Here is a 56,959-nt window from a genome sequence, read left to right as displayed (position 1 = left end):
CAACCTGCTGCAGACCGACGAACGCAACATGGCCGACCATGTGTTCCTGCGCTCGGCCTGCCGCCGGTACGGCATCTGGCACTCCCGCCCGGGCAACGGGGTGTCGCATCCCACCCACATGCAGTATTTCGGCATGCCGGGCAAGACGCTGGCCGGGTCCGACTCGCACACCTGCGCGGCCGGCTCGCTGGGCATGCTGGCCATCGGCGTCGGCGGGCTGGAGGTGGCCATGGCCATGGCCGGACAGCCGCTGTTCGTCACGATGCCCGAGATCTGGGGGGTACGGCTCACCGGCGCCCTGCCACCGTGGGTGAGCGCCAAGGACGTGATCCTGGAGATGTTGCGCCGCCACGGCGTGCGCGGCGGCGTGCACCGGATCATCGAATACCACGGGCCCGCCCTGGCCACGCTGAGCGCGATGGATCGGCACGTGATCGCCAACATGGGCGCCGAGCTGGGCGCCACCACCTCGGTCTTCCCCGCCGACAAGCAGGTTCTGGAGTTCCTGCGGGCCCAGGGCCGCGCCGCCGACCACACCGAACTGGCGGCGGATCCCGGCGCCGGCTACGACCTGGAGGAGGAGATCGACCTGTCCACGCTGGAGCCCCTGATCGCCCGTCCGGGCTCCCCCGGCAACGTCATCCCGGTACGGCAGGCCACGGGTGAGCCGGTCCACCAGGTCGTCGTGGGCTCCTCGGCCAACCCCGGCCTGCGCGACTTCGCGGTGGTGGCCGAGATCCTGCGCGGCAGGCAGGTGCATCCCCAGGTGTCGCTGGACGTGAACCCCACCTCCCGGCAGATCCTGATCGACCTCACCAAGATGGGCGCGATCACCACGCTGATCGAGGCCGGCGCCCGCATCCACCAGACCGGCTGCCTGGGCTGCATCGGCATGGGCCAGGCCCCCGCCGTCGGCCGCAACAGCCTGCGGACGTTCCCGCGCAACTTCCCCGGCCGCTCGGGCACCCACGACGACTCGGTCTGGCTCTGCTCGCCCGAGACCGCCGCCGTGGCGGCGCTCACCGGCGCCATCACCGACCCGCGCGACCTCGGCCTCGACCATCCCCGGGTACCGCTGCCGCGCACGGTCAGCCTGGGCACGGCGCTGCTCGAAGCACCCCTGCCCCCCGACGCGGCGCAGCGGGTGGAGCTGGCCAAGGCCCCGAGCATCGGCTCGCTGCCAGAGCTGGAGCCGCTGCCCGACTCGCTCACCCTGCCGGTCGTGCTCAAGGTGGGCGACGACATCTCGACGGACGAGATCATGCCGGCGGGCGCGCGGGCGCTGCCGTACCGGAGCAACATCGAGGCGCTGGCCGACTTCGCCTACACCCAGATCGACCCGGACTACCCGCGGCGGGCCCGCGAGGCGGGCCCGCACGCGATCGTCGGCGGCCGCAACTACGGCCAGGGCTCCTCCCGCGAGCACGCCGCCATCGTGCCCCGCTACCTGGGGCTCCGGGTCGTGATCGCCAAGTCCTTCGCCCGCATCCACTGGCAGAACCTGGCCAACTTCGGCGTACTGCCACTGGAGTTCGCCGACGAATCCGACTACGACCGGATCGGCCGCGAACTCCACTTCGAGGGCCTGCGCAAGGCCGTCGAAAACGGCACCGAGCTGACCGTGGACGGCATCGTGCTCCGGCACCGCCTCTCCGCCCGCCAGCGCGCCATGGTCCTGGCCGGCGGCTGGATCCCGCTCTCCAGGCAGAGCCGATGAAGCCTGATCTGCTGGCGGAGATCGTCCGGCAGGCAGGCGTGAGCGATCCCCGCCTGCTGGCCGCCATCCGCGCCACGCCACGCGACCTGTTCGTGCCGCCCCGTTACGCCGAACGCGCCCCCTTCGACGAACCGATCCCCATCGGCCACGGCCAGCCCACCTCGCAACCGTCGCTGATCGCCCAGATGATCGACGCCCTGCGGCTCACCGAGGAGGCGACGGTGCTGGAGATCGGCACCGGCTACGGCTACCAGACCGCCCTGCTGGCCCGCCTGGCCCGCCGGGTGTACTCGGTGGAACGCCATCCCGACCTGGCCGCTCACGCGCGGGCCAACCTGGCCGCGGCCGGCCTGACGGGCGTCGAGGTCGTGGTCGGGGACGGCACCGCGGGGCTGCCCCGGTATGCGCCGTTCGACGCCGTCGTCGTCTCCGCCGCGGCGCCCGGCGTGCCGGCTCCACTGGCGGAGCAGCTCGCCGAGGACGGCCGCCTGGTCATGCCGATCCAGACCGAAACCGGCGACATGGTCACGCAGTTCACCAGACGGCATGGCCACCTGCTCCGCGAGCGGGTGCTGCTGCCCGCCTATTTCGTCCCGCTGATCGGCAGGTACACCCCCGAATCGCCCCCTCGCGACCTCAATGGGTGAGCGCCTCGCACAGGAAGGCTTCGACCTGCTCGCCCGCGGCCTGGGGCGGCCGTTGCCGGTTCATATCGGTCACGTACCATGAAGATTGCCCGGCGGACCGGAAAGCCTCGCTGAGGCACAACAGTGGATCTCCCCCCGAGATGCGATGCAAGCTGGCGGTGTCCCACGCGTCGCACATCATCGATGATTTCGGGATCGAGGGGATCATGACACCAGATGAGGCCCAGCCGCGCCCAGGCCCGGCGAACGTCGCGGTGACGTTGACCGTCAACGGCACCGATCACCCGCTCGACCTGGAGCCCAGGGTCAGCCTGCTGGACGCGCTGCGCGACCGGCTGGGCCTGACCGGCACGAAGAAGGGTTGTGACCAGGGCGCGTGCGGCGCCTGCACGGTGATGGCGGACGGCCGGCGGATCCTGTCCTGCCTGACGCTCGCCGCGCAGCAGGAGGGCCGGGCGATCACCACCATCGAGGGGCTGGGCGACGGCGGCGCCCCGCACCCGGTGCAGGAGGCGTTCGTCAGGCACGACGCCTTCCAGTGCGGCTACTGCACCCCTGGGCAGATCATGTCCGCGGTGTGCCTGCTGGCCGAGGGCCGCGCGCGGTCGGATGCGGACATCCGGGAGTTCATGAGCGGCAACCTCTGCCGTTGCGGGGCCTATCCGAACATCGTCGCGGCGATCCGCGAGGTGGCGGAGGCGGGTGGTGGCGGTGCGTGAGTTCGAGTACGTCAGAGCCGCCGAGGTCGGGCAGGCCGTCGCGACGGTCACCGGCGACCCCCGAGCCTCGTATCTCGCGGGCGGCACGACCCAGCTCGACCTGATGAAGGACGGCGTCCTCGAACCGGACATGCTGGTGGACATCACCCGGCTCCCGCTCAGTGGCGTCTCCCGCGACGGCGACACGCTGCGCGTCGGCGCCCTGACCACGATGGAGGAGCTGGCCGCCGACGCCACCGTCGCCGAACGCCTGCCGTTCGTCCGCGAGGCGCTGCTGCTGGGCGCGTCGGTCCAGCTGCGCAACATGGCCACCATTGGCGGCAACCTGCTGCAGCGCACCCGCTGCCGCTACTTCCGTGACCCGGCCGTGCCCGCGTGCAACAAGCGCCGTCGCGGCACCGGCTGCGCCGCCGTCACCGGCGCCGCCCGGATGCACGCCATCCTGGGGGCCGACGAGCACTGCATCGCGGTGCACGCCTCCGACCTGGCCGTCCCGCTGGTCGCGCTCGACGCCATCGTGCGTGTCCGGGGCGCCGGCGGCGAGCGCTCCGTTCCGCTGACGGACTTCTACCTCGTCCCCGGCGACACCCCTGACGTCGAGAACGTGCTCGCCCACGGCGAGCTGATCGTCGCCGTGGACATCCCGCTGCCTCCGCGGGGCACCCGGTCGAGCTATCTGAAGGTCCGCGACCGGGCCTCGTACGAGTTCGCGCTCACCTCCGCCGGGGTGGCCATCACGTTCGACGACGGGGTGATCCGCGAGGCGCGAGTCGCCCTCGGCGGGGTCGGCACCGTCCCGTGGCGGGCTCGCGAGGCCGAGGAGGTGCTGCGAGGGGCGCCGCCCGGCCAGGCGACCTTCCGGGCGGCCGCCGAGGCGACCGTGCGGGACCCGTACACCGTGCCCGGCACCGCGTTCAAGGTCGAGCTGGCCAAACGCACCCTCGTACGCGCGTTGAGGACGGTGGCGTCATGACGATCATCGAACGGGCCGGGCTCGTCGGCGCCGGAGTGGACCGGGTGGACGGCCCACTGAAGGTGACCGGCGCCGCGCACTACCCGAACGACTTCAGTTTCCCGGACATGGCGTACGCCGCGCTCGTACGCGCCACGATCCCCGCCGGGCGGGTCAGCCACCTCGACACGAGCGCGGCCGAGCGCGCGCCCGGCGTGCTGGCGGTCCTCACCCACCTCAACGCGCCGAAGCTGGAGAGCGGGCCGCCGTCCTTCCTCCGCACACCGCCGCCGCCCCTGCAGGACGACCGGATCAGGTACTACGGCCAGTACGTCGCCGTGGTGGTGGCCGGCACCGCCGAGCAGGCCAGCGCGGCGGCCCGGCGGATCGAGATCGGCTACGAACGGGCGGAGCCGGTGCTGGAGATCGACGACCCCCGGGCCGAGCGGATCACGAATCCCTGGGGCATGGACGCGAACCGTGGCGACGCACAGGCCGCTCTCGGCGCCGCCGACGTCGTGATCGACGCTACCTACACGACCGCCGAGAACACCAACAACCCGCTCGGCCTGTTCGCCACGGTCGCGGCGTGGGACGGCGACGCCCTCACCGTCCACGACTCCACCCAGTGGCCGACGCAGGTGCGCGCGACGCTGGCGAAGGTGTTCGGGGTGCCCGAGGCCGGGGTCCGGGTGCTGGTGCCGTACGTCGGCGGCGGCTTCGGCGCGGGACTGCGCGTCTGGCCGCACGTGATCCTCGCCGCGCTGGCGGCACGTGAGGCCGGGCGGCCGGTCAAGCTGGTGCTGACCCGCCCGGAGATGTTCACCGGCATCGGCCACCGCCCCGCCACGGTGCAGCGGGTCAGGATCGGCGCCACCCGCGACGGCCGGCTGACCGCGATCGACCAGGAGAGCCTGTCCACGGTGTCGATCGAAGGGGACAACATCGAACCGTGCGCGGCGGGCGCGACCAGCGCGTACGCCTGCCCCAACGTCTCTACGCGGGACCGGCAGGTACGGCTGAACATCCCCTGGACGAGCTCGATGCGCGCACCCGGCGAGGCGCAGGGCAACTTCGCGCTCGAATCCGCCGTGGACGAGCTGTCGTACTCCCTCGGCCTCGACCCCCTGGAACTGCGGCTGCGCAACTACGCCGAGGTGCATCCGCAATACGGCCTGCCGTGGTCGAGCAAGGCGCTGCGCGAGTGCTACGAGGTGGGCGCCGAACGGTTCGGCTGGTCACGGCGCCCGGCGCGGCCCGGCTCGATGCGCGACGGCGACTGGCTCGTCGGGTACGGCATGGCCGGCATCAGCTACTTCTGGTACCAGGCGCCCTGCCAGGCCAGGGCGACCGTCCGCGGGGACGGGACGGCGTACGTGCGCAGCGCCGTGACCGACATCGGCACCGGCACGTACACGGTCATGACCCAGCTGTCAGCCGAGTTCCTCGGGCTCGATCCTGGTCTGGTCACGTTCGACCTCGGTGACACCAGCATGCCCCCGGGGCCCCAGGCGGGCGGCTCCGGCCTCACCGCCGCGCTCGGCACCGCCGTACACGCGGCCTGCCGCAACCTCGTGCGCGCGTTCCTCGACACGCTCGCCGGCGACCCCGCCTCGCCGCTGGCGGGCTGCGGCGTCGACGACGTCACCGTGGCCGGCGGCCGCATCCACCGTAACGGGGAGCCGGAGCGAGGCGAGTCCTACACCCGCATCCTCGCCGCGCAAGGCCTGGCCGAGCTGAGCGCCGACGGCGACAGCGCGCCGCCCCGGCCGCAGGACGCCGGCATGGCGCCCGCGGGCCCCTTCGGCGCCAGGTTCGTGGAGGTCCGCGTCGATCCCGACCTCGGGCTGCTCCGGGTCGCCCGCGTCGTGTCGGCGATCGACGGCGGCCGGATCCTGAACGAGAAACTGGCCAGGAGCCAGATCATCGGCGGAACCGTCGGCGGCATCGGCATGGCGATGTTCGAGGACACGGTCACGGACCCGGGCACCGGGCGGGTCGCCAACGCCACGTTCGGCGACTACCTGGTGGCGGTGAACGCCGACGTTCCCGACATGGAGGTGACCTTCGTCGGGGAGCCGGACCGGTACAACCCGGTCGGGGTGAAGGGCGTCGGCGAGATCGGCCTGGTCGGGATGGCGGCCGCCATCGCCAACGCCGTCTACCACGCCACCGGCAGGCGAATCCGCTCCGTCCCCATCACCATCGACCAGCTCCTGGCCGCATAACAGGCGCCCGGAGTCCGGTGGGACCGGCTACTGTTCAGCGCCAAGGAGTCAGAGAAAGGCGTGGACACCCCCATGAAAGTGCTCGTCGCCGGCGGCGCCGGCTTCATCGGCTCGCACTTCGTCCGCACCGCGGCCGACACGCGGGTCACCGTGCTCGACAAGCTCACCTACGCGGGCGACCGGGCCAACCTCGAAGGCGTGCGGCACGAGTTCGTCCACGGCGACATCTGCGACCCCGAACTGCTGCGCGAGGTGGTGCCCGGCCACGACCTGGTGGTCAACTTCGCGGCCGAGTCACACGTGGACCGGTCGATCGCGGGATCGGCCGAGTTCGTCCGCACGAACGTGCTCGGCACGCAGACGCTGATGCAGGCGTGCCTCGACGCGGGCGTGCCCCGGGTGGTCCAGGTGTCCACCGACGAGGTGTACGGCACCATCGCGTCCGGATCCTGGACCGAGGACGCGCCGCTGCACCCGCGTTCGCCGTACGCGGCGGCGAAGGCGGGCGGCGACCTGGTAGCGCTCTCCTACGCGATCACCCACGGCCTGCCGGTCTCCATCACCCGGTGCGGCAACAACTACGGCCCCCGCCAGTATCCCGAGAAGGTCATCCCGCTCTTCGTCACCAACCTGCTGCGCGGGCTGAAGGTCCCTCTGTACGGCGACGGCGGCAACGTCCGGGACTGGATCCACGTGGACGACCACTGCCGGGCCATCCGCCTGGTCGCCGAGCGGGGCGCTCCCGGCGAGGTCTACCACGTCGCGGGCACGGCCGAGCTGACCAACCTGGAGCTCACCGGGATGGTGCTGGACGCGCTCGGCGCGGGCTGGGACATGGTGGATCGGGTGCCCGACCGCAAGGGCCACGACCGCCGCTACTCGCTCGACGACGGCAGGCTGCGCGGGCTCGGCTACGCGCCGCGCGTCGGCTTCGCCGAGGGCCTGGCCGAGACCGTCCGCTGGTACGCCGACAACCCGTCATGGTGGAAGCCGAAGCGATAGCGGAGCGATCAGGCGTCGATTCCCTTTCGTAGCAGCGTCCACACCCGGGCGGCAGCAACGCGCCGGGCGGGTGCCGGCTTCTTGGCGAGCACCCCGGCCAGCATGCCGACGGCCAGGACCAGGTCCTCGGCGGTGACACCCGCGCGGACGCGGCCAGCGCGCTGAGCCCGTGAGAGCGCACCCGTCAGCAGGTCCGCCACGCGGTCGCGCACCGCGATGATGCGAGGGTCGGCCGGGAGCACGCTGACCATCTCGATGAACGCGGTCGAGGCGATCGTCTGCTCGGTCATCAGCGCCAGCACGTCGTCGAGCGAGACGCCGGGTTCGGCGGCCAGGGCCTCCAACTCGGTGACCCCGTCCTCGAACACGGCCAGCGCGAGGCTGATGCGGTCGGGGAAGTGCCGGTAGAGGCTGCCCTGCCCGACCCCGGCCGCGCGGGCGACCATGCTGAACGGCGCGTCGTATCCGGCGGAGGCGAACACGCGGCGAGCCGCGGCGATCAGCGCCGCCCGGTTCTCCGCCGCGGCACTGGGCCCTCTGTTCGTCCGGCGCGCAACAGGCATAGTCTCTACGATAGCAACCGGACACCTCTGTCCGGTCTGGCGATCGCCTGGATCGAAAGGACCCCCTCTTGAGCACCTTTGACAACAAGGTCGGCCTGGTCACCGGAGCGGGCTCCGGGATCGGCAGGGCGATGGCCGTCGCCTTCGCCAAGGCCGGCGCGCGCGTCGTGGTCTGCGACGTCAACCCCGACAGCGCCGCGAGCACGGCCTCCGAGCTCGGTGACGCGGCCATCGCCGTGGCCGCCGACATCTCCGACGAAGCCTCGGTGGCCGCGCTGGTCGAGACCGCGATCAGCACGTACGGCCGCATCGACGTGCTGTGCAACAACGCCGGGATCATGGACACCATGGCGTTGCCCGCCGACACCACGGTCGAGACGTGGGAGCGGGTCCTGCGGATCAACCTGACCGGCACGTTCCTCGTCACCCACGCGGTGCTGCCGCACATGCTGCGCCAGGGCTCCGGCGCGATCGTCAACACCGCCTCCGAGGCCGGCATCCGCGGCGGCGCGGCCGGGGTGGCCTACACCGCCTCCAAGCACGGCGTGGTCGGCCTGACCCGCAGCGTGGCCTGGGCCTACGCCAAGGACGGCATCCGCTGCAACGCGATCCTGCCCGGACCCACCATGACCGGCATCGGCACGAACCTGTCCTTCGACCCCACCGGCGCCGCCCGGCTCGCCCCCGTGCTCGCCCTCGGCGAGAGCCTCGCCCAGCCGGAGCAGATGGCCGACGCCGCCCTCTTCCTCGCCTCCGACGCCGCCTCGTTCATCAACGGCGCCATCGTCCCGGTGGACGGCGGCTGGTCAGCGGCCTGACCTTTACGACACTCGACCCGAGCGGATGCCGGCCGACTGGCCGACGTCGGCGGGACTGCCGGAGGCCCGGTGCGCGGCGGCGCGGCGGCCCGGGATGGTCAGGACGATGAGTGCCGCCAGCAGCGCGACGCCGCCACCGATGATGAAGCCGGTGCGGAAACCGGCTTCGGACGGGAGCGTCACCGGCCCCAGCTTTACCGTCATGTTCGCCAGGATCGCGCCGAGCACCGCGCTGGCCGACGACGTGCCGATCGAGCGCATCAGGCTGTTGAGGCCGTTGGCGGCGGCCGTCTCGGTGAGCGGCACCGCGCTCATGATGATGGAGGGCATGGCCGCGTACGCGAAACCGATCCCGGCGCTGACCACGGCGGAGAAGACCAGGACGCCCCACGCGTGGCCCATGAGGCCGAGGGCCAGGAAGTAGCCGGAGGCGATGACGATCGTGCCGAGCAGCAGGGAGGTCTTGGGCCCCCGTGCCGCTGACAGGCGCGCCGCCACGGGAGAGATCGCCATCATGACCAGCCCGGCCGGCGCCATCCACAGGCCGGCCGCGACCATCGACTGGCCCAGGCCGTAGCCGGTGGCCGTGGGCAGTTGCAGGAGCTGGGGCGTGATCAGCGACATCGCGTACATGCCGAAGCCGATGACGATGGAGGCCAGGTTCGTCATCAGCACCTGACGGCGCGCGCTGGTGCGCAGGTCGATCAGGGGTGCGGGCCTGCGCAGCTCCCACCAGCCCCACAGCAGCAGGATCACCAGCGAGGCGGCGAACATGCCGAGCGTGGTGCCGCTCGTCCAGCCCCAGTCGCTGCCCTTGGAGATCGGCAGCAGGAGCAGCACCAGGCCCGCCCCCAGGCCCGCCGCCCCGACGAAGTCGAAACGGCCCGGCGACTTGACCGGGGACTCCGGCACGATCAGCAGGATGAGAACGCTCATCAGCAGGCCGAGGCCGGCCGCCGCCCAGAACAGGGCGTGCCAGCTGACGTACTGGGCGACGAGCGCGGCGGCGGGCAGGCCGAGAGCTCCGCCCACACCGAGCGAGGAGCTCATCAGGCCGATGGCCGCGCCGAGCCGCTGCGGCGGCAGCACGTCCCGCATGATGGCGATGCCCAGCGGGATCACGCCCATGCCGAGCCCCTGCAGCGCGCGGCCGATCACCATGGGGATCAACGAGTTGGCGGGCGCGCACACCAAGGAGCCGATGGCCAGCAGGAGCGCGCTGGCCACCATGACGCGGCGCTTTCCGTACAGGTCGCCGAGCCGCCCCGCGACGGGCATGGCGACCGCGCCGGCCAGGAGGGTGGCGGTGATGGCCCAGAAGGCGTTGGCCGGGGCGGTGTGCAACAGGGTCGGCAGGCTGGCGATCAGGGGCACGATCAGGGTCTGCATTAGCGAGACCGTGATGCCCGCTGCTGCCAGCACGCTGATGATCGCTCCGCTACGCGGCGCGGCGTGCATTGAACTCATGAGCTCTCCGTATCTCGCAACCATATGCATGATGCATATGGCGTGTATCCTACACATAGCCATATGGAGGGATATATTCTGACCCCCGATGGGAGGCTTTCGTGCGCGACGAGATCGCTGACATCGAGCGCGAGCTCATGCTCATCGGCCGCTACAAGGAGCTGGCGACCGGCCACGAGGAGCGCCGGCTCGAGCGCAGCAGCTACATCCTGCTCAGGCGGCTGGAGGCCGAAGGGCCGATGTCGATCGGGCAGCTCGCGCAGGCGTTCAACCTGGACACCTCCACCGTCAACCGGCAGACCGCCGTCCTGCTCCGCGGCGGCCTGGCCGAGCGCATCCCGGACCCTGAGGGCGGCATGGCACGCAAGCTGCGCATCACCGAGGAGGGCATGCGCCAGGTCACCCAGGAGCGCGACTGGCGGCTCAACGGCCTCGCCACAGTCCTGAAGGGCTGGACCCCGGAGGAACTCGCCTCCTTCGCCGAAGGCCTGGCGCACTTCAACGCCAGCATCGAGCATTAGTCCCGCCACACGGCGCTCGTCCCCGGCGACCGGGCAGGAGCCGGACACAATCGTCCGGTTACGGCAGCGGCTTACCGGTGGAGCAGCCTGGCCGGGACGGCGTCGGCGAGCGCCTTGTAGCCGGCCGGGTTGAGGTGCAGGTGGTCACCCACGTCGTACGCCGGCCGCAACCGCCGCGCGTCGGCCGGGTCGCGGGCCGCCCGGTCGAAGTCGATCACGGCGTCGAACCTGCCGCTGGTGCGGATCCACTCGTTGACCGCCTGCCGGGCCGCCTCCCGGTACCCCTGGGCGTCGTCATACGACGTGTTCCCGCCGAAGGGGGTGAGCGTGGCGCCGTACACCAGGATGTCCTGGGCGCGAGCCCGGACGATGATCTGCTCGTAGGCGGCGATCAGGTCGTCGGCGATCTGCTTCTGGGCGGCCTGGGTGGCCTCGGCCGTGCCGATGTCGTTGACGCCCTCGAAGACGACCAGCCACCTGACGCCGCTCTGCGCCAGCACGTCGCGGTCGAGCCGGGCCAGGGCGCTGGGACCGAGGCCGTCGTTGAGCACCCGGTTGCCGCCTGCCGCCTGGTTGTTGACGGCCACGCCCGCGGTGCGCCGGTCGGCTCGCAACCGGTCGAAGAGCTGGTCGGGCCAGCGGTCGTTCTGGTTGGTGGTGGAGCCCCTGCCGTCGGTCAGCGAGTCGCCCACCAGGACGAGCGCGCCGGTGGCGCGCTCGGACCACACCTCGATGCCGCTGAGCAGATACCAGTGGTCGACGGGGGTCGCGCCAGCCAGGTCCGGGGCCTCGCTCTGGTTGCCCGGCGCCAGGTAGGAGGTGGTCCTGGAGCCGGGATGCGAGGTGAGGGCGCTGGAGGCCTGGCCTTCGGCGAGGTAGACCGTGACGGCCAGGACCGAGCCGGGCGCCAGCGGCAGGTCGAGCGGGTCGGAGACGAACTGCGCCCCGACCGGCACCACCGCGGAGGAGCGTCCGGAGAACGTCACCGGGCGGGCGGTTCCGGGCCGGATCGCGCTCACGCCGGCCTTCCCGCCCTCGGGAAGCGCCACGGAGACCCGGGTGATGGGCAGCGGCGCACCCCCGAAGGCGTTGGAGAAGCGCAGACGCAGCCGCTGCCCGCCGACCGACACCCGGACGGTCTGCCGCAGCGTGCTGTCTGCCAGCACCAGATCGTCCTTCGTGTACGGCGGGGGCGGCATGTTGCCGGGCTCGGTCAGCTGCGGCATCGCCGTCCAGGTGCCGACCCAGCGCCCGCTCTCCGACGATGACCCTTCCGCGCTGCTCACCGCGCCGATCGCGGCCGCGAGAACGGCGACGATGATCAGCGCCCACACCCTTCCCATAGAGCGGCCTCGCTTCGGCGTCGAAACTTTCGATACAAGGTCGAATAGTTCAGGCACGAAACATAGGCTGCGCAGCCCTGCCGGTCAATGGGACGCGGATCGCGCCTGGCCTGAGACTTGAAAGTTTCACCGCCCCAACGGCTCCTACCATGCGGAAATCACGGGACCGAAAGTTTCGCTTGATGGCCTTAAAGCTTTCTGAGACGCTCAGCCGTCGTCGGTCCCGCCCCCCACGGAGGACGCAGTGCACCTCTACCGCACCCGGTTATGGATCATCGCAGCGGTCGCCGCCGTGATCGCTGCCGCGCTCATCACCCCCACCGCCCAGGCGGCCCCCGGCTGCCGCGTCTCCTACGCGGTGAGCAATCAATGGCAGAACGGCTACGGCGCCAATGTTAGCGTTACCAACCTTGGCGGCCCGCTCACCAGCTGGCGTCTGACCTGGTCGTTCACTGCCGGGCAGGCGATCACCCAGCTCTGGAACGGCGTCCACACCCAGTCCGGCGCCCAGGTCACGGTCACCAACACCGCCTACAACGGCTCCCTGGCCACCGGCGCCGGCACGTCGTTCGGTTTCAACGCCTCGTGGAACAACGCCGCCAACCCGGCCCCGACCGACTTCGCGCTGAACGGCACCACCTGCACCGGCAGCGTCCCCACGGTGACGCCCACGGCCACGCCCACGGTCACACCCACGGGCGGCACCGGCGCGCTGCCCAGCAGCTTCCGCTGGCGCTCGGGTCCGGCCCTGATCGCCCCCAAACCCGATGCCGGCCACAACATCGCCGCCGTCAAGGACCCCTCGGTCGTCTACTACAACGGCCGCTGGCACGTCTTCGCCAGCACCGCCAACGCGGCGGGCTACAACCTGGTCTACCTGAACTTCACCGACTGGGCCCAGGCGGGGGCCGCCACGCACCAGTACCTCGACCAGAGCGCGATCGGCACCGGCTACCGGGCGGCCCCGCAGGCGTTCTACTTCGCCCCGCAGAACAAGTGGTACCTGGTCTACCAGACCGGCAACGCCTCGTACTCGACCACCACCGACATCGCCAACCCGCGCTCCTGGAGCGCGCCGCAGAACTTCTACCCGAGCATGCCGGACATCATCCGGCAGAACATCGGCAACGGCTACTGGGTCGACATGTGGGTCATCTGCGACACAGTCAACTGCTACCTGTTCTCCTCCGACGACAACGGCCACCTCTACCGGTCGCAGACGACGGTCGCGAACTTCCCCAACGGCTTCACCAACACCGTGATCGCCATGCAGGACGCCAACAGGAACAACCTCTTCGAGGCCGCCAACGTCTACAAGATCAAGGGTACGAACCAGTACCTGCTGCTGGTCGAGGCCATCGGCACGGACGGCCGGCGCTACTTCCGCTCCTGGACCTCCACGGCCATCACCGGCCCGTGGACCCAGCTCGCCGCCACCGAGAGCAACCCGTTCGCCCGCGCCAACAACGTCACCTTCGACACCACCGCCTGGACCAGGGACATCAGCCACGGCGAGATGCTCCGCGACGGCTACGACCAGACCCTGACCATCAGCTCCTGCCAGCTCCGCTACCTCTACCAGGGCAAGGACCCCAACGCCGGCGGCGACTACAACAGTCTGCCCTGGAGGCTGGCCCTGCTCACCCAGACCAACTCGACCTGCTGAGGAGCCCGCGCGTCACCGGTCTCCCACCAGGGCCGAGCTGAGCCCGCAGACAGCCGTGATCAGGTTCTCGCCCAGGCGGCGCCAGGACCGCTCGGCTGTCGCGGGGTCGGCCCTTCCGCCGGCCAGGTCGGCCTCCAGCTCGGCGGTCATGTGCACGATGAGCTGGCGGATCATGGCCGCGTTCTGCGCCAACAGCTCGGGGTCGCGGTCGGGCCCGCGCCGGAGCTCTTCCAGGCGGCGGAGCGAGGGCATCTGGAGTTGCGTCCGGATCGCGTACTCGCGCAGGGAGGGTTCCACGAGGGCCTGCGCGAGGAAGCGCCCGTACCAGGACGGCGTGCCCAGCTCGATGTGGTGTTCGATGGTCGGCACGATGATGCAGGAGATCCGCTCCCGGGGTGAGACCTCACCCAAGGCGTCCAGCGCGGCCACCATCGGGGCACGGAGCCGTTCGATCGCGGCCGCGTGGCGCGTCAGTATCGCCTGGATGAGCTCGTCGCGGGTGGTGAAGTGGTACTGCACCGCGGACTTGTTACGCTGGCCCGCCGCCTCGCCGATCATCCTGATGGAGACGTTCGCGAACCCGTGCTCGGCGTAGAGCCGCTCCGCGGCGGCCATCAGCTTCTCCCGGGCGAGCGCCGAACGTGAAGACGGCGGGGCGGCCGGCGCGGCGGAGGTCATTCCGTCAGCCGGATGTACGACGCCCGGCGGAAGGTCACCACGTCACCCATACGTCCTGCAACCCTCCGGACATCCCACCGGTACGCAGCCGGAGGTCGTCCGCGGAGTCCCGCAGCCGCAGCGAGGGCAGCCTCCGGGCCAGGGTGCCCAGCACGACCTGCAGCTCCGTCCTGGCCAGCGGTTGCCCGAGACAGTAGTGCGGACCGGCGCCGAAGGTGAGGTGCTGGTTGTTGTTCTGCCGGCGCGGGTCGAACCGGTCGGGGTCGGCGAACTTGCCCGGGTCACGGTTGGCGGCGGGCGTGTTGGGGATCAGCGTCGTGCCGGCCGGCACCGTGATCTCGCCGAGGTCGACGTCCTCGGTGATGAACCTGGGCACCCCGATGACCGACAGCGTGCTGTCCAGCCGCAGGACCTCCTCGACGGTGCCCGAGACCAGCTCGGGATCGTCGATCACGGCCTCGAACCGCTGCCGGTCGGCGAGCAGCATCGCCACCATGATCGCGATCATGTTGGACGTCGTCTCGTGCCCGGCCAGCAGCAGTCCCCGCACGGTGGCGATGAGCTCGTCATGGCTGAGCCGGCCGTCCTCGGCGTCGGAGATCTGGGTCAGCTCGCTGAGCAGGTCGTCGCCCGGGTCCGCCCGGTTGCGGTCGACCAGGTCGGACACGTACGCGTTGAACTCCCGGTGGGCCTGGTCGACCTCCTGCTGGGTGTTGCGCGTCAGCGTCAGCATGGTGCGCGACCAGTGCGCGAACTTGTCCTGGTCCTCGCTCGGCGCGCCGACCAGCGCGCAGATGACGCGCACCGGGAGCGGCAGCCCCAGCCCGGACGACAGGTTCCCCGGTGAGCCCTTGGCCAGCATGGCGTCCAGCAGCTCGTCGGTCATCGCCTGGATCCTGGGCCGCCACGCCTCCATCTTCCGCACCGTGAACGAGCGGCTGAGCAGCCGCCGCCACCGCAGGTGCCCCTGCCCCTCGTTGATGTCCACGGTGCCTTCCTTGCGCCTGCTGAACAGGCCGCCGTCCTCGGTGGTGGACAGCCGGGCGGCGCCCTCCCTGGCGAGGTTGCGGCTGAAGCGCGGGTCCGCCATCACCGTGCGGGCATCGTCGTACCGGGTCACCAAGCCGGCCACATCCCCGCTGGGCAACCGCACGTGCGCCACCGGGCACCGCTCGCGCAGGTCCGCCAGCTCCGGCGGCGGCTCCAAGGCCGTGGCGCGGTCGAAGGGGTAATCGGGGATCGAGTCAGCAGTCATCCTGTCCTCCTGCTCCGGAGCCTGATCTCGCCACTCTAAGGCGATCGCCTTATTAAGGCAATCACCTTGAAACGCGACTATGAGTGCGTCTTGGTGAGCAGATCGAGGATCTCGGCGGTGGTGCCGGTCTCGCCGAGACGGGGGAAGATCTTCTCGACGCTGTGGCGGTGGGCCTCTGCGTCCCTGTCGGTCATGGCGTCGGTGGCCAGCGTGAGGTGATAGCCGTGCTCGTGGGCGGCGCGGGCGGTGGACTCCACGCCGATGCTGGTGGCGACGCCGGTCAGCACGATCTGGGTGACACCGCGGCGGCGCAGGTGGAGGTCCAGGTCGGTGCCGTAGAAGGCGCCCCAGTTGCGCTTGGTGACGACGATGTCCCGCGGGTGTCCCGCCAGATCGTCGGCGATGAGGTCCCACCCGTCGGACGGGGTGCCGCGTCGCCCGGGCGCCTGGCTGCGTCCTGGCACGTTGTCGGATCCGTCGGCGGCGAAACTGACGCGGACGAGGACGACGGGCAGGTCGTGGGCGCGGAAGGACTCGGCCAGTTCCACGGTGCGGGCCAGCACGTCGGAGGTGCCGTACGGGGCGCCGGGGATGCCGAGGACGCCGTTCTGGAGGTCGATGACGACCAGCGCGGTCGTGGGGTCGAGGGTCGTGACGGACATGGTGGTGCCTTTCTGATACTGGAGTGTCATGCGCGATCAGTCGGAGCCGGGGAAGCGGCCGACCCGGCGCAGCGAGCGGTCCGCCACGGTCACGGCCAGGGCTGAGAGCCGCGTCATGCGTGCGTCACGTCGTCCAGCAGCGCCATCACCTCGATGACCGAGCGCAGCTGCGCCTCGGTGCACCGCTCCTGCAGGGCGCATACGAGCCACTCCTCGCGGGCCCGCCGGTCGCCGAGCCGGCGCTCTCTCCCCGGCTCGGTCAGGGTGACCAGCTGGCGGCGCCCGTCTCCGGGATCGGGATGCCGCTCGGCCAGTCCGGACTGCTCCAGCGCCAGGACGATCTTCGCCATGGACTGCGGGCGCACCCGCTCGGCCACCGCCAGATCACTGGCCGACGCCGGCCCCTGCTTGTCCAGCCGGGCCAGCACGGAAGCCTGCGCCGGGGTGAGATCACCCTCGACGGCCAGGTCTTTGAGTCTGCGGCGCAGGCGGCTGAACACCACCCACACATCGCTCCCCGCACGTGCCGCCAGCTCGGAGGTGCCTCTCCCGTCCATACCTCCACCCTAAAGCCTTAAGTCCAAACTGTACAGTTGGAGGTGTTTACCTTACCTAACAATAAGGGAGGCGGCGGCGCGCAGGGTGACGCCCGCGCCGACGAGCAGGACGAGGGCGGCGGTCATGGTCGCGGTGTAGGGGCGTAGCCGGTGCAGGCGGCGGGTCAGCGGGAGGTCGCGCAGGCGGCGCAGGGCGAGTGCCGCGGCGAGGAGGGTCAGCGCCATGCCGAGCCCGTAGCACACGACGGTCGCGATGCCGAACGCGGTGCGTCCGAGCGCCACCGCCCCCAGCAGCACCACCAGCGCCGACGGGCTCGGCACCAGTCCGCCGGCGACGCCCAGCGCGACGACCCCACGTTCCGATCGAACGGGATGCCCATGGCCGTGGCCGTGCCGGGGGTGTACGGCCGAGCAGAGCAGGGCGGTGCCGATGGCCGCGATGATGAGGCCGCTGACCAGCCCGAGCCACCCCAGCACCACCTGCCCCGCGATCGAGGCGGTGAGGGACAGCAGCACGCCCAGGATCAGCACGCCGGCCGTGTGCGTCATCGTGACGGTCACGGCCACGGTGACCGCGTCGCGCAGCCGGCCGTCGCGTCCGGCCAGGTAGGCGGCCATGACGGTCTTCCCGTGGCCGGGCATGGCCGCGTGCACGGCTCCCAGCACCAGGGACACCAGCAGCGCCAGCAGCCCGAGCGGCAGGGTCAGGCGTTCGGCGCCGACCAGCGCGTTGAGCCGGTCCGCGAGCATCCCGGCGTACCGGGTCACCACGTCCACGCCCGGAACCCGCACGGCCGTGCCGCCGTCACCGCTGCCCGGCTCCACGGTGAGCCGCGCCTGCCGGATGTCGAGCGGCGAGCTGAGCAGGTCGGACGGGTAGTCGCGGAGCTCGCCGGAGACGCTGCGAGCGGGCACGCTGGACGCGCGCAGCCGCACGCCGCTGCCGGTCGCCGTGATCTCCCGCCAGCCGACGGCCGCGCCGAGATAGGGGTTGGCGAAGGTGAGGGCGAGCGTCCGATCCACCCGCAGCGGCGCGGTCAGGCGGCAGGTGAGCCTGCTGGTCTGCAGGCCGGCGGTGCCCGCGTGGTAACCGAAGGAGGCGTCCGTGACCCGCCAGGTGAGCGGGCGCCCATCGGCTTGCGCGCGGACGGCGCCGCCGAGCTCGGCACAGGCCCGGCGGGCGTAGGCGGCGGGAGACTCGGCGCTCTGCCGCTGCTGGAGCGTGGGGATCTCCGCCTTGTCGATGATCGCGGTGTTCTCGATCCGGTCCGGGAAGACGGTCAGCCCGTCGTAGTGGTTGACGCTGAAGTTCCCCAGCGGGTGGGCGGCCAGGATCACCGCCATGACCGGTCCGATCATGCCGTTTCCGCCAGCGCCGCCCGGGCCTTGGCCGGCCCGTCGAAGGAGAAGTACGGGTTGAGCGACAACGCCCGTGACCAGTGCGCGCGGGCGGATGCGGGGTGGCCCAGCGCACGTTCGATCTCGCCGCGGTGGTAGGCGAACAGGGCGTTGTGCCCGCCGAGCCGGTCGGCGAGGGCGGCGTAGCGGGCCGCCTCGGCGGGCCGGCCCACCCGGTGCAGGGCCCAGCCGAGGGCGTCGGCGACCTCCACGCTGCGGCGCCGTTCCCACTCCTTCCGCAGCAGCCGTACGGCGGCGGCGGGGTCGCCGTGGTCGGCCTCGTACCGGCCGGCGGCCAGGTCGTCGCTCACCCCGTTGGCGGCCAGCAGCTTGGTCTGCGCGGTGAACAGCGTGTACTCGCGGCGGGCTTCGGCCCGGTTGCCGAGGTGCTCGAGCAGTTCGCCGTACTCCACGACGAACGACGGGGCGCGGGCGACGGCGGCGGCGTAGCCGCGCAGTGCCTCCGTGGTGCGGCCGAGCGCCTGCTGGGCTCGGGCGGCGCCGGCCAGGGAGGGGGCGTGGCCGGGATCGGCGGCCAGCGCCTGGGTATAGGCGTCGAGGGCGCGGTGCGGATCGCCCTCGTTCCAGGCGAGCTCACCGACCTGCCACAGGCAGAAGGCGTATTCCGCGGGGTCGGCGGCGATCTCCCTGGCTCGTTCCAGGGCGGCGCGCGCGTGGTCGGCGCGTCCTCGCAGGTGCTGCAGGCGCGCGGCGCGGGTGAAGGACGCGAGGCCGGGCCGGCCGTCGAGCATGCGCCGCAGCTCGCGCTCCGCCTTGTCGTACGCGCCGAGTTCGAGGTAGGCGTCGGTGAGCACGCCGTACAGCGGCCAGCGGTACGGTGCGGCCCGGCGGGCGCGCTCGCCCCAGCGCAGCCCGCCGGCGAAGTCGTGCCTGGCGTTGGCCAGGGAACCCATCCCGATCACCGCGTCGATGTCGGGCTCGCCCGGTGACAGGCGCAGGGAGCGTTGGAAGGCTCCCTGCGCCTTGCCGTAGTAGGTGACGTCGCCGGTGCGCCTGGCCTGCTCCAGGTACGCGCCGCCGAGCTCGGCCCAGGCCGGCGCGTCGTCCGGCTGCCGGCGCAGGTATCGCTGGGCGTCGTCGATGAACACGCTCAGGCCGTACGGCGACCACCGTGCCCGCTCCGGCGGCTCGTCCCGGCGCAGCAGGCCGCCGGGAGCGAACAGGGCCAGCAGCACGCACCCGAGGAGCGCGCAGCCCGCCAGGGGCAGGAATCTCCGTACGTGTGTCATCTGGTCCTCTAGGCGCTGACGGGCAGTGCGAGATAGGGGAAGTGGTCGGTGATCGGTTTGGTGAGGAAGGCCGGGTTGTTCTCGTCGATCAGGCCGGGGGCGCCGGGTCCCGCGGGCTCGCCCAGGAGCATCCGCAGGTTGACGGTGACCACGTCGTCGACGAGCCGGCGGCCGTTGGGGTAGCCCTGCTTGTCGCCCTTGAGGTAGCCGTACTTGTCGGGTTCGGCGGTGACCGGGGTGCTCATGTTGAGCCGCAATTCCTCCGCGCGCACGGCGTTCGAGGTGTCGCGGTTGAGCCGGTGCGAGTTGAGGTCCTCCTGGATGGGGCCCTCGCGGGTCAGGCCGGTGAGGTAGATCTCCTCCAGGTCCTTGCGCGGCGCGTCCGGCGCCTTGACGCCGGCCCTGGACGCGACGACCTTGGCCTGGTCGGGGTCCAGCGTGGCCGGGACGACCAGGCCGCCGTTCTCGTCACCCTCCGGTCGCAGGCCGTTGAAGCGGTCGCGCGCGGACTTCGGGATGATGACCTCGTTGTAGTTGGGGTTGCCCAGCCGCGACACCTGCTTGTAGTCGCCCGAGCCGCCGAGCAGCGACACCGACTTGCGAGCGGCCGTGGTCCAGACGCCGATGACGGGGTTGGCGGCCGGGTCGCCGCCGAGCGCCAGCTCCGACTTGGGCAGTTGGAGGGCCAGCGCGTTGACGTTCATCGGCACGCCGGTCTTGACGGGGAAGAACCGCAGGCCGAACCTGAGCAGGTTGACGGCGTCGTTGTCGGAGTAGAACGGGTCGGCGGCCTGCCCGGTGAAGACCGTCCCGCCGCCGGGCAGGCCGATGACGGCCTTCCTGCGCAGCTTGGCGTAGCCGGGCGTGACCAGGGCGCCCATGTCGCCCGGCGCCACGTACCCGTCCTTGACCAGGGTCTCGGCCGCCTTTCCCGGCCGGAGCCTGGTCAGCGTGAAGCTCTGCTCGACCAGCGACTCCGGGCCCGCCATGTGCGTGCGTTCCTGCTTGCGGAGGAACGAGGGCACCGGCAGACCCTTGTTCTTGAACGTCCATCGGTACGTGAGCGCGGGCTTGCCGGTGCCCGTGTTGTCGATGTGCACCTCGTACCGGGCGTTGGTGTCGAACTGGTAGGGCTTGTCGGGCACCTGGAACGGGATGTAGTTCGCGACGATGGTGACGGTGTCCGATTTGTCGGGGCTGGTGAAGGCGTACAGGTCGGTCGCGTCGATCTGCTTGTCGGCGAAGGTGGCCGGGGCGTCCCAGTGGCTGGTCGCGGTGCCGGGCCCCATCGCGGGGCCGAGCAGCACGCTCGCCGCGAGCACGGCGGTGGCGGCCGCGGCGACGAGGATCCAGGTTCTGGTGCGGGTCTGTTGCATCGTGTCCCTCGTTTCGCGCGGACCGGCGGCGCCCGCCGCGCCGCCGGTCTCACTTCAGGTAGGTCAGTCCGGGCAGGTCACGGCACGTACTGCACCACCGCGTCGAGGTTGGCGAGGTAGTCGCCCTCGTTGAGCTGGATGCCGGTGAGCTCGCCGACGGTCTGGCCGAGGTACGCGCTGACGTAGAACGGCCAGACCTTCGGCCCGATCCCGCCCTCGAGCGGCCGCGGGGTGAGGACGCCCGGCAGGAACTCGTGCAGCTTGTACGTCGCCACCAACTGCTCGCCCTGCTCCACACCGTCGATGCTCACCTGCGCGTGGGCGCCGTCGGGGCGCAGGTAGATGTCGTGGATGGACAGCCGGTGGCCGCTCTGGACGTCGTTGAGGGTGAAGCCGCCGGGGTAGTAGACGCCGTTGCACGGGTCGATGTGGTCCTGCTGCCAGCCGATGGGCATGTAGACGCCTGTGTTGCCGGGCTTGGCCTCGATGGGGTCGATGCCCTCGACCTGTACGCCGCGCTCGTTGAGCAGGTTGACGACCTCGGTGCCGAAGTCGAAGTCGGCGTGCCCCTTCGGACCGAAATAGGGGAATTCGAAGCAGCTCGCGGTGGGCGGCTTGGGGGACGGGGCGCCGGGGAGTCCCGGTATCGGGGGGAACGGACTGGCTGCGGCCGACAGCGCTGGAGTCGCCATGAACAGGATGGCGACCAGTGCTGCGATTCTGACGAGAACACGCATGCTTTCCGACCTTTCGCCGATGGGGATGCAGGCCCTGTGACCTGCCGAGACGCACTCAACATAGTCAGCGGATCACGGTAAGTAAAGACTTTGTAAATGCATTCTTCGGCGTCGGAGAAAACTCTAATTATTTCCACTTGATATTGGTCCAGATTGGACATTAATCGGAAATAGCGACTCTTTCATTGAATGACTGCAGTGCGCCTTTGGGCGTGGTTTTGTGACCCTGGCCGCCTCCGTCAGAACAGGCCGGGACCCGGCAGGTTCGGAACGGGCAGCGACGAGCCCGGCCGGCCCTGCTGGATCGCGTCGGCGACGAGCCGCAGACCCAGCAGGCCGAGCGAGGCGCCCGAGGGGATGGGCCTGCTCGGCGGGTTCTTCCAGGCGATGTCCAGGTCACTCCAGTGCATGCCGGCGCGGAAGTTCGTGCCGAGCGCGTCGTTGAGATCGTCGGCCCAGGCCGCGTCCATGGACATGATGACCTTCTTGGGGCCGATGCCGCCGTTGTGCGGGACGAAGTTCCCGGGGGTGAGAGCCTGCGGGACGCTGAAGTTGACCATGGTCAGCTCGCCGCCGGGGCGCGGCAGCCCGTTGATCTTGGGGGTGGCGAAGAACCTGCTGTCACCCATGGCGGCGAACAGCACCCAGAACGTCTCGATCTCGTAGACCGTCCCGGTCGTCCGGCTGGTGAGCCGGAAGCCGCCCGGATAGCAGACCCGGCCGCTGGGCGTCTCGATGTTGTCGTACCTTTCGCCGATCGGCATCCAGGCCGCCGTCCCGCCGTCGACCAGCACGATGGGGTCGAGCGCCTCGAACGTGATCCCGGCGCGGTTCAGCCCGTCCAGGAACGCGCGCGAGAAGGTGGCCTTCGCGCTGCCTTCCTTCGACAGGTAACTACCGATCTGCCCGTCCGCCAGGCAGCCGTTGCCTGCGGGCGGGGCGGCCTGAGCCACGGAGGCCTGACCGGACAGCAGCATGGCCGTGAAGGCGATGCCGCCGAGGACGAGCGAGGTGCGCTGCAAGCGCATGCGTGTTCTCCTTCTGCGGGGAGATGCGGGGGACTGTGGTCGCTCGGTGACGCCTCTGGTTGAGACGCTCACCGGCATCCAACAAATACATTCCGTGCTTGGTTGACTACAATTAGCAACAAGGGAAGCGCCCCCTTCCCACTCGCCTACAGCGGCGCGTCTGTCCCTTGCGGCTGCGTGTTCATGGATTCACCGCCCCCCTGAGCGGAAAGGGATCACGGGGTGAGCGAGGAGATACTCCGGGCCGAGGGGCTGCGCAAGGAGTTCCCCGGCGTGGTGGCGCTCGACGGCGTGGACCTGAGCCTGCGCACCGGGGAGGTGCACGTCCTGCTGGGCGAGAACGGCGCCGGCAAGAGCACCCTGATCAGGGTCCTCTCCGGCGCCGGCCGCCCCGACGGCGGCCGCATCCTCATGGACGGCCGGCCCGTGGACATCCGCACGGCGGGCGACGCGCGGCGGCTCGGCATCGCGACCATCTATCAAGAGGTCAACCTGGTCCCCCAGCTCTCGGTCGCGGAGAACCTGGCGCTCGGCCGCCCGCCGGGCAGGTTCGGGTTCGTGGCCGTCAAGCGCATGGAGCGGCTGGCCAGGCGGCTGCTCGACCGCGTGGGCGTGGCCGTGAACCCACGCACGCCGGTCGCCGGGCTGGGCATCGCCGGGATGCGGATGGTGGAGATCGCCAAGGCGCTGGCGTGGGACGCCCGGCTGCTGATCATGGACGAGCCGACCGCGGTGCTCACCACCGGCGAGGTCGCCACGCTGTTCGCGATCGTCCGGCAGCTCCGCGACGAGGGCGTGTCGATCGTGTTCATCACCCACTACCTGGAGGAGATCGCCGAGATCGGCGACCGGGTGACCGTGCTGCGCGACGGCAGGTCCGTGGCCGAGGTGCCGGCGAACACCCGCAGGGACGAGCTGGTCGGCCTCATGGTCGGGCGGCCCGTAGCCCAGCACTATCCCCGGAGGCCGTGCGAGCGAGGCGAGGCGCTGCTCCAGGTGTCGGGGCTGACCCGCGGCGGCGCGTTCGACGACGTGTCGTTCGAGGTGTGCGCGGGCGAGTTGGTGGGGATGGCCGGGCTCGTGGGCTCGGGCCGCACGGCGGTGGCGCGGGCCGTGTTCGGGGCCGACCGCTACGACACGGGCGAGGTCGTCGTACGGGGCAGGCGGCTGCCGCCCGGCGACGTGCACGCCGCCGTGGAGGCCGGGCTCGGCCTGGTCCCCGAGGACCGCAAGGGTCAGGGGCTGGTGCTGGGCGCCGGCATCGGCGAGAACCTGGGCCTCGTCACCCTGCGCCGCGCCACCAGGGCCGGGTTCGTGGATCGTGCCCGCCAGCGCAGGGCAGCCGCGAAGGTAGCCGAACAACTCGGCCTCCGGATGATCGGGCTGGACCAGGAGGTACGCACCCTCTCCGGCGGCAACCAGGCGAAGGTGGTCATCGGCAAGTGGCTGCTGGCGAACGCGGTCGTGCTCATCCTCGACGAGCCCACCAGCGGCGTCGACGTCGGGGCCAAGGTCGAGATCTACCGGCTCATCAACGCGCTCACCGACTCGGGGCACGCGGTGCTCATGATCTCCAGCGATCTGCCCGAAGTCCTCGGGATGAGCGACCGGATCCTGGTCATGGCGCGGGGCCGGCTCGTCGGCGAGCTGCCGGCGGCCGAGGCCACGCAGGACCGCGTGCTGGCGCTGGCACTCACGGACACGGAAGGCCCTCGTGTCCGGTAATGTGCTCGCCCGCCGATCGCCGACCTCCGTGTGGCTCGCCGAGAACGCCGCCTTCGCCGCGCTCGTCGTGCTGGTCGTGGCCCTGTCACTGCTGTCGTCCGACTTCCTGAGCGTCACGAACCTGCTCAACGTCGCCGTACAGGCCGCCGTCACCGCGATCCTGGCGTTCGGGGCGACGTTCGTGATCGTGGCCGGCGGCATCGACCTTTCCGTCGGCTCCGTCGCGGCGCTCTCCGCGACCGCGCTGGCCTGGACCGCCACCACCGCGGGCCTGCCCTGGGGGCTGGCCACCCTGGTCTCGCCGGCGGTCGGCGTCGTGTGCGGGCTGGTCAACGCGGGGCTGATCGCGTACGGGAAGCTGCCGCCGTTCATCGCCACGCTGGCCATGATGGGCATCGCCCGCGGCCTGGCCCTGGTCATCTCGCAGGGCAGGCCGATCGCGATGCCGGAGGCCGTCTCGCACGTGGGCGAAAGGATCGGCCCCTACCTGCCCATCCCGGTCATCGTCATGGTGATCATGGGGGTGGTCGCGGCCGTGATACTCGGCCGTACCTACCCGGGCCGTGCCATGTACGCCATCGGCGGCAACGAGGAGGCCGCGCGGCTGTCGGGCATCGAGGTCGGCAGGCAGAAGCTCATCACGTACGCGCTGTCCGGCGGTTTCGCCGCGGTGGCCGGGATCGTGCTGGCCGGCCGGCTGGCCTCGGCGCAGCCGCAGGCGGCGGCCGGCTACGAGCTCGACGCGATCGCGGCCGTCGTGATCGGCGGCGCGAGCCTGTCCGGCGGGAAGGGCAGGGCGCTCGGCACGTTCATCGGCGCGCTCATCCTGGCCGTCCTGCGCAACGGCCTGAACCTGCTGTCGGTCTCGGCGTTCTGGCAGCAGGTCGTGATCGGTGTGGTGATCGCGCTCGCGGTCCTCGTCGACACCCTGCGACGCCGGGGAACGAACTAGAAAGGGAAAGATCATGCGGATTCCCGCGATTATCCTGGCCGGTGCCGCGTTCGGCCTGGCCGCCTGCGAGGGCGGAGCCACGGGAGAGCCCAAGATCGGCCTGTCGGTGTCGACCCTGAACAACCCCTACTTCGTCCAGCTCAGCGACGGCGCGCAGGCCGAGGCGGAAAAGCTCGGGGCCACGCTGACCGTCACCGACGCCCAGAACGACGCCTCCCAGCAGATGAACCAGATCCAGAACTTCGCCAGCCAGCACAAGAAGGCGATCATCATCAACCCGGTCGACTCCGACGCGGCCGCCCCCGCGGTCAGGGTGGCGGACCGGGCGAAGATCCCGGTGATCGCGGCCGACCGCGCCATCAACGGGGTCGCGGTGGCCCAGACCGTGGCCTCCGACAACGTGTCCGGCGGCAGGCTGGCCGCCCAGGAGCTGGCCGAGCAGCTCGGCGAGAAGGGCAAGGTGGTCGTGCTCCAGGGCAAGGCCGGCACCTCCGCCTCGCGCGACCGGGGGCGGGGCTTCACCGAGGGCATCGCCGCGTACCCGAAGATCAAGGTCGTCGCCAGGCAGCCGGCCGACTTCGACCGGGCCAAGGGCCTGGACGTCATGACGAACCTGATCCAGTCGCATCCCGACATCACGGGCGTGTTCGCGGAGAACGACGAGATGGCGCTGGGCGCGATCAAGGCCTTGGGGGCGAGGGCGGGACAGCAGGTCAAGGTGGTCGGCTTCGACGGCACGCCGGACGGGATCAGGGCGGTGGTGGCGGGCACGATGGCCGCCACGGTCGCCCAGCAGCCGAGAATGATCGGCCGGCAGGCGGTGGACGGCGCCATCCGGGCCGCCAGGGGCGAGACCATCGCGAAGACGATCGCCGTACCCGTCAAGGTGGCGACCAAGGAGAACGCGTCGGAGTTCTGGACGTTCTCCAGATGACCGGTGATGTGTTGTCCTCTTGACGGATTGTTGAACGATTCTATAAAGTCGGGCCGTCTTCGGGCTTTACGGCTCGTAGCTCCCAGTTGTCCACGATCCGAACCCAGGTCCGCGTATCACGACCTCGTCAACGGCATCACAACCTCACGAGCAGCCGAAGAAGCCCCCCATTTGCCGATAGATGAACCCGCAGGCCGGAGAGCCGTCATGGCGGGTTCGCGGTGCCGACGGTCCTGACGTTCGGCGGTGTGGAGTTCACCTCGGCTGCGGACAACCCCGTTCGGGGAGCGGAAGCCCATGAGGAGGAAGCGCTCAGAATGAAGTACTTACGACCCGAGTCCGCCGGCGTACTGGCCATGGCGGTCGTGACCGCGTTCGTTCTCGTCACGGCCGGCCCGGTCTCGGCGCAGAACGCGCACAGTTGCCTCGATGCCAGCGTGCCGCCTTCGGTGGAGGAGAACCGGCTGGGTTTCACCCTCCCCGACAACGCCGACCCGTCGGTGCCGCAGTCGCGGACGTTCGCGCAGCAGCTGATCGAGGGCGGCGGCTTCCAGGACTTCGCCCCCGCCCTGACCCGCGACCTCTGCCGTACGCCGAGCCTCAAGGCCGCCACGGCACTCGTCCGCCAGAGGGGCGAGAGGCTCTGGAAAGACGCCGTACGGCGGGCGCAGCACCAGGACCGCGGCAACGGCGACCTCCCGTACAGCGACGACCGGCCGCTCTACTGGACCCGCCTGCAGTCGACCGCCGCCCTGCGGCAGTGGACACCGAGATTCCCGCTGTCCGGCACGCAGCGCACCGAACTGATCACCGCGTTCGACCGCGCCTCCCGTGGCATGTTCGACATCGACCTCCCGAGCGGCAAAGGGGTGAAGCGGGTCATCATCAGCGGCTTCGACCCGTACACGCTCGACGGCGGCAAGGCCGGCACCGCGCCCGGATCGGTGGGCAACAACATCCGGCACGGCAACCCCTCCGGTGCGACCGCGCTCGCCCTCGACGGCACCACGTACCGGACGAAGAACGGCAAGATCGCGCGTATCGAGGCCTATACGCTTCCCGTCAGCTACCCCGAATTCCAGCGCGGGTATCTGGAGGACACTGTCGGGCCGTTCATGCGTCCCGGGCCCAAGCAGGTGGACGCGTCCATCACGGTGAGCCAGGCCGGCGGCGCGGTGTTCAATCTGGAGCAGTGGAACGGGCGCTACCACGGCGTTTCCCTCGGCAACGACAATTTCCGGCCGTGCGCGGCGGTCGACGGAGTTCCGCAACTCGCGGTGAACAACAACGGGTGCAACGCCACCGTGGTCGACCGCTGGGGCGGACCCGGGCAGTTCAGCCTGACCGACCCGCCTCAGTGGACCAGCGCGACCCTGCCGATCGCCGAGATGATCGGCGCCAACACCGGAGCCTCGATTCCACGGCCGCCCGGTGACACCTGGCCGGATCCCTCGGTGGCGTTCGGCGTGGTCTGGCACACCAACTACACGGAGTTCCCGGACTGCGCGTCGACCGCTCGCGTGACGCGCAACAACCCGCCGCCGACCGAGTACCCGCCGCCCACCGCTCCCGTCCCACCGAGCCCCGGATCGTGCGCCTACAGCGGCGGCGGCGGCAACTACCTGTCGAACGAGAGCGCCTACCGCAACACCCTCCTGCGCGACCGCCTGGGCCTCGACATCCCGGCCGGCCACATCCACACCCCCGACATGCAGCACTTCGAAACCGACTTCAACCCCAGCGACGCCACATTCGACGCCTGGCGACTGGCCATCGTCGGGCAGGCCCGCAACCTCATCCACGCCGTCGCCGACACCGCCTGAGCAGCCGATCCAGGACGACGCACTCCTCCCCCAGCGGAGGAGCCGCCCCGCCGGTGCGGGACCGGCGGGGCGGCTCTTCCGGCCGATCACAGGTTGGCGAGCACCGCGAACGGGTCGGCCGCGCCGCCGTTGTCCACCGCCGCGATCCTGCGGCGCAGGGTGAACGCCGCACCGGGCTGGATGGTCACCTGGCGCTGGCTCATCACCCAGATGCCGCAGGCGTAGGCGGTGAAGCCCGGCTCGTCGTACAGCAGCGCGTAGGTCTGCCCGTCCGATCCGGTCATGCCGATCCACGGCGCGGCCGGGGTGAAGTCGGCCGGGGCCGAGGCGGTCACGATCCCGGCGCCGGGTACGCCGCTGCGCTGGCCCGCTCCGTCGTGGTCGATCACGTCGCCGATCCACAGCGTCCGCGCCGCCGTGCCCTGGTTGGTGAAGACGCTCTCCGCGCTGACCCAGGGCTCTCCCGCCCGGATGGTGTACGTCGTGACCACCCGCACCTCCGGTGCGGCGGTGCACGCTCCGGTGGCTCGGGCCACGGCCTCCGGACCGGTGGCGGACACGACCTGCGTCGTGTCGGCCCGCACGGTCAGCTGCTGCCAGGCGTTGCCGCCGCGCGGCTGCGTGAGGGAGGCGTAGGGCAGGTTCAGCCAGTCGATCTGGTCCAGGTGGCCGACGGCCGCCAGATCCATCGGCTTGCCCACGGTCACACCGGGCAGTTGCGAGTCCTGCGTGCCGGCCGAGACCGTCAGGGCGACCAGGTCGTTGGACAGGACGATGTCGGTGAGCGCCGCCTGGGACTGCGGTCCCGGTACGGAACGGCCGGTGCCGGCCCGTACCGCCGCCCGCTCGAGCGCCGGCTCCACCCGGGTCTGCCGGCCCTGCGTGACCTTGGCCGTGACGGTGACCGGCTCGTACCCGACGCCGTTGATCGCGATCTTGTAGTCGCCGGGCGGCGCGAAGGCGAGGAACTCGCCGGTCGCGTCGGTGGTGCCGGTCGCGATCCGCAGGCCGGTGTCCGCCGCGGTCACCGTCACCTGGACGTTGGGCAGCGGGGTGCCGGTGGCCTTGTCCGTGACCCGGCCCGCCAGCCCGTCGCCTTCGTCGATCCGGCGCGCGCCCGGCTCGCCGTCGCGCACCTCGAAGGCGGCGATGGTGTACGCCGGGGAGGCCGGGTCCGCGGCGGCCAGGACGATCCGCAGGTCGCTGCGCCACCGCTCGGGGGTGACGTCACAGATGACGTAGCCCCGGTAGGTGCCGTTGTAGAACTTGACGTGCGGGTTGGCCGCCAGGCCCGCCCGCACGTCCGCGTCCCAGCCGGCGCCGGAGGAGATCGACGTGCCGGCGAACTCGGTGGCGACGGTCTCCGAGTTCGGGTCGTCGAAGTCGGTCTTGAGGTCGTTGACCCAGTGCGTGTGCCAGTCGCCGCTGAGCACCACGGGGTTGGACGGCCGGCGTTCGGCGATGAAGTCGAGGATGCGGGACCTCGCGGCCGGGTAGCCGTCCCACTCGTCCAGGTTGACGATCTTGCCGGGGCCGAGGTCGTAGTCGAACTGGGCCATGATGGTCTGCTGCGCGACGACGTTCCAGCGGGCTTTGGACCGGCCCAGGCCGGAAAGCAGCCACTGCTCCTGCTCCGGCCCGGTCATCGTGCGGGCCGGGTCCGCCGTCTCCGCGCACGGGGCCTTGCGGCCGTCGCCACACGGCTGGTCGCTGCGGTACTGCCGGGTGTCCAGGATGCTGAACTCGGCCAGCCTGCCGAAGTCGAACCGCCGGTACATGAGGGCGTCCGGGCCGTGCGGCTGCTGGGCGGGGCGCATCGGCAGGTGCTCGTAGTACGCCTGATAGCCGTTCGCGCGCCGCTCCAGGAAGGGTCTGCCGTCCCCGGCGCCGCCCTGGATGTCGCCCGCGTAGTTGTTCTGGACCTCGTGGTCGTCCCAGGTCAGGAAGAAGGGGAAACGGGCGTGCGCGGCGCGCAGGTGCGGCGAGGTCTTGTAGAGCGCGTGCAGCCGGCGGAACTCGGTCAGGCCGCCGTTGGCGGTCTCGTAGATGTAGTCGCCGAGGTGCAGGACGAAGTCGACGTCCTGCTCGGCCAGGTCGCGGTAGGCCGGGTAGGGGCCGCCGGCCCACGACTGGCAGGAGACGAAGGCGAACCGCATGTGGTCCGCCTTGGCCCCGGGCGGCGGCATCGTGCGGGTCCGGCCGGTCCGGCTGTAGGTGTCACCGGCCTTGAACCGGTACCAGTACCACCGATCCGGCGCCAGGTCGTCCACGACCACGTGCACCGTGTGCACGGATTCGGGCACCGCGGTCACCGAACCGCGCCGCACCACGTGCCGGAAGGCGTCGTCGCGGGCCACCTCCCATAAGACCTCGACCGGCTCGGCCGGCATGCCCCCGGTCTCGGCGTTCAGCGGATCGGCGACGAGACGGGTCCACAACACGACACTGTGATGATCGGGATCGCCGGAGGCCACCCCCAGGGTGAACGGGACCGCGTCCACATCGTCGGCGTGCGCCATCGCGGGTTGGGCGATCTGCCCGACCGCCAGGACGCCGAGGGCGCCGCCCGCCAGGGCGAGGAAACCCCTGCGATGCAGGGTGCTTTGTTGATTCACCCGGAAGAGCTTGAGTCAAGCTAGCACCGCTCCGGTTTCACCATGATGAATGATCAAAATACAGGACAAGTCGGTTGATCGACGACATATCCGCCCGAATACCAGGTACGGCCTCGGCAGCTTCACCGACGTCCTAGTCCTGGAGCCACTCGGCCAGGACCTCTGCCGTGTGCTCGCCGAGACGAGGCGGCGGGAGCCGTACGGAGCCAGGTGTCCTGGACAGTTTCACGGTGACGCCGGGCAGGGGCACGGAGCCGAGCGAGGGGTGCTCGACCTCGGCGATCACCCCGCGGTGCCGCAGCTGCGGATGGTGTACGGCCGGCGACGGCCGGCTCGGCACCATCGGATGGGCCGCCTGCCCGCTGCCCCGGTGACGCGGCCTGCCGGTCACGCCGGCGTCCGCCGACTCCGGTAGACCTCCGGCATGATGCGCGGCCTTGGCGAGCTCGCGAACCGCCGCGGCGCGTGCGCTACTCCTCAGGTCGCGAGGCCGAGGCCATGAAGATCGGCAACGCCAGGAACATGCGACCTGCCTGGGCTCGTTCCTTCTGCTCGCTCACCCACGCCGCTTCCTGCTCAGGGGTGACGGCTCCGGCCGCACGGGCGCCCTCCGCGATGCCGGTGAGCATGGGCAGCATGGCCGCGTCGGTGAAGACGCTCATGTGCGCCTCCACCGCGACGTCCTCGAACCCGGTGTCGAGCAGCAGGTTGCGGTAACGGCGGGCCGCCCGCGGATTGGCGGTCAGGTCGGCGCGGGCGTGCACGATGGTCCGGGTGAGCGCCGGGTCGTCGGAGTCGATGACGAAGGTGTCCCAGTCCTGCCCGATGAGCACGACGCGACCGCCCGGAGCGAGCACCCGCTTGGCCTCCTCCAGCGCCTTGGCCGCGTCGGCGAGCTCGTGGAAGACCTTCTCGGCTCGATACCCGGCGACCTCGCCGTCCTCGAGCGGCAGGCCGAAGGCGTCGCCGATCCGGAAGTCGGCCTGCGGCCACCGACGGCGGGCCACCGCGATCATCTCCTCGCTGACGTCCACGCCGATCGCCCGCGCCCCGCGCTCCCCCAGCTCGTGTACCGCACGTCCCGCGCCGCAGCCCACGTCCACCACGGCCGCGCCGTCCGGGAGGCCGAGCAGCTCGGACGAGCGCGCCCGCAACGCGACCGCCCCCGGCAACGCGTCGACGACGTCGAGCAGCTGAATGAATGATTCCATGTGTTCCGTCGTTTTGGACATGCGAGCCAGCATGCGACTTAATGTCGGCATGAAGTCAAATGCGACCATGAGCATCGGCGACATCGCGGAGCGGTTCGGGCTGGCCACGCATGTCCTGAGGCACTGGGAGGCCATGGGCCTGCTCTGCCCGGCCCGGATCGGCGGGGAACGCCGCCGATACGGGCCCGACGACCTCTACCGGGTGGCCGTGATCCTGCGCGCCAAGGAAGCCGGATTCAGCCTCGACGACATCCGCGAGATGATGACCACCTCGGACGCGGCGGAACGGCGTGGTGTCCTGCTGCGCCGTCGGGCGGAGCTCGCCCGGCGCATCGCCGAGGCGCAGGCGTCGCTCGAGCTCATCGACTGCGCACTGGACTGCGACCACGAGGACTTCACCAGCTGTTCCCATTTCCAGTCCATGGTGGCCGAGCGGATCTCCGTATCCTCCCCGCCACACGTGCGAGTGTGAGCCGGGCCGCCACCGCGAGGGGGCCACGCCCCTCGCACCGGCAGGCATCAGCTATTAGGCAGGATAGTAGGAAGCGCCACTTGCCACGCAGGAGATCAGCCTGGGCCTTCGGCCAGAGCAAGGCAACGGCGGCATGGACTTCGGGCCGGTACAGAAGGCGCCCCTGCTCAGCCACATCGAATCGCCGGCCACGAAGTTGCTGATCGGTCCCGGAGCGGACGGTGCCGGAAGCCCGTCTCGGTTCGCAAGGTGCTTCAGGCGCTGCAGCGCCACCGGGTTCTCGCCTACACGACTGTGATGTCGCACTCGCAAAACTTGCGGTTTGTCTACTTGTCAGGCTTTTGGTTAATACGTTATCTTCTGCGAAATACATCCGGTTTGTCCGGTCGCTACTTTGAGCATCGCATGACATCGCAGGCGCGCCTGTGACCGCTGAGTCCGCCTGCGGGCGGAACCGGGGACCCGTTCGTACTACTTGGGGTGAATTGGCACGGATAGTGCCATAGGGCAGCTTCCACGCCCGAACCCGTCAGCTAACCCGGTAAGCGGTATGGAAGCAAGGAGAACTCCCTACCGATGGCCGACCACCGTCCTACCCCAGCCCCGAAGATCAACATCGCCCGAATGGCCACTCCCGGAATCGTGCGTAAGCTCGCGGCGACCGCCTTGCTGACCATGATCACCGCCGTGGCTGGTGCGTCCGTCGCCAGTTCCGCGCATGCCCATGAGTTCGCCTACGGCCAGGACGTCTCCAACTACGAGCCGGCGCACGACTGGGCTGCCAGTGGCGCGGAGTTCGGCATCGTCAAGGCGACCGAGGGCACCGACTTCACCGACCGCGCCTTCGCCCGCCACTGGGCCGAGATGGCCGGGCAGAACATGGTGCGCGGCGCCTACCACTACGGTCGCCCGGCCAACGACCCCGTCGCCGAGGCCGACTTCTTCCTGTCCGTGGTGAACAAGCAGCCGGCCAAGCCCGGTGACCTCCTGGCCCTGGACCTGGAGACCACCGACGGCAAACCCGCGGCCTACGTCAACGCTTGGGCCAAGACGTGGCTGGAGCGGGTGAAGGCCAAGACCGGCGTCACCCCGTTGTTCTACTCCGGCTGGAACTTCGCCAGCAAATACGGTCAAGGCCTCGGCCAGTATCCGCTGTGGGTCGCCCACTACAGCAAGGCCAAAGGTACGGTCACGCCACCCCCGCCGTGGAAGACGTGGACCATCCACCAGTACACCGACAGCCCGGTGGACCAGAACGTCTCCTCCGTGAGCCTGGACCAACTCCGCGCCCTGGGCCGTAAGTAGCCAGAGTGTCTGGACGCGCGGCCCGCCCCTTGGGTGCCCCGCGCCGACCGATCAGTGTCCGCGGGCTGCGCAAGCGCTTCGGCGAACTGGAGGTGCTCAAGGGCGTCGGCCTGGACGTCGAGCGGGGCGAGGTGGTCGTACGGCACGCGCCGCGCGAGCAGCTAATTCGTACAAGAGTGTTCAGGTTTTGGCCATAAGGGGCTACAGTAAGTCGAACATCAGTGTTTACTTACGGAGGCCTCGTGACTGACTCAGCCACGCAAGCGGTGCCGGACTCGCGGCGGTGGATCGCTCTCGTGCTGCTCTGCGTCGCCCAGTTCATGCTGATCCTGGACGTTACGGTGATCAACGTGGCGCTGCCGAGCATCGGCTCCGGCCTGGACCTCGACCGCGCCTGGCTCACCTGGGCCGTCACCGCCTACACGCTGTGCTTCGGCGGGCTCATGTTGCTCGGCGGCCGCCTGGGGGACGCCTACGGCACGCGCCGGATCCTGCTGGCCGGCCTGACCCTGTTCACCCTCGCCTCGCTGGTCACGGGCCTGGCCACCAGCGGGCCCGTACTGATCGGCGGACGGCTCGCCCAGGGCGTGGGCGCGGCGCTGCTGTCCCCGTCCGCGCTGGCCACCATCACCCGCACCTTCCACGGCGCCGAACGCGGCAAAGCGCTCGGCGCATGGGCGGCGCTCGGCGGAGCCGGATTCGCGGCGGGCGCGCTGCTCGGCGGGCTGCTGACCGCATGGCCCGGCTGGCGCTGGGTGTTCTTCATCAACGTCCCGGTCGGGCTGGCCGTGCTGGTTCTGCTGCCCCGCATGGTCGCCGCGCACCGTCCCGCGCGCCGGCGGCGCATCGACCTGCCCGGCGCCGTCCTGGCCACCGGGTCGACCGCGGCCCTCGTCTACGGCCTGGTCAACGTGGGCGACTCCGGATGGGGGTCGGCCACGACCCTGCTCGCGCTCGGTGGCGCCCTGGCGGGATACGTTCTGTTCGCGGTGGTCGAGCGAGCCACCGCCGAACCGTTGATGGACGTGCGGATCCTGGCCCGCCGGCCGGTCGCCACCGGCGCGTTCCTGATGCTCGCCGCCACCGCGCTGCTGCTGGCCATGGTCTTCCTCGGCTCGCTCTACCTGCAGCGGGTGCAGGGCATGCCCGCGCTGGTCACCGGGCTCCTGTTCGTGCCGGTGGCGCTCGCGACCGGGGCTGTCGGGCACCTGGCCGGGCACGTCATCCATCGGCACGGCGCGCGGGGGGCCGCCGTCAGCGGACTACTGCTGGCCGCCGCCGGCGCGACCGTCCTCGCCCTGGTGGACGGCACCGCCGGGGTCATCACCGGCCTGGCGATCGGCGCGGGCGGCATCGTCCTGACGTTCGTCGCCGCCACCACCACCGCGCTCGGATACGTCTCTCAACACGAGGCGGGACTGGCTTCCGGCGTGGTCAACACCTTCCACGAGGTCGGTGGGTCAGTCGGCGTCGCGGTCGTATCCGCGATCGCAGCTCGCGGCATCGAGGCCGGCACGGCCAGCGGTTTCCCTGCCGCGTACGCGGTGGCGGCGGGCGCGGCGGTCGTCGCCGCACTCATCGCGGTCGCGCTCGTCCCGAAGGGCAAGGCGCACCTGCCCGAAGGCGTCCATCTCCACTGACTTTCTGCAGGGACAACCGATGACAAGGTCCGCGACCAGCGCCATCGCGCCCGGCAACGACCCGTTCCCGCCGGAGGGCTCCCCTGTGTTGCCGGCCGAGCGCGGCCCATCATGACTCCCCGGCGGCGCGGGACTCGACGCCCCTCTCCGCGATCAAATAGGTGATCTCTGGGCGCGTGAGCAGTTCTCGCATGCGATCGATGCTCACGGTGATCGCGGCCCCCTGATTCTGGTGCTCGGCGAGCTCACGCATCAACCCATGAACGATCGCTGCGGAGGGGTTACAGGCGACGGTGAAGTCGATGTAGACGTTGTCGCCGTCTCCGGGGCCGCTCTGGCCGAGCACATGCCGCCGGCTGGGTCGATAGGAGATCTCACCGTCGCAATGGTCGGTGACGACGCGCTTGCGTGGGCATTGAGACTCCGCGAAGGTGCGACCGGAACGGTTTGGGTCAACCGGTCGTCTCGCCTCGTCTTCGAGTAGCCAAGTGGGCCAGGCGACGGCCGAGTGTCTGAGCCGGCTGCTCGATGAACCGGTAGCTCAGGGCAGCGCAGGAGAGTACCGCCGCCATCAGCACGATGGACCACGTCAGCCGCTCGGGGAATGGGATCAGGGCGGCATCCGGGATCAACCGTCGCATGGCCTGTATCGCGAGGGGATGGAGCAGATAGATGGAGTAGCTGATCAGCCCGAGCCGTACGAGGAAGCGCGGCAGAGCGGCGGACCGCAGAAGACGGCCGATCACGAAGGTCAGCCACGCCGCCGCGACGGCAGTGGACCAACTCCACTTGAACGCCAGTGCCTGCTGGTCGGACATGCCCCAGCCGGGGCCGAACCAGACCGCGGCGGCGATGGACGCGATGGGCACCAGTCCGATCAGCCAGCCCGCTCCTGCCCGGCTGAGCTGCCCGTGGTCCAGTCGATAGAACGCGGTACCGGCGAGCATGGTGGACACGATGGCCAAGCTCTGCCAGGCCCCGATCCGGCTGTTTACCCCCAGCAGCACCACGACCAGGACCGCCACGGCAGTCGCACCGCATAGTCGTAGGCGATGACCACCGCCGAGGATCGCGGCGACTCCCGCCATCAGCACAACGGTGGCAATCAGCACGACGACGTCACCGCCGAGACCGCGGGACAAGGCGCCGGCCGGAAGCACGCCACCGACGAGCACGCCCGCTGCCGCGAAGGCGAGCGCGCCGGTGGTGCTCGCACGGTGCAGCCCGAACACGAACATCGCCGTCACCAGCAGGTAGAACACCATCTCGTAGGACAACGTCCAGAACACGTTGACGACACTGACCACCTGAAGGACATCTTGCAGCATCGTCAGGTGAGCCACTGTGGACACGGCCGGGTGGTCGCTCAACTGGCCGGGCAGGGCCGAGTACACCGGAAGGAGACCGAACACGGTCCCGGCGATCGCCGCGACGATCCACAGGGGGTAAAGCCGGAACAGCCGGTTGATCCAGAACCCGGCGATGCTACCGCGCCGTTCGAGCGAGACCGGCACCACGTACCCGCTGACGAGGAAGAACATCATGACGCCGTATTGGCCGAAGTCGAACCATGGGCTGATGATCGCGCGAACCTCGGGAAAGAGGGGATCCAGCAAGTGTTCGAAGACCACAGCGATCACGGCCACACCCCGTAGGGCGTCCAGCCATGTCTGCCGGCGGGTCGGCGGAAGCACCTGCGCTCGGGCCACGGCTTGCAGCCCGCCACCGCCCTCCCGCGCGGCCAGGTTGATAGACATTCGGGTCACACTATGAGGTCAACCTGAGCGGATGCTCAGAGCGAACCCAAGATGAGGTGCATAGCGGCCGACTTCCTGGGGGCGCACGGCCAAGCCCGGATGTCAGGCCAGTTTGTCAGGAGGAGACTCTCGGCGCGACACCGGTCACGAATGCGCGGCGGTGGTGAATCGGACATTTTCAGCGAACCTGCAGGCCCGTGACCGCGCGGCCGATGATCAACCGCTGGATCTCCGACGTCCCCTCGAAGATCGTGTAAATCTTGGCGTCACGGTGGAAGCGTTCCACGGGATGCTCCCTCGTGTATCCCGCCCCGCCCAGGATCTGGATCGCCTGCTCCGTCACCCACACCGCCGTCTCTCCCGCCACCAGCTTCGACATCGAGCCCTCCGCCTGCTCGAACCGTTTGCCGTTGCGGGCCATCCAGGCGGCCCGCCAGGTCAGCAGGCGGGCGATGTCCACGCGGGTGGCCATCTCGGCCAGGAGGAAGGCGATCGCCTGGTTCTCGCCGATCTTGCGGCCGAACTGCTCCCGCTCCCGGGCGTAGTCCCTGGCGTACTCGAAGCCCGCCCTGGCGATGCCGACGGCCATCGCGGCGACCGACGGGCGGGTGGTCTCGAACGTCCGCATCGCCGCCTGCTCCCCGGCCCGCTCCCCATTGCGTACGCGGGCCAGCCGGGCCTCCAGCTTCTCCTTGCCCCCGAGCAGGCACGACCCCGGCACGCGGACGTCGTCCAGGATCACCTCGGCCGTGTGGGAGGCGCGGATCCCGTGCTTGCGGAACTTCTGGCCCATGGACAGGCCGGGGGTGCCCGGGGGGATGACGAAGGACGCCTGGCCCCTGGTGCCGAGGGACGGCTCGACCGTGGCCACGACCACGTGGACGTTGGCGATGCCGCCGTTCGTGGCCCAGGTCTTGACGCCGTTCAGGACCCAGTCGCCCTTGTCGTAGACGGCGCGGGTGCGGATGGCGCCGATGTCGGAGCCGGCGTCCGGCTCGGAGGCGCAGAAGGCGCCCAGCTTGACGTCGTCCTCCGAGCCGAACATCTGCGGCAGCCACTCCCCCATCTGCTCAGGGGTGCCGTTCGAGGACAGGGCGGCGGCGGCCAGGCCGGTTCCGACGATGGACAGGCCGATGCCCGCGTCGCCCCAGAAGATCTCCTCGAACGCCACCGGCAGCGCCAGCCCGCTCTCCTCGAACCACTGGGTGGCGAAGAAGTCGAGCGAGTACAGGCCGATCTTGGCGGCTTCCTGGATGACGGGCCAGGGCGTCTCCTCCCGCTCGTCCCATTCGGCGCCGGCCGGGCGGATCACGTCGCGGGCGAACGCGTGCACCCAGTCGCGTACCTCGACCACGTCGTCACTGAGCTCCGGACAGAACCCGCTCATGCGCTGCACTCCTCCATGGGTTACCACTGGTAACACCTTACCGGCCAGTAGGTCCGCCGGGGAAGCGGGTTACCGAGGTGACCTCGCCGAGGCCAGTACGACCAGGGCCGCCACGCCCATGCCGATCGCGAGGCCGTACATGAGCGGGGTGAACCCGCCGAACGCGGCGGCCACCTGCGGGCCGACGCTGCCGCCGACGGCGAGCGCGAAGGAGAACAGCGCCAGCGCGGTCCCCCGCGCCTGCCCTGCCCTGGTGGAGATGGACTCGTTCATGCTGGGCAGGCCGCCGGTGATGGCGGCGACGTACACGGCGAGCAGCAGCACCAGTACGGCGGCGCCGGTGAGGCCGACGGCCGCCAGCGCGAGGGCCCCGCCCGCCAGGAACGCCGCGGACCTGATCGTCGGCGAGATCCTGGCCAGCCAGGGCATGCCGAGCGGCACCAGCACGATCGACGGCAACCCGGCCGCCCGCAGCGCGAGCAACTCGGTCGGGGAGGTCACGCCGTAGATCTGCAACCCGGTGTAGACCGCCACGAATCCGACCATCAGCATGATCGTCGCCACATAACGGAGCACGAGTACGCGGTCGAACAGCAGACCGGGCACCGCCCGATAGACGGACAACAACGATCCGGTGCGCTCGCGCGGCAGGTCGGGCAGCATGACGGCGCGCAGCCCCAGCGCGGCCAGCGCGAACCCCGCCGCCGAGCCCAGGAACATGCCGCGCCAGCCGATCGCGTCCACCGTGACCTGGGCAATGACCTGCAACAACACGGCGGACGCGAGGAACGATCCGGTCACCGCGGCGATCGCGGCCACGCGGCGGCGCGGCTCGAACCGCTCGGCCACGTACGCCAGGCCCGCGGGCGGGAACATCGCCACCGCGACCCCCTGCACCGCCCGCAACCCGAACGCCACCTCGGGCGACGGGCTCAGCGCCACCAGCGCCGTGGTGATCGCGGCCAGCGGCAATCCGATCATCAGCAACCTGCGGCGGCCATAACGGTCGGACAGGGGACCGAACACCAGGAAGCCGACGCCGTACCCGATGCCGAACGCGGTCACCAGCCAGGTCAATCCGCCGGCCGAGGATCCCCAGCCGGTGGCCATGTCGTGCAGGAGCGGGATCACGACGTACAGCTGGCCGCTGACCAGCACTCCGGTGAGCGTGAAGATCGCGAGCGTGCGGCCGAACGGGGCGTGGACGGATTCACCGGCCGCTTGGTCCGGCGCCGACGGTTTGCAAGGAGAGGTTATTGCCATGAGCCGGGACGGTAGCCAACCAACTAGTTGGATGTCAACCGTTCGGTTGGTTTGCAACCAACCGGTTGGTAGAGGCTATGATGGCCCCCATGGCACCCAAGGTCTCGACCGCCGCCACCCGGGCCGCCCTGCTGGAGGCCGCGCGGGAGGAGTTCGCCGCGTACGGCGTGGCAGGCGCCCGCGTGGATCGCATCGCCGAGCGCGCCGGCGTCAACAAGGAACGCATCTACGGCCATTTCGGCAGCAAGGAGAAGCTGTTCGACGCGGTCATCACGGAGGCGCTCGACGACCTGACCGCCCAGATCGCGCTACCCGGCGCCGATCCGGTGGACTACGTGGCGAAGCTGACCGACTACTACCACTCGCATCCCGAGCTGGTGCGGCTGCTGATGTGGGAGGCGCTCAACTACCGCGGCCAGGACCTGCTGCCGGGCCAGGAGTCGCGCGTGGAGCGTTGTGCCCGCAAGTCGGCCTCGCTGGCGGCGGGCCTGGGGGAAACGCCCTCGGCGAATACGGCGCGGCTGCTGTTCATGCTGACGGGGCTGGCGCTGTACCCGTCGATGATGCCGCAGCTGGGGCGCATCATTCTGGGGGAGAACGTCGAGGACCACGAGGCCATCCGCGACCAGATCGCCACCTTCGTCGCGGCCAGCCTCAAGTAACAGCCGTTACGCGGCGATGGTGATCATCGGGGGCCGTTCGCCGATCCCGATGTCCCTCACCGTCACGTCATGCCCGTCCAACCCCCTCCGGAACTGCGACAGCCGTACCGAAGGCTCATGGCAGGACTGGATTTTGCCCTGGCGTTGCAGCCGCGACCAGGCCGCCAGCATGATCTGCGACGCCATCCTCCCGAGCGCCTCTGTCGACTGCGGCCGGTGCTCGCGCGTCCCCAGATCCACCTGCGCGAACGCGTCCAGCCCGGCCAGTTCGAGCAGGTCGATCAGCAACCCGAGCTCGACCCCGTACCCGGTCAGGAACGGCACCCGCTCCAGGGCCGACCGGCGGCCGGCGTACTCGCCGGCCAGCGGCTGCACGAAGCCCGCCAGTTCCGGCCAGTGCAGGTTGATCAGGGGGCGGGCCACCAGCTCCGTGACCCGGCCGCCGCCCGCGGGCGCGCCGTTCAGCGGACGGTCGTAGCAGCCCTTGGCGTACACCACGGAAGGATCCGCGAGCAACGGGCCGAGCAGCCCGAATATCATCGAGGATCGGAAATTCCGGAGGTCTGCGTCGGCGAACACCACCACATCCCCCGACGTGACCGCCAGCGACTTCCACAGCGCCTCGCCCTTGCCGTCGAGCGGCTTGAGGTGCGGCAGGATCTCGTCCTGGGCGTGCACCACGGCCCCCGCCCGCGCCGCCACCAGCGCGGTGTCGTCGGAGGAACGCGAGTCGATGACCACGAGCTCGTCGACGAGCCCGCCGAGCTCCCGCCGGATGGTCCCGACGATGTCACCCACGGTGTCCCGTTCGTCACGGGCAGGGAGCACCACGCTCACCGTGGTCTGCCCCTTGGCGGCCATCACATCCCCGAGTGGCCAGTCCCCGGCGCACGAAGTGCGGCGCCGCAACCATCCCCACACTTCAGGCAGCATGCGACCCCTCCCCCCGTTTCCCCACATATCAGCTTATGTGGTGGCGGCGTGCCGCTCCAGGAAGGTGTAGACGTCGGCCTCGTCCACGCCGGGGAACGACCCCGGCGGCAGCGCGGCCAGGACGTGCGAATTGGCGCGGGCGGACGGCCAGGCGTACCCCTCCCAGCGTTCGGCCAGCTCGGCGGGCGGGCGGCGGCAGCAGTCGCCGTTCGGGCAGTTGGATTTGGTGCGGTTGGTGGTCTCGCGGCCCCGGAACCACCGCGACTCCTTGTACGGCACCCCGAGCGTGATCGCGAAGTCCCGCTCGCGCGACGGATCGACGTGGGCCACGCAGAAATAGGTCCCCGTGGGCGAATCGGAGTACTGGTAGAACACCGAGAACCGATCCGGCGAGGCGAACACCTGCCGCCCCGACCACTGCAGGCACATCCGCTGCCCCTCGATGGCCCCCTGCTCGTCGGCGGGGAAGACGATGCCGTCGTTCTCGTACGCCTTGTAGATGGTACCGCCGGCGTCGTTGCGCACGAAGTGGCAGACGAGGCCCAGGTGGTGGGTGGCCAGGTTGGTGAAGCGGTGGGCGGCCATCTCGTACGACACCGCGAACACGTCCCGCAGGTCCTCCACCGACACCGCCCGGGAGGACTTGGCCTCCTGGAGGTAGAGCGCGGCGGCACCCTCGGGGACGAGGACGGCAGCGGCGAAGTAGTTCGCCTCGGTGCGCTGGCGCAGGAAGTCGGCGAAGTCGCGCGGCTTGTCGTGGCCGAGCGCGAGGTGCCCCAAGGTCTGGAGCAGGATCGTGCGCGGGGTGTGCATGCCGAGTTGCTCGTGCTTGACGTAGATGCGGCGGTTGCGGAGGTCCGTGATGGAACGTACGGAGCGGGGCAGGTCCTGCGCGGTGTGCACGGTGTAGCCGAAATGCGTGACCAGGCCCTGGATCATGCTCTGGGACAGGGCGCCGGTCCGGTATCCGACCGCGTCGAGGGCCTGCGCGGCGGCCTTCTCGATCTCGGGGAAATAGTTGCCCACCTCGCGCTGCCGGCGCCGCAGCTCGGCGTTGGCGGCCCTGGCCTCCTCCGGCGTGGCGGTGCCCCGGGCCTGCCTGGCGCGCAGCTCGCCGTACAGGCCGAGGAGGTGTTCGAGCACATCGTTCGGCACGCGGGCGGAGACCTTCAGCCGCGGCAGGCCGAGCCCGGCGTAGATGGGGTCGCGTTGCGCCTCCTCCAGCGCGATCTCGAGCTGGGCGCGGCGGTTGGGCGGCTGGCGGCGCAGCAGCTCCTCGACGGGGACGCCCAGGGCGGCCGCCAGCGACTTGAGCAGCGAGAGCTTGGGCTCGCGCTTGCCGTTCTCGAGCAGCGACAGCTGGCTGGGCGCCCTGCTGACCCGCGAGCCCAGGTCGGACAGGGTGAGGCCACGCTGTTTCCGCAGGTGGCGGAGGCGCTGCCCAAACGCGATCAGATCAAGCTCCTGCGTCAAAGACAGCGGTTCTTCGCCTAGCAAGGACGCCATGGCCGAATCTTAGACAGAAATTCGGCCCATTTTCTAGCCTCCCGGCCAGAGAGCCTGGAGACTGCCGCGCCGTTCTTCGCTCACCACGATTGGTCTAGGCCAACGGGAAAAATCGCGATTGTTTCACCGGTGAATACCCGCCAGTAATACCGCATGCGGAAATTATGATGATTCTTCTCCATGATTCCGACTATTGGCGCCGCCTCCTGGGGCAGAGACTCGGCGTGAGCCCAGGGGACGACCTCAAGGAGTCAACGATGAACGATCGCCTCAAGGGAGCTGCTGAGCAGCTGAGGGAAGAGTGGGACAACGATCCTCGCTGGGAGGGTGTCGAGCGCACCTACAGCGCGGAAGACGTGATCAGATTGCGCGGCAGCGTCCAGGAGGAGCACACGCTGGCCCGGCTCGGCGCCGAACGGCTGTGGAACCTGCTGCACACCGAGGACTACGTCAACTCCCTCGGCGCGCTGACCGGCAACCAGGCGGTCCAGCAGGTGCGGGCGGGCCTGAAGGCGATCTACCTGTCCGGCTGGCAGGTCGCCGCGGACGCGAACCTGGGCGGGCAGACGTACCCGGACCAGAGCCTCTATCCGGCCAACTCCGTGCCGGCCGTCGTGCGCCGCCTCAACAACGCGCTGTTGCGCGCCGACCAGATCACCTGGTCGGAGGGTGCCGTCGAGGCTCCGCACTGGCTGGCGCCGATCGTGGCCGACGCGGAGGCGGGGTTCGGCGGGGTGCTGAACGCGTTCGAGCTGATGAAGGGCATGATCGCGGCGGGCGCCGCGGGCGTGCACTGGGAGGACCAGCTCGCCTCGGAGAAGAAGTGCGGCCATCTGGGCGGCAAGGTGCTGATCCCGACCGGCCAGCACATCAAGACGCTCAACGCCGCCCGGCTCGCCGCGGACATCACGGGAGTCCCGACACTGATCATCGCGCGGACCGACGCCCAGGCCGCGACGCTGCTGACCAGTGACGTGGACCCGCGCGACCAGGCGTTCACCACCGGCGAGCGCACCGCGGAGGGCTTCTACCGGGTCAGGAACGGCCTGGCGGCGTGCGTCGCCCGCGGCCTGGCGTACGCGCCGCACTCCGACCTGCTCTGGATGGAGACGGGTACGCCCGACCTGGACGTGGCCCGCGAGTTCGCCGAGGCGATCAAGGCCGAGTATCCGGACCAGATGCTGGCCTACAACTGCTCGCCGTCGTTCAACTGGAAGAAGCACCTGGACGACTCCACGATCGCCAAGTTCCAGCGGGAGCTGGGGCACATGGGGTACAAGTTCCAGTTCATCACCCTCGCCGGGTTCCACTCGCTGAACCACTCCATGTTCGACCTCGCCCAGGGGTACGCCAACGAGGGCATGGCGGCGTACGTGGAACTGCAGGAGGCGGAGTTCGCCGCCGAGCGGCGCGGCTACACCGCCACCCGGCACCAGCGCGAGGTCGGCACCGGCTACTTCGACCTGGTCAGCACGGCCGTGGCGCCCGACTCCTCGACGACGGCGCTGAGGGGGTCCACGGAGGAGGAGCAGTTCGGCCACTGACACCCTGATCTCGCCGGCCACCTCCAGGGCATGGGATGGTTCCCCGGCGATCGGCCGCGCCAGTCTCCCCCAGCACTGGCGCGGCCACTCTCTACGAAGGCTCAGGGAAGACGGCCGCCAGTTCCGGGATGCGCGCACGGTAGCCGTCGAGCAGCCTGCGCGCCGTCGCCACCGAGTCGACCAGGGGATGCAGCGCGAACGCCGCGACCGCCAGCCGGGACGATCCGGTCAGCGCGGCCTCGATCGCCGTCTGCTCCACCGCTTTCACCTGCTGGACGAGGCCGAGGAAACGGCCGGGCAGGGGGCGGGTGGCCAGCGGCCGGACCCCCGCGCCGTCGACCGCGCACGGGATCTCCACGACCGCCTCCTCGGGCAGGCCGGGCACCGCGGTGCCGTTGCGCACGTTGAGGATCATGGAGGTCGGCTCGCCGCGGGCGATGGCGGCCATGAGGGCGAGCGCGATGCCCTCGTACCCCCCTGCCTCCAGGTCGGCGGCGTCACGCTCGCCGGCGTCCGTGAAGTCGCGGGCCTCGGCCATGTACGTCGCGTCGCGCTGCCTGCGCGCCCTGACCCACTCGGCGAGGGCCTGGCCGGGCCGCGCGCGCACGGCCGCGTAGAACTCCTCCTGCTGGCCCAGCAGGGACTCCCCGCGGGTCTGCCCGGAGATCGCGGCGACGGACTCGTGGGTGAAGTAGTAGTAGTACAGGTATTCGTTGGGCAGCGCGCCCAGGGTGCGCACCCAGTCGGCGCCGAAGATGCGGGCCTCCTCCACCTGCCGCAGCGCCGTCTCGTCGGCGAGCAGCCCTGGCAACACGTCGCGGCCCTCGTGAACGAGGCCGTGCAGCCAGCCGAGGTGGTTGAGCCCCACGTAGTCGGGCGACACGCGCGCCGGGTCGAGCCCGAGGGCGGCGGCGGCCCGCCGGACCAGCCCGATCGGCGAGTCGCAGATGCCGATCACCCGGTCGCCGAGCACCCGCCGCATCGCCTCGGTGATCATGCCGGCCGGGTTGGTGAAGTTGATGACCCAGGCCCGGGGCGCGAGGGCGGCCACCCGTTCGGCCACGCGCACCGCCACCGGGACGGTACGCAGGCCGTAGGCGATCCCGCCGGGACCGGTCGTCTCCTGGCCCAGCAGGCCCAGCTCCAGCGCGACCCGCTCGTCGGCGGTACGGCCCGCCAGACCGCCGACGCGGATGGCCGAGAAGACGAACGCGGCGTCGCGCAGCGCCGTGTCCAGGTCGGTGGTGATCCGCACCGCGGGCGGATCGTCGTGCCCGGCCGCCAACTGCCGCAACACGTGCCGGATGGCCTCCAGCCGATCCTCCGACACGTCGTAGAGCACCACCTCCTCCACGCGCGGCTTCGCCCTGTCGCGCAGGAGCGCGCCGTACACGAGCGGCACCCGGAAGCCGCCGCCCCCGAGAACGGCCAGTCTCATCAACACCCCTTCACGTAAGCACCACCTCGGCGCCGGCCGCCGCGCAGTTGCGCAGCGTCGTCGCGTCGGCGCCCTCGTTCGTCACGATCACGTCGATGTCCTCGGGACCGCACACCCGCAGCGCGCCGGTGCCGGGGAACTTGTGCCGGTCGACGAGCAGCACCACCTGCCCCGCCGCCGCGATCATGGCGCGCTTCAGCGGTACCTCGGCCAGCGTGGTGTCGACGAGCTGCCCGTCGGGCCGCACGCCGCTGGCCCCGAGGAACACCCGGTCGGCGACCACCTGGCTCAGCGCCGCCTCGGTCAGCACCCCGATCAGCGAGTGGTAGGGCCTGCGCACCATGCCGCCCAGCAGCAGCAGCTCGACCTCCGGGTCGGCGCGCAGCACGTCGAGGACGGCGAGGCTGGAGGTGACCACGGTGACGCGGCGCCCGCGCAGCCGGCGGGCCAGGCGCATCGTCGTCGTGCCGATGTCGAGCAGCACCACGTCGCCGTCGGCGACCAGCCGCGCGGCGCGTGCGGCCACGGCCTCCTTGTCCTGCTCGTCGACCGCCGCCACCTCGGCGAACGGCCGGTCGGCGTCGGCGTCGACGCCGGCCAGGGCGCCGCCGCGGACGCGCCGCAGCGTGCCGTCGCGGTCGAGCACCTCGAGGTCCCTGCGGATGGTCGACGGGCTCACGCCCAGCTGGCTGGCGAGATCGCGAACGCTGGTGGCGCCCGAGAGCCGGACGCGGCGCATGATCTCGGCATGCCTGAGGTGCTGGAGCACGGCGCGAGTGTATCAGTCATTTTCGCGCATGAATATGCAGATTGCTCCACCTTCTCGCGCGAAACACTTGAAGTGTGCGAGTAAACATGCAAGATTGCGCACATCTCGGTGTGTCGAGGAGGACTCAGTCCCGTGTCTGTCCAGGTGTACGACCCTCTCGCCAGCGATCGGACCCCGGAGGGTCCGCAGTTCGACGTGTTCCTGGCCGGCACGGTCTTTCTGGACATCATCTTCACCGGCCTGCCCGCGATGCCCGCGGCGGGCACCGAGATCTGGGCCGAGGGCATGGGCTCGTGTCCCGGCGGCATCGCCAACCTCGCCATCGCGACCAGCCGGCTGGGCCTGCGTACCTCGCTGGCCGCCGCGTTCGGGGACGACGACTACGGCGACTTCTGCTGGCGCACGCTCGAACAGCAGGAGTCGGTCGACCTGTCCAGGTCGCGGCGCTTCGAGCACTGGCACTCGCCGGTCACCGTCTCCATGGCGGTCGACCGCGACCGCAGCATGGTGACGCACGGCCACCCGGCGCCCATGCCGGCGTCCGAGATGATCGGCAAACCGCCCCGCTCCAAGGCGGTGATCGTGACCCTCTCCGCCGACGAGGCCCTCGACTCCCCCGACAGCCCGTGCAACTGGGCCGAGCTGGCGCGCCGCGACGGCGCCCTCATCTTCGCCGACGTGGGCTGGGACCCCTCGGGCGACTGGTCGCCGTCCGTGCTGGACCAGCTCTCGCTCTGCCACGCGTTCATGCCCAACGCGATCGAGGCGGTGGCCTACACCGGCACCGACACCCCGCGCGACGCGTTGTACGCGATCGCCGACAAGGTGCCCGTGGCCGTGGTGACCGAAGGGGCCCACGGCGCCATGGCCATCGACTCCATGACGGGCGAGGAGGCGTTCGTCCCGGCGCCGCGGGTGACGGCGCTCGACCCGACCGGCGCGGGCGACGTCTTCGGCGCGGGCTTCGTGCTCGGCACCCTGTCCCGCTGGCCGCTGGCCGACCGGCTGGCGTTCGCCCAGGTCTGCGCGGCGCTGGCGGTGCAGCAGTTCGGCGGCTCGCTGGCCGCCCCCGGATGGGGCGACATCGCCGACTGGTGGCACGACGTGCGGGCGGCGGCCGACCGCGGCGGCGCCTACGGCAGTTCGCTGGCCCGCCGCTACGCCTTCCTCGACCGGCTGGTGCCGACCGTCCCGGTGGGTGCGGTACGCCGCGCGGCCGCCACCATCGCCCGGCACGCCGACGTCGGCCCGAAGACCCCCCAACCGCAGCCGGACCAGCCCGAGGACGAGGACCCCGACACGCCCCGCGTGCCTGCGCAGAAGGAGTAACACCATGAACCCCCCACTCCGGACGCTCGCCGTGCTCGCCGTGAGCGCCCTGTCCGTCGCTGGGACCGTCGCCGCGTGCGCCCCCGGCTCCTCGGCCCCGCCCGCGGCCACCTCCGCGCAGCCGGGCGCCGCGCCGGTGCGCACCGACGCCGCGGCCCTCGGCAACGTCACGCTCACCGTCTGGGACCAGGAGGTACGCGGCGGGCAGGCCGCCCAGATGAAGCAGCTCAACGCCGCGTTCGAGGCCAAATACCCCAACATCAAGCTCAACCGGGTGTCCCGCTCCTTCGACGATCTCAACACCACCCTGCGCCTGGCGCTGAGCGGCAACGAGCCGCCGGACGTGGTCGAGGCCAACAACGGCCGCTCGTCGATGGGCGCGTTCGTGAAGGCCGGGCAGCTCCGCCCGCTGGACGCCTACGCCGAGGCGTACGGGTGGAAGCAGCGCTACCCGCAGTCGGTGCTGCGCTATTCGAGCTACAGCGCCGACGGCAAGCTGTTCGGCGAGGGCAACCTGTACGGCCTGCCCCAGGTCGGCGAGGTCGTCGGCGTCTTCTACAACGGCGCCAAGCTGGCCGAGCTGGGCCTGCAGCCGCCGAAGACCTGGCCCGACTTCGAGACGGCGCTGGCCACGGCCAAGGCGGCCGGCGAGGTGCCGCTGCAACTGGGCAACCTCGACAAGTGGCCGGCCATCCACGTGTTCGGCACCGTGCAGAGCCGCGTCGTCCCCGCCGCCCAGATCAGCACGCTGGCCTTCGGCCGCAAGGGCGCCTCCTGGAACACGCCCGAGAACACCACGGCCGCCGAGCAACTCGCCGGCTGGGTCGACAAGGGTTACTTCAACAAGGGCTTCAACGGCCAGGGCTACGACCCGGCGTGGCAGGCGTTCGGCAAGGGCGAGGGCGTCTTCATGATCGCGGGCACCTGGCTGCTCGCCGACCTGCAGCAGGCGCTGGGCAAGGACCTCGGCTTCATGCTGCCGCCGGGCACCACGGCCGGTGGGCCGCCCGTCGCGACCGGCGGGACGGGGTTGCCGTTCGCCATCACGGCCAAGAGCCCCAATCCGGACGCGGCGGCGGCGTACATCGACTTCATCACCAACGCCGCGGCGATGAAGGTGCTCACCAGCACCGGCAACCTGCCCGTCGCCGACACCGCGCAGCAGACCGTGCCGGCCGGGCCGCAGCAGGACGTCTTCAGCGCGTTCGGCACGGTGACGGCGAAGGACGGGCTGGTGCCGTACCTGGACTACGCCACGCCGACGTTCGCCGACACGCTGGGGGCGGCGCTGCAGGACCTGCTGGCCAAGAAGCAGACCCCGCAGGAGTTCCTGGCCACCCTGGAGAAGGACTACAAGACCTTCGCCGAGAGCAACGGATGACCACAGCCCGGCCCCCGGGGGAGCCGCGCCGCGTCGCCTACCTCTACCTGCTGCCGGCCTTCGCCGTCTACGCGGCCTTCCTGCTCTATCCGATCGGCCGCGCGGTGCAGTTGTCCCTCTACGACTGGGACGGGTTGTCCCTCGGCCGGTGGGCCGGGCTGGACAACTACGTCGCGATCGTCTCCGACGCGGGGCTGCGGGCCGCGTTCGGGCACGCGCTGGTGCTGATCGTGTTCTACTCGGCCGGGCCGCTGGCCATCGGGCTGGCGCTGGCCGCGATACTCAACCACGCCAAGGTGCGCGGACTCGGGTTCTTCCGCACGGTGGTGTTCCTGCCGCAGGTGGTCGCCATGGTCGTGGTGGCCGTCGCCTGGCGGCGCGTGTACGCCCCGGACGGCACGCTCAACTCCCTGCTCGGCGCGCTCGGGCTGGACTCGCTGACGCGGGGCTGGCTGGGCGACTACACCTTCGCGCTGCCTGCGGTCGGGGTGGTCGGCACGTGGTTCGAGACCGGGCTGGTGACCGTGCTGCTGCTGGCCGGGATGAGCCGCATCCCCTCGTCTCTGTACGAGGCCGCGCGGCTGGACGGGGCGGGGGCGGTCAGGGAGTTCTTCGCGGTCACGCTGCCGTCGGTGCGCGGGGAGATCGCGGTCGCCCTGACGCTGACGGTGATCGCCGCGCTGCGGACGTTCGACCTGGTGTACGTCACCACGCGCGGCGGTCCCGGCGACTCGACCTCGGTGCCGTCGTACGAGGTGTACCACCGCGCCTTCGGGCTCAGCCAGATCGGCTCGGCGGCGGCGATCGGCGTCACGCTGACCGTCGTGATCTTCGTGATCTCGTTCGGGATCAACCGCTTCGCGGACAGGAGGGTCTCGTGATCTCGCGCGGGGAGCGGCTGGCCAACTACGCGATCCTGTCGGTGTTCGCCGCGTTCGCGCTCTTCCCCATCGTCACGATCCTGTCCGCCGCGCTCGGCCCCGCCGACAGTGGCGGCACGGCCGGGCTCGGCAACTTCGCGGCGGCGTGGGAGATCGGGCGGTTCGGCGCCTACCTACGCAGCAGCCTGGCCGTGTCGTCGTTCGTCGTGGTCGTCAGCGTGCTTTTGTCGATCATGAGCGGGTACGCGTTCGGCACCATGCGCTTCCGCGGCCAGTCGGTGCTGTTCTACCTGTTCATGCTGGGGATCATGATGCCGAGCGAGGCCATCGCGGTGCCGCTCTACTTCGACCTGCGTACGCTCGGCCTGATCGACACGTTCTGGTCGGTCGCGCTGCCGCAGGTCGCGCTGTCGGTGGCGTTCGGCACATTCTGGATGCGGGCCTACTTCCGGGCGGCCAACCGCGCGATCGTCGAGGCCGCCCGCATCGACGGCGCCTCGACCTGGCGCATCCTGTGGCAGGTGCTGGTCCCGCCGGCCCGGCCCGCCGTCGTCACGCTGACCGTCCTGGTCTTCATGTGGACATGGAACGAGTTCCTCATCCCGCTGATCATGGTGACCAGCGAGTCGTTGCGGACGGCGCCGCTGGGGCTGGCCTTCTTCCAGGGCCAGTACACCTCCGGCTTCACCCTGCTCGCGGCCGGCTCGGTCATCGTCGCGACCCCGGTCGTGCTCTTCTACCTGTTCCTCCAGCGACACTTCGTCCGCGGGCTGCTCCAGGGGGCGGTCCGCGAGTAACCCTCCGGAGGCTCGATGCGTCTTCTGATTCCGGCACTCGCCGCCGCATTCGTACTCGCCCCCTTACCTGCCGTTCCCGCTGCCGCCGCGGATCCGTTGGACCTCGATGTGCTGTTCGTCGGCGCGCATCCCGACGACGAGGCGTTCAGCCTGTCGACGCTCGGGCAGTGGAACGAGGACCACGGCGTCCGCGCCGGCGTGGTCACCGTCACCCGGGGCGAGGGCGGCGGCAACGCCGTCGGGCCCGAGGAGGGCCCCGCGCTCGGCCTGCTGCGTGAGGCCGAGGAGCGGGCGGCGGTCGTGCAGGCCGGCGTGCGCGAGGTGTTCAACCTAGACGACGTCGACTTCTACTACACGGTGAGCGCCCCGCTGACCGATCAGGTGTGGGGCGGCGACACCCTGGAGAAGGTCGTCAGGACCGTCCGCCAGACCCGGCCCGAGATCCTGATGACCATGGATCCGGCCCCCACCCCGGGCAACCACGGCAACCACCAGCAGGCCGCGCGGCTGGCCGTCGAGGCGTTCTACGCGGCCGCCGACCCCAAGGCGTTCCCCGAGCAGATCACCCGCGAGGGACTGCGCCCCTTCGCGCCCGCCCGCCTACTCACCGGCGGCGCCCGCGGCACCTCCCAGACCGGCCAGGACTGCGCCTCGACGTTCCGCCCCGCCAACCCGGCGCAGAACGTGTACGGCGTGTGGAGCGGGCGCGGCTCCCAGGCTCAGGGCAAAACCTGGGCCGCCATCGAGCGCGAGGCCCAGCGCACGTACGCCTCCCAGGGCTGGGCCGTCTTCCCCGACGTGCCCGCCGACCCCGCCCAGCTCGGCTGCGACTTCTTCACCCAGGTGGACTCGCGGGTGCCGTTCCCTTCGCCAGGTGGCGGGGAGGCGGCAGCCCCTACGGCGATCCTTGATGGCGCGCTGACCCGGGCGAGCGGCGCCGTGCCCCTCGGCACCCTGTTCGGGCTGCGTGCCAGCACGTTCGACGTCCGCCCGGAAACGGCGTTCACCGTCAAGGTCACCGCGACCGCTCCGCCCCGCGAGCCGCTGGGCCGGTCGGCCGTGGCGCTGCGCGTCCCGGCGGGCTGGGTGGTAAGCGGGTCCGGTGACCTGGGCCGGCTCGCCGCCGGGCGCACCGGTACGGCGACGTTCGCGGTGACGCCGCCCCAGGGCGCCGCAGGCCGGGCCCGCGTCGCGGCCACCCTGACCACGGAGCGCGGCCGCGGCTACACCGACGGGCAGGTCGAGGTCAGCCCGGCCGTACGGGGCGGGCAGCAGCTGCTCCCCCAGGTCGCCCAGTACGAGAAGTGGGTGGCCGACCTCGGCGTGCCGCAGCTGCGCGGCCTGGTCACGCCCGTGCTCACGCTTCCGTCCGGCGGCTCCAGGCAGGTCGGCGTCGTGGTGAGCAACGTGAGCGACGCCACCCGGTCCGGCACGGTACGGGTGGATCTGCCCGCCGGCTTCACCGCCGATCGTGTGGAGGCGCCCTACACCGGCCTGGCCGCCGGGGCCTCGACGACGGTGCCGTTCACCGTCACCAACTCCGACACCTCGCTCAAGACCTCCAACGAGGGCGGCGACTACGCGTACACCATCAGCGTGGACGGCGCGATCACGAGCAGGCCCGCGCTCGAGCTCGTACCGGCGACCTCCATCCCCCAGGCCGCGCCTTCCGTGGACGGGGCCGAGGGCGACGGCGAGTACCCGGGGGCGGCCCTGGACATCTCGCGGCTGTGGGAGGGCACCGCGTGCTCGTCGGCGGCCGACTGCTCGGGCACGGCCAAGCTCGCCTGGCGCGACGACACGCTCTACGTGCTGGTCCAGGTCAAGGACGACATACTCGGTACGCGCCTGCCCGCCTCCGACTGCAAGCGGCACTGGCGCACCGACTCGGTCGAGGTCACCATCGATCCGCGCGGCACGTCCGAGAACACCTCCACGACGTTCAAGGCAGCGGTGCTGCCAGTAACTGCGACTTCCGATGTCGCCGAGTCCGCGACTTCTAATATCGCCGAGTCCGCGATGACTGGGCCGCCTTGCTTCGAGCGGGACGCCGACAACCGCCAGGGGCCGGGCGAGCAGACCGCTCCGGGGATGCGGGTGGCCTCGAAGGTCTCGGCCGGGGAGTACGCCGTGGAGATGTCCATCCCGATCGGGCTCCTGCCCGGCACGGTCGATCCCGCGCACCTCGGCCTGAACATCCTGGTGTACGACTCCGACACCCAGGACAAGACCGGCCAGACCCGCATCGGCTGGTCGACCTGGGGCGGCGTACAGGGCGACCCGTACCGGTGGGGCGTCGCGACGCTGGCGGGCTACCAGCCTCCGGCGGACCGGCCTGTCCCCGACGCGATGATCCCCGACACCGCGCTGTCCAGCCTGGACTCGCCGCAGTCGCTGGAGCAGGCGGTCCGCATCGACGTCCCGCTGGCGGGCGGCCCCGCGGCGAAGACGTCCGAGAGCGGCCGGGTGACCTCCGCATCCCGTGGTGAGAACGCGGTGCGGGTGACGCTCCGCGCGGAGGCCGCCGGCAAGGCGCACCTGTTCGTCCGCGACGGCCAGGGGACTGCGGGCAGTCGCGTCGTCACCGTGTCCGGCAAGGGGACGACGACGGTGACCGTGCCCCTGACCCGAGCGCCGGCCGCCTCCCCGACGGTGGTGGCCGGCTGGGAGGCCGCCGGCGGCGGGACGACGGCCTCCCAGGTCCGGGTGCGCTGAGGACGCGAACGGCCGGATGGCTCCGCGTCCACCGGCGCGGGATCGTGCTCCTCACGCTGCCCGCGTGATGGATCTCGCACGGTGGCCGCGGAGCCGCCTGGCTACCCGAAGCCCGGCTGCTCGGCGGCCCGCTTCGGCAGGCGCGGCCCCGGCTCACGGGGTGCCGGTGGCGGTGGCCGTCGGAGTGGTCGGCACCGACGCGGTGGGATCCGGTGACTCACCTGGCCCGTCCTGGGGAATGGTGGTGATCGAGGTCGACGGTTGCGGGCAGTCCCGCCTGGCCGCCGCCTTGCCGCGCTTCCGCCCCGCCGGGTTCGCGCACTCCCCGGGGTCGGCGCCACCTGGATCGCCCGGGCCGCTCGTGTTCGATGGCCGCAGCGTGTCCTTCCGGTCAGGCGAGGGGCTGACGAGGGTGAACGGGTCTCTCGTACGGGTCTGCGTGACGAAGATCGTGGGCGTGGCGGTGACCGGGGCCACCGTAGCCCCTCGCGTGAGCGTCAACCCGCCCGTCGGTGTGGCCGTGGGACGGACGGTGGAGTTGGCACTGCCCTGGGGCTGAACGGCCGACGGGTTGGCGGGCAGCAGCGAGCCGCCCTCGATGCTCACCCCGTTACTGCCCGACGCCGCGATCACCGTGACAGCCGCGATCGACACCGTGGCCAGGGCCGCGAAACTGGCGTGCGACAGATGCGCCCCAGCCTTCGCCCGGCGTTTCCGCTTGGGTGCGCCACCTCCTTCTGTGTCGGACACCCGGCCCCTCCGCCGAGGATCAGTAGCCCGTTCCGCACCGAAGTCCCCCTCACTGTGCGACCCCGCATGCCCGTCGGAGTCCTGCTCACCAGGCGGGTACGCGAGGCGTACCCGTCCCCCTCCGGGCGGATAGGGAACGGGCGTCCAGATCTCCGCCAGCACGCCCGTCACCGCCTGCCGGAGATCCCAGGGATCACCGACGCCACCGGCGGCCAGCAGCGCCCGCAGCAGGTCGGCCGCCTTGGGGCGGTCTGCCGGGTCTTTGGCCAGCGCCGCTTCGACAGCGGGCATGAGCAGGGCGGGCACGCCCTCCAACCGCGGCGGCTCGAACAGGATGCGCCTGGTCAGCACATCCGCCTCCCCACCGCCGAACGGGTGGTACCCGCTGGCGGCGAACGCCACCAGGCATCCCCACGCGAACACGTCCGACGCGGGCACCGCAGCGCCACCCGTCAGCCGCTCCGGCGCCACCCAGCCAGGGCTGCCCATGACCTGACCGGCCTGCGTGTGCGCGGCCAGCGTGTCGACGTCGCGAGCGATGCCGAAGTCGATGACGCGCGGCCCCCGCGGGGACAGGAGCACGTTGCCCGGCTTGAGGTCCCGGTGCACGAGCCCGGCTTCGTGCACGGCCACCAGCGCGGCGGCGCCCCCGAGCGCCACACCGTACGCGAGGTCGGGCGTGAGCGGCCCCCTGGCCATCACGACCTGGGAGAGCGCCGGGCCCGCGATGTACTCGGTGACCAGGTAGGGGCGGTCCTTGTCGGTGCCGTCCTCCACGACCGCCGCCGTGCAGAAGGGCACCAATCTTCGCGAGAAAGCCACTTCCTCAGCGAAGCGCGCGCGTAACGTGGCATCGTTGAGATGCACCGCATGCGGCGTCTTGAGCGCGACCAGGCCACCCTGAGGGTGTTCGGCCAGATACACCACTCCCATCCCGCCGGTGCCCAGACGGCCGAGGAGAAGGTATCGGCCGATGATGACCGGGTCGCCCACCGTAAGCGGTCGCACGCCAGGAGGCATGTCGCTCGAACCACGCGCCATCCGGGTTTCGCCTCTCCTGTCTGGGACACGGCAAAGCACACTGTGGCCGGATCCGCGGAGGCTTTCCGCATGTCTGTCATAAGGGGTATTGCAGGTAAGGAGTTCGTTCCTCCGGGGTAAGTAAGTGCTGTGACCTAACGGTCTGAAGTGGCGTTTTACCCTTGGCGTGCCGCACGAGAATGATCACGTTCAGTACGGCCAGCGTCACGAAGAGCGGACCGAAAACCGCGAATTGCGCCACTCCGGGGCCAGGCGACCGCGACCAGGGCGCCTGGCGCCGGATCGCCGCCCGCGGCCTCACCCACCAGGGCAAGACCGCCGTGGACCGGGCGAGTGGGCAGATGGCGATCCACTCGGTGACAGACGCACTCGAAGCCAACGCGGTCATCACCCGCCCGCCGCCAAGACCAGTCGAACGGATCGGTCGAAGACCGGACCAACCCGGCGCCAGACCACACGCCCCGCGCCCAGGCGACGCAGGGCACCCTCCCCAGCACGGCCCACCGGCCATGCTGGCCAGCGTCCGGAGGGACCCGCATCAACGGACCGGATCCGGCTGCCCCGCGCAGCCCACCGGCACCAGGACGGGACGACGATCAGCACACCCGCCAGGCGGCACCGGCCACGAGGGGCAGCCCTGGGCGCAGGCTTCCACCTGCACGCCCACGCCTCGCCACCCCGATGGGAAACGATCCCAGGCGCCCATGTCTGACACAGGATCGCTGAGCTGATCAGAGACGCTTCTGACGAACTGCGGCGTTAACGAAGCTGGGCCGCTTCCTCGGCCTCGACCTGGCGGTTCCAGTCGCCCTTGACGGCCCGCCAGCCCTCGTCGTCCACCCCGGTCCGCCAATACCCGGAAATCGACAGCCGATCCAGCCCGATCCCCCGCTCAAGACGCAGGAAACGGCGCAGCTCCTTCACGAACCCCGCCTCCCCATGCACGAACGCGTGCACGTCACCATCGGGGAACTCCAGCTCCCGCACCGCCTCCACGAGCGCCGCACCCACGGGACGGCCGCCGCGATGGACCCAGGCGATCCGCGCGTCGGAGGCCGTCCCGAGCTTCTGCTCGTCCTCGGGCCCGTCCACCTCCACCAGGACGTGCGCCGGCGCTCCCTCCGTCAGCGCCTCCAGCGAGGCCGCGATGGCGGGAATCGCGCTCTCATCGCCCACCATGAGATGCCAATCGGCCGCGGGATCGGGCGCGTAACCGCCGCCGGGGCCCAGCATGAGCACGACGTCACCGGGCTCGGCCCGCGCCGCCCACGGCCCGGCGAGCCCGCTGTCGCCGTGCACCACGAAGTCGAGGGTCAGCTCGCCGGAGTCCGGGTCCCAGGCGCGTACGGTGTAGGTCCGCAGCCGGGGCCAGAGCTCGCGGGGCATGGTCTCGCGGCAGGTCTTCACACTGAACGGCTCGGGGTATTCGACCCCTTCGTAGGGGAAGACGAGCTTCACGTAGTGATCGGTCATGCCCGTGGTGGCGAAGTCGGCCAGCCCTTCGCCGCCGACCACGACGCGGATCATGTACCGCGAGATCCACTC

49 protein-coding genes and 1 riboswitch (2 of these 50 only partly in view) are annotated in these 56,959 nt (G+C 70.7%); of the genes, 23 read left to right on the top strand and 26 right to left on the bottom strand.

All coding sequences use genetic code 11. The features are described 5' to 3' along the window. Together ACFLIM_RS23975 and ACFLIM_RS23970 are read left to right on the top strand one after the other, a co-directional pair. On the top strand, positions 1 to 1,717 hold the 3' portion of the coding sequence (locus ACFLIM_RS23975; protein ID WP_449291481.1) for an aconitate hydratase. The gene continues 182 nt to the left of window position 1, outside the view; only the last 1,717 of its 1,899 coding nucleotides appear in the window; its start codon lies beyond the left edge, outside the window; the stop codon is at positions 1,715 to 1,717. Continuing rightward, positions 1,714 to 2,364, top strand: coding sequence for a protein-L-isoaspartate(D-aspartate) O-methyltransferase (locus ACFLIM_RS23970; RefSeq protein WP_393168949.1), 651 nt, complete (start codon positions 1,714 to 1,716; stop codon positions 2,362 to 2,364). Before ACFLIM_RS23975 ends, ACFLIM_RS23970 begins: the two co-directional genes overlap by 4 nt. On the opposite strand, the gene ACFLIM_RS23965 is transcribed toward ACFLIM_RS23970, so the two are convergent. Continuing rightward, positions 2,354 to 2,572, bottom strand: coding sequence for a hypothetical protein (locus tag ACFLIM_RS23965; protein WP_393168947.1), 219 nt, complete (start codon positions 2,570 to 2,572; stop codon positions 2,354 to 2,356). The two genes, ACFLIM_RS23970 and ACFLIM_RS23965, sit on opposite strands and share 11 nt — an antisense overlap. On the opposite strand from ACFLIM_RS23965, the gene ACFLIM_RS23960 reads away from it, so the two are divergent. The 4 genes from ACFLIM_RS23960 (at position 2,571) to rfbB (ending at position 7,265) form a co-directional block, all read left to right on the top strand. Beyond that, the gene (locus ACFLIM_RS23960) at positions 2,571 to 3,083 is read left to right on the top strand and encodes a (2Fe-2S)-binding protein (protein WP_393168946.1); all 513 of its coding nucleotides are present in this window, start codon (positions 2,571 to 2,573) and stop codon (positions 3,081 to 3,083) included. The genes ACFLIM_RS23965 and ACFLIM_RS23960 overlap by 2 nt on opposite strands. After that, positions 3,076 to 4,056 carry an FAD binding domain-containing protein gene (locus tag ACFLIM_RS23955; protein ID WP_393168944.1) on the top strand — a complete coding sequence of 327 codons (981 nt, stop codon included), beginning with the start codon at positions 3,076 to 3,078 and terminating at the stop codon, positions 4,054 to 4,056. The genes ACFLIM_RS23960 and ACFLIM_RS23955 overlap by 8 nt, the downstream gene beginning before the upstream one ends. Continuing rightward, positions 4,053 to 6,263 (top strand): xanthine dehydrogenase family protein molybdopterin-binding subunit, encoded by a 2,211-nt coding sequence (locus ACFLIM_RS23950; protein WP_393168942.1) that lies wholly within the window; start codon positions 4,053 to 4,055, stop codon positions 6,261 to 6,263. Before ACFLIM_RS23955 ends, ACFLIM_RS23950 begins: the two co-directional genes overlap by 4 nt. A gap of 72 nt (positions 6,264 to 6,335) precedes the next feature. Next, a complete protein-coding gene (gene rfbB / locus ACFLIM_RS23945; RefSeq protein ID WP_393169055.1) occupies positions 6,336 to 7,265 on the top strand; it encodes a dTDP-glucose 4,6-dehydratase in 930 nt (309 codons plus the stop codon). 8 nt (positions 7,266 to 7,273) lie between these two features. On the opposite strand, the gene ACFLIM_RS23940 is transcribed toward rfbB, so the two are convergent. Beyond that, a complete protein-coding gene (locus tag ACFLIM_RS23940) occupies positions 7,274 to 7,828 on the bottom strand; it encodes a TetR family transcriptional regulator (RefSeq protein ID WP_393168940.1) in 555 nt (184 codons plus the stop codon). Between the two features lie 68 nt (positions 7,829 to 7,896). Here ACFLIM_RS23940 and ACFLIM_RS23935 point away from each other — a divergent pair, with 68 nt between their 5' ends. Then, positions 7,897 to 8,646: an SDR family NAD(P)-dependent oxidoreductase gene (locus ACFLIM_RS23935; RefSeq protein WP_393168938.1), complete on the top strand. Its 750-nt coding sequence runs from the start codon at positions 7,897 to 7,899 to the stop codon at positions 8,644 to 8,646. A gap of 3 nt (positions 8,647 to 8,649) precedes the next feature. Here ACFLIM_RS23935 and ACFLIM_RS23930 read toward each other — a convergent pair whose 3' ends face one another. Then, the gene (locus ACFLIM_RS23930; RefSeq protein WP_393168936.1) at positions 8,650 to 10,113 is read right to left on the bottom strand and encodes an MFS transporter; all 1,464 of its coding nucleotides are present in this window, start codon (positions 10,111 to 10,113) and stop codon (positions 8,650 to 8,652) included. A gap of 101 nt (positions 10,114 to 10,214) precedes the next feature. On the opposite strand from ACFLIM_RS23930, the gene ACFLIM_RS23925 reads away from it, so the two are divergent. Continuing rightward, complete coding sequence (locus tag ACFLIM_RS23925; protein ID WP_393168934.1) at positions 10,215 to 10,634, top strand: MarR family winged helix-turn-helix transcriptional regulator; 420 nt, start codon at positions 10,215 to 10,217, stop codon at positions 10,632 to 10,634. 71 nt (positions 10,635 to 10,705) lie between these two features. Here the strand turns inward: ACFLIM_RS23925 and ACFLIM_RS23920 are convergent, their stop codons facing one another. Further along, the gene (locus ACFLIM_RS23920; RefSeq protein WP_393168932.1) at positions 10,706 to 11,977 is read right to left on the bottom strand and encodes an SGNH/GDSL hydrolase family protein; all 1,272 of its coding nucleotides are present in this window, start codon (positions 11,975 to 11,977) and stop codon (positions 10,706 to 10,708) included. A gap of 244 nt (positions 11,978 to 12,221) precedes the next feature. Between ACFLIM_RS23920 and ACFLIM_RS23915 the strand changes: the two genes are divergently transcribed. Further along, the gene (locus ACFLIM_RS23915) at positions 12,222 to 13,643 is read left to right on the top strand and encodes a non-reducing end alpha-L-arabinofuranosidase family hydrolase (protein ID WP_393168930.1); all 1,422 of its coding nucleotides are present in this window, start codon (positions 12,222 to 12,224) and stop codon (positions 13,641 to 13,643) included. A gap of 12 nt (positions 13,644 to 13,655) precedes the next feature. On the opposite strand, the gene ACFLIM_RS23910 is transcribed toward ACFLIM_RS23915, so the two are convergent. The 9 genes from ACFLIM_RS23910 to ACFLIM_RS23870 all read right to left on the bottom strand — a co-directional run bounded on the left by ACFLIM_RS23910 (position 13,656) and on the right by ACFLIM_RS23870 (position 22,584). Then, positions 13,656 to 14,321, bottom strand: a complete 666-nt coding sequence (locus ACFLIM_RS23910; protein ID WP_393168928.1) for a TetR/AcrR family transcriptional regulator — start codon at positions 14,319 to 14,321, stop codon at positions 13,656 to 13,658. A 34-nt stretch (positions 14,322 to 14,355) separates the two neighbouring features. Further along, positions 14,356 to 15,576, bottom strand: a complete 1,221-nt coding sequence (locus ACFLIM_RS23905; protein ID WP_393168926.1) for a cytochrome P450 — start codon at positions 15,574 to 15,576, stop codon at positions 14,356 to 14,358. A gap of 77 nt (positions 15,577 to 15,653) precedes the next feature. Continuing rightward, a complete protein-coding gene (locus ACFLIM_RS23900) occupies positions 15,654 to 16,238 on the bottom strand; it encodes a hydrolase (RefSeq protein WP_393168925.1) in 585 nt (194 codons plus the stop codon). Between the two features lie 113 nt (positions 16,239 to 16,351). Further along, entirely contained in the window at positions 16,352 to 16,795 is a 444-nt protein-coding gene (locus ACFLIM_RS23895; protein WP_393168923.1) for a MarR family winged helix-turn-helix transcriptional regulator, read from the bottom strand. Between the two features lie 51 nt (positions 16,796 to 16,846). Continuing rightward, positions 16,847 to 18,154, bottom strand: coding sequence for a High-affinity nickel-transporter (locus tag ACFLIM_RS23890; protein ID WP_393168920.1), 1,308 nt, complete (start codon positions 18,152 to 18,154; stop codon positions 16,847 to 16,849). Beyond that, positions 18,151 to 19,443: a tetratricopeptide repeat protein gene (locus ACFLIM_RS23885; protein WP_393168918.1), complete on the bottom strand. Its 1,293-nt coding sequence runs from the start codon at positions 19,441 to 19,443 to the stop codon at positions 18,151 to 18,153. Before ACFLIM_RS23885 ends, ACFLIM_RS23890 begins: the two co-directional genes overlap by 4 nt. 8 nt (positions 19,444 to 19,451) lie before the next feature. Further along, complete coding sequence (locus ACFLIM_RS23880) at positions 19,452 to 20,819, bottom strand: DUF4331 domain-containing protein (protein WP_393168915.1); 1,368 nt, start codon at positions 20,817 to 20,819, stop codon at positions 19,452 to 19,454. Positions 20,820 to 20,896: 77 nt separating this feature from the next. Continuing rightward, complete coding sequence (locus ACFLIM_RS23875) at positions 20,897 to 21,556, bottom strand: hypothetical protein (protein ID WP_393168912.1); 660 nt, start codon at positions 21,554 to 21,556, stop codon at positions 20,897 to 20,899. A gap of 239 nt (positions 21,557 to 21,795) precedes the next feature. Then, the gene (locus ACFLIM_RS23870) at positions 21,796 to 22,584 is read right to left on the bottom strand and encodes a hypothetical protein (RefSeq protein WP_393168911.1); all 789 of its coding nucleotides are present in this window, start codon (positions 22,582 to 22,584) and stop codon (positions 21,796 to 21,798) included. Positions 22,585 to 22,806: 222 nt separating this feature from the next. On the opposite strand from ACFLIM_RS23870, the gene ACFLIM_RS23865 reads away from it, so the two are divergent. The 4 genes from ACFLIM_RS23865 (at position 22,807) to ACFLIM_RS23850 (ending at position 28,018) form a co-directional block, all read left to right on the top strand. Next, positions 22,807 to 24,309: a sugar ABC transporter ATP-binding protein gene (locus ACFLIM_RS23865; RefSeq protein WP_393168908.1), complete on the top strand. Its 1,503-nt coding sequence runs from the start codon at positions 22,807 to 22,809 to the stop codon at positions 24,307 to 24,309. Beyond that, positions 24,299 to 25,261, top strand: coding sequence for an ABC transporter permease (locus ACFLIM_RS23860; protein WP_393168906.1), 963 nt, complete (start codon positions 24,299 to 24,301; stop codon positions 25,259 to 25,261). Before ACFLIM_RS23865 ends, ACFLIM_RS23860 begins: the two co-directional genes overlap by 11 nt. Positions 25,262 to 25,274: 13 nt before the next feature. After that, complete coding sequence (locus ACFLIM_RS23855) at positions 25,275 to 26,195, top strand: D-ribose ABC transporter substrate-binding protein (RefSeq protein ID WP_393168905.1); 921 nt, start codon at positions 25,275 to 25,277, stop codon at positions 26,193 to 26,195. A gap of 317 nt (positions 26,196 to 26,512) precedes the next feature. Next, positions 26,513 to 28,018, top strand: a complete 1,506-nt coding sequence (locus ACFLIM_RS23850; RefSeq protein WP_393168902.1) for a hypothetical protein — start codon at positions 26,513 to 26,515, stop codon at positions 28,016 to 28,018. A gap of 86 nt (positions 28,019 to 28,104) precedes the next feature. Here ACFLIM_RS23850 and ACFLIM_RS23845 read toward each other — a convergent pair whose 3' ends face one another. The 3 genes from ACFLIM_RS23845 to ACFLIM_RS23835 all read right to left on the bottom strand — a co-directional run bounded on the left by ACFLIM_RS23845 (position 28,105) and on the right by ACFLIM_RS23835 (position 31,844). After that, positions 28,105 to 30,633 carry an alkaline phosphatase D family protein gene (locus ACFLIM_RS23845; protein ID WP_393168899.1) on the bottom strand — a complete coding sequence of 843 codons (2,529 nt, stop codon included), beginning with the start codon at positions 30,631 to 30,633 and terminating at the stop codon, positions 28,105 to 28,107. Between the two features lie 133 nt (positions 30,634 to 30,766). Further along, positions 30,767 to 31,024, bottom strand: coding sequence for a CoA transferase (locus tag ACFLIM_RS23840; protein WP_393168897.1), 258 nt, complete (start codon positions 31,022 to 31,024; stop codon positions 30,767 to 30,769). A gap of 79 nt (positions 31,025 to 31,103) precedes the next feature. Continuing rightward, positions 31,104 to 31,844, bottom strand: coding sequence for a methyltransferase domain-containing protein (locus ACFLIM_RS23835; RefSeq protein WP_393168895.1), 741 nt, complete (start codon positions 31,842 to 31,844; stop codon positions 31,104 to 31,106). A gap of 67 nt (positions 31,845 to 31,911) precedes the next feature. Here ACFLIM_RS23835 and ACFLIM_RS23830 point away from each other — a divergent pair, with 67 nt between their 5' ends. From ACFLIM_RS23830 to ACFLIM_RS23820, 3 genes are all read left to right on the top strand, one after another. Next, positions 31,912 to 32,316 (top strand): MerR family transcriptional regulator, encoded by a 405-nt coding sequence (locus ACFLIM_RS23830; RefSeq protein WP_393168893.1) that lies wholly within the window; start codon positions 31,912 to 31,914, stop codon positions 32,314 to 32,316. 420 nt (positions 32,317 to 32,736) lie between these two features. Continuing rightward, positions 32,737 to 32,879, top strand: a riboswitch (cyclic di-AMP (ydaO/yuaA leader). A 61-nt stretch (positions 32,880 to 32,940) separates the two neighbouring features. Beyond that, entirely contained in the window at positions 32,941 to 33,621 is a 681-nt protein-coding gene (locus ACFLIM_RS23825; RefSeq protein ID WP_393168892.1) for a glycoside hydrolase family 25 protein, read from the top strand. A 242-nt stretch (positions 33,622 to 33,863) separates the two neighbouring features. Next, the gene (locus ACFLIM_RS23820) at positions 33,864 to 35,261 is read left to right on the top strand and encodes an MFS transporter (RefSeq protein WP_393168890.1); all 1,398 of its coding nucleotides are present in this window, start codon (positions 33,864 to 33,866) and stop codon (positions 35,259 to 35,261) included. A 109-nt stretch (positions 35,262 to 35,370) separates the two neighbouring features. On the opposite strand, the gene ACFLIM_RS23815 is transcribed toward ACFLIM_RS23820, so the two are convergent. The 4 genes from ACFLIM_RS23815 to ACFLIM_RS23800 form a co-directional block, all read right to left on the bottom strand. Further along, a complete protein-coding gene (locus ACFLIM_RS23815) occupies positions 35,371 to 35,607 on the bottom strand; it encodes a hypothetical protein (RefSeq protein ID WP_393168887.1) in 237 nt (78 codons plus the stop codon). Between the two features lie 106 nt (positions 35,608 to 35,713). Further along, on the bottom strand, positions 35,714 to 37,018 hold the full coding sequence (locus tag ACFLIM_RS23810; RefSeq protein WP_393168885.1) for an acyltransferase family protein: 1,305 nt from the start codon (positions 37,016 to 37,018) through the stop codon (positions 35,714 to 35,716). A gap of 178 nt (positions 37,019 to 37,196) precedes the next feature. Further along, complete coding sequence (locus tag ACFLIM_RS23805) at positions 37,197 to 38,405, bottom strand: acyl-CoA dehydrogenase family protein (protein ID WP_393168883.1); 1,209 nt, start codon at positions 38,403 to 38,405, stop codon at positions 37,197 to 37,199. A gap of 69 nt (positions 38,406 to 38,474) precedes the next feature. Continuing rightward, entirely contained in the window at positions 38,475 to 39,668 is a 1,194-nt protein-coding gene (locus ACFLIM_RS23800) for an MFS transporter (RefSeq protein ID WP_393168880.1), read from the bottom strand. Between the two features lie 89 nt (positions 39,669 to 39,757). Here ACFLIM_RS23800 and ACFLIM_RS23795 point away from each other — a divergent pair, with 89 nt between their 5' ends. Next, entirely contained in the window at positions 39,758 to 40,330 is a 573-nt protein-coding gene (locus ACFLIM_RS23795) for a TetR/AcrR family transcriptional regulator (RefSeq protein ID WP_393168878.1), read from the top strand. A gap of 6 nt (positions 40,331 to 40,336) precedes the next feature. On the opposite strand, the gene ACFLIM_RS23790 is transcribed toward ACFLIM_RS23795, so the two are convergent. Beyond that, a complete protein-coding gene (locus ACFLIM_RS23790; RefSeq protein ID WP_393168876.1) occupies positions 40,337 to 41,263 on the bottom strand; it encodes a glucosyl-3-phosphoglycerate synthase in 927 nt (308 codons plus the stop codon). Positions 41,264 to 41,296: 33 nt separating this feature from the next. Continuing rightward, the gene (locus ACFLIM_RS23785; protein ID WP_393168874.1) at positions 41,297 to 42,769 is read right to left on the bottom strand and encodes a helix-turn-helix domain-containing protein; all 1,473 of its coding nucleotides are present in this window, start codon (positions 42,767 to 42,769) and stop codon (positions 41,297 to 41,299) included. Between the two features lie 257 nt (positions 42,770 to 43,026). On the opposite strand from ACFLIM_RS23785, the gene aceA reads away from it, so the two are divergent. After that, entirely contained in the window at positions 43,027 to 44,313 is a 1,287-nt protein-coding gene (aceA, locus tag ACFLIM_RS23780; protein ID WP_393168871.1) for an isocitrate lyase, read from the top strand. A gap of 91 nt (positions 44,314 to 44,404) precedes the next feature. Here aceA and ACFLIM_RS23775 read toward each other — a convergent pair whose 3' ends face one another. After that, positions 44,405 to 45,751 (bottom strand): 6-phospho-beta-glucosidase, encoded by a 1,347-nt coding sequence (locus ACFLIM_RS23775; RefSeq protein ID WP_393168868.1) that lies wholly within the window; start codon positions 45,749 to 45,751, stop codon positions 44,405 to 44,407. A 10-nt stretch (positions 45,752 to 45,761) separates the two neighbouring features. Then, entirely contained in the window at positions 45,762 to 46,520 is a 759-nt protein-coding gene (locus ACFLIM_RS23770; protein ID WP_393168866.1) for a DeoR/GlpR family DNA-binding transcription regulator, read from the bottom strand. A gap of 132 nt (positions 46,521 to 46,652) precedes the next feature. On the opposite strand from ACFLIM_RS23770, the gene ACFLIM_RS23765 reads away from it, so the two are divergent. The 5 genes from ACFLIM_RS23765 to ACFLIM_RS23745 are packed head-to-tail and all read left to right on the top strand — an operon-like array spanning position 46,653 to position 53,623. Next, a complete protein-coding gene (locus ACFLIM_RS23765; RefSeq protein WP_393168864.1) occupies positions 46,653 to 47,849 on the top strand; it encodes a carbohydrate kinase family protein in 1,197 nt (398 codons plus the stop codon). 4 nt (positions 47,850 to 47,853) lie between these two features. Next, a complete protein-coding gene (locus ACFLIM_RS23760; RefSeq protein WP_393168862.1) occupies positions 47,854 to 49,230 on the top strand; it encodes an extracellular solute-binding protein in 1,377 nt (458 codons plus the stop codon). Beyond that, complete coding sequence (locus tag ACFLIM_RS23755) at positions 49,227 to 50,111, top strand: carbohydrate ABC transporter permease (protein WP_393168859.1); 885 nt, start codon at positions 49,227 to 49,229, stop codon at positions 50,109 to 50,111. The genes ACFLIM_RS23760 and ACFLIM_RS23755 overlap by 4 nt, the downstream gene beginning before the upstream one ends. Further along, a complete protein-coding gene (locus tag ACFLIM_RS23750) occupies positions 50,108 to 50,908 on the top strand; it encodes a carbohydrate ABC transporter permease (RefSeq protein ID WP_393168857.1) in 801 nt (266 codons plus the stop codon). The genes ACFLIM_RS23755 and ACFLIM_RS23750 overlap by 4 nt, the downstream gene beginning before the upstream one ends. Positions 50,909 to 50,923: 15 nt before the next feature. Further along, entirely contained in the window at positions 50,924 to 53,623 is a 2,700-nt protein-coding gene (locus ACFLIM_RS23745) for a sugar-binding protein (RefSeq protein WP_393168855.1), read from the top strand. A 153-nt stretch (positions 53,624 to 53,776) separates the two neighbouring features. Here the strand turns inward: ACFLIM_RS23745 and ACFLIM_RS23740 are convergent, their stop codons facing one another. Beyond that, positions 53,777 to 55,381, bottom strand: a complete 1,605-nt coding sequence (locus ACFLIM_RS23740) for a protein kinase domain-containing protein (RefSeq protein ID WP_393168853.1) — start codon at positions 55,379 to 55,381, stop codon at positions 53,777 to 53,779. Positions 55,382 to 56,173: 792 nt separating this feature from the next. Next, positions 56,174 to 56,959: the 3' portion of a siderophore-interacting protein gene (locus ACFLIM_RS23735; protein ID WP_393168851.1), read on the bottom strand. The gene runs 48 nt beyond the window's last position; the window shows 786 of its 834 coding nt (coding positions 49-834); its start codon lies off the right edge, out of view — the gene reads right to left on this strand; it ends in the stop codon at positions 56,174 to 56,176.

Source organism: Nonomuraea marmarensis, from assembly GCF_043197025.1.
Classification (GTDB): Bacteria; Actinomycetota; Actinomycetes; order Streptosporangiales; family Streptosporangiaceae; genus Nonomuraea; species Nonomuraea marmarensis.
The sequence above is the reverse complement of the archived record's forward strand: the minus strand, read 5'-3'. Positions and strand labels throughout refer to the sequence as shown.

What these genes read in the sequence shown, in the direction of transcription:
- ACFLIM_RS23970 (WP_393168949.1), top strand. Translation starts at nt 1,714, where the DNA reads ATGAAGCCTGATCTGCTGGCGGAGATCGTCCGGCAGGCAGGCGTGAGC.
- ACFLIM_RS23960 (WP_393168946.1), top strand. Translation starts at nt 2,571, where the DNA reads ATGACACCAGATGAGGCCCAGCCGCGCCCAGGCCCGGCGAACGTCGCG.
- ACFLIM_RS23965 (WP_393168947.1), bottom strand. Translation starts at nt 2,572, where the DNA reads ATGATCCCCTCGATCCCGAAATCATCGATGATGTGCGACGCGTGGGAC.
- ACFLIM_RS23950 (WP_393168942.1), top strand. Translation starts at nt 4,053, where the DNA reads ATGACGATCATCGAACGGGCCGGGCTCGTCGGCGCCGGAGTGGACCGG.
- rfbB (WP_393169055.1), top strand. Translation starts at nt 6,336, where the DNA reads ATGAAAGTGCTCGTCGCCGGCGGCGCCGGCTTCATCGGCTCGCACTTC.
- ACFLIM_RS23940 (WP_393168940.1), bottom strand. Translation starts at nt 7,828, where the DNA reads ATGCCTGTTGCGCGCCGGACGAACAGAGGGCCCAGTGCCGCGGCGGAG.
- ACFLIM_RS23930 (WP_393168936.1), bottom strand. Translation starts at nt 10,113, where the DNA reads ATGAGTTCAATGCACGCCGCGCCGCGTAGCGGAGCGATCATCAGCGTG.
- ACFLIM_RS23920 (WP_393168932.1), bottom strand. Translation starts at nt 11,977, where the DNA reads ATGGGAAGGGTGTGGGCGCTGATCATCGTCGCCGTTCTCGCGGCCGCG.
- ACFLIM_RS23910 (WP_393168928.1), bottom strand. Translation starts at nt 14,321, where the DNA reads ATGACCTCCGCCGCGCCGGCCGCCCCGCCGTCTTCACGTTCGGCGCTC.
- ACFLIM_RS23905 (WP_393168926.1), bottom strand. Translation starts at nt 15,576, where the DNA reads ATGACTGCTGACTCGATCCCCGATTACCCCTTCGACCGCGCCACGGCC.
- ACFLIM_RS23900 (WP_393168925.1), bottom strand. Translation starts at nt 16,238, where the DNA reads ATGTCCGTCACGACCCTCGACCCCACGACCGCGCTGGTCGTCATCGAC.
- ACFLIM_RS23895 (WP_393168923.1), bottom strand. Translation starts at nt 16,795, where the DNA reads ATGGACGGGAGAGGCACCTCCGAGCTGGCGGCACGTGCGGGGAGCGAT.
- ACFLIM_RS23890 (WP_393168920.1), bottom strand. Translation starts at nt 18,154, where the DNA reads ATGATCGGACCGGTCATGGCGGTGATCCTGGCCGCCCACCCGCTGGGG.
- ACFLIM_RS23885 (WP_393168918.1), bottom strand. Translation starts at nt 19,443, where the DNA reads ATGACACACGTACGGAGATTCCTGCCCCTGGCGGGCTGCGCGCTCCTC.
- ACFLIM_RS23880 (WP_393168915.1), bottom strand. Translation starts at nt 20,819, where the DNA reads ATGCAACAGACCCGCACCAGAACCTGGATCCTCGTCGCCGCGGCCGCC.
- ACFLIM_RS23875 (WP_393168912.1), bottom strand. Translation starts at nt 21,556, where the DNA reads ATGCGTGTTCTCGTCAGAATCGCAGCACTGGTCGCCATCCTGTTCATG.
- ACFLIM_RS23870 (WP_393168911.1), bottom strand. Translation starts at nt 22,584, where the DNA reads ATGCGCTTGCAGCGCACCTCGCTCGTCCTCGGCGGCATCGCCTTCACG.
- ACFLIM_RS23855 (WP_393168905.1), top strand. Translation starts at nt 25,275, where the DNA reads ATGCGGATTCCCGCGATTATCCTGGCCGGTGCCGCGTTCGGCCTGGCC.
- ACFLIM_RS23850 (WP_393168902.1), top strand. Translation starts at nt 26,513, where the DNA reads ATGAAGTACTTACGACCCGAGTCCGCCGGCGTACTGGCCATGGCGGTC.
- ACFLIM_RS23835 (WP_393168895.1), bottom strand. Translation starts at nt 31,844, where the DNA reads ATGGAATCATTCATTCAGCTGCTCGACGTCGTCGACGCGTTGCCGGGG.
- ACFLIM_RS23830 (WP_393168893.1), top strand. Translation starts at nt 31,912, where the DNA reads ATGAGCATCGGCGACATCGCGGAGCGGTTCGGGCTGGCCACGCATGTC.
- ACFLIM_RS23825 (WP_393168892.1), top strand. Translation starts at nt 32,941, where the DNA reads ATGGCCACTCCCGGAATCGTGCGTAAGCTCGCGGCGACCGCCTTGCTG.
- ACFLIM_RS23810 (WP_393168885.1), bottom strand. Translation starts at nt 37,018, where the DNA reads ATGTCTATCAACCTGGCCGCGCGGGAGGGCGGTGGCGGGCTGCAAGCC.
- ACFLIM_RS23805 (WP_393168883.1), bottom strand. Translation starts at nt 38,405, where the DNA reads ATGAGCGGGTTCTGTCCGGAGCTCAGTGACGACGTGGTCGAGGTACGC.
- ACFLIM_RS23800 (WP_393168880.1), bottom strand. Translation starts at nt 39,668, where the DNA reads ATGGCAATAACCTCTCCTTGCAAACCGTCGGCGCCGGACCAAGCGGCC.
- ACFLIM_RS23795 (WP_393168878.1), top strand. Translation starts at nt 39,758, where the DNA reads ATGGCACCCAAGGTCTCGACCGCCGCCACCCGGGCCGCCCTGCTGGAG.
- ACFLIM_RS23790 (WP_393168876.1), bottom strand. Translation starts at nt 41,263, where the DNA reads ATGCTGCCTGAAGTGTGGGGATGGTTGCGGCGCCGCACTTCGTGCGCC.
- ACFLIM_RS23785 (WP_393168874.1), bottom strand. Translation starts at nt 42,769, where the DNA reads ATGGCGTCCTTGCTAGGCGAAGAACCGCTGTCTTTGACGCAGGAGCTT.
- aceA (WP_393168871.1), top strand. Translation starts at nt 43,027, where the DNA reads ATGAACGATCGCCTCAAGGGAGCTGCTGAGCAGCTGAGGGAAGAGTGG.
- ACFLIM_RS23775 (WP_393168868.1), bottom strand. Translation starts at nt 45,751, where the DNA reads ATGAGACTGGCCGTTCTCGGGGGCGGCGGCTTCCGGGTGCCGCTCGTG.
- ACFLIM_RS23760 (WP_393168862.1), top strand. Translation starts at nt 47,854, where the DNA reads ATGAACCCCCCACTCCGGACGCTCGCCGTGCTCGCCGTGAGCGCCCTG.
- ACFLIM_RS23755 (WP_393168859.1), top strand. Translation starts at nt 49,227, where the DNA reads ATGACCACAGCCCGGCCCCCGGGGGAGCCGCGCCGCGTCGCCTACCTC.
- ACFLIM_RS23745 (WP_393168855.1), top strand. Translation starts at nt 50,924, where the DNA reads ATGCGTCTTCTGATTCCGGCACTCGCCGCCGCATTCGTACTCGCCCCC.